This window comes from Microcoleus sp. D2_18a_D3, from assembly GCF_036702455.1.
In the GTDB taxonomy this organism is placed as follows: Bacteria; Cyanobacteriota; Cyanobacteriia; order Cyanobacteriales; family Microcoleaceae; genus Microcoleus.
Map to the genome: position 1 here is coordinate 1 of NZ_JAUBTK010000059.1, position 49977 is coordinate 49977.

The 49977-nt window shown below is 44.9% G+C and carries 45 protein-coding genes and 1 pseudogene; 27 read left to right on the plus strand and 19 right to left on the minus strand.

What is annotated here, in order from left to right; genetic code table 11:
• The first annotated feature begins 309 nt into the window (after positions 1-309).
• A complete protein-coding gene (locus QUB06_RS23480; RefSeq protein ID WP_333437329.1) occupies positions 310-3846 on the plus strand; it encodes an Eco57I restriction-modification methylase domain-containing protein in 3537 nt (1178 codons plus the stop codon).
• Positions 3847-4136: 290 nt separating this feature from the next.
• On the opposite strand, the gene QUB06_RS23485 is transcribed toward QUB06_RS23480, so the two are convergent.
• Positions 4137-4775, minus strand: a complete 639-nt coding sequence (locus tag QUB06_RS23485) for a restriction endonuclease subunit R (RefSeq protein ID WP_333437330.1) — start codon at positions 4773-4775, stop codon at positions 4137-4139.
• A gap of 508 nt (positions 4776-5283) precedes the next feature.
• On the opposite strand from QUB06_RS23485, the gene pds reads away from it, so the two are divergent.
• Positions 5284-6657, plus strand: a complete 1374-nt coding sequence (pds, locus tag QUB06_RS23490) for a 15-cis-phytoene desaturase (RefSeq protein WP_333077175.1) — start codon at positions 5284-5286, stop codon at positions 6655-6657.
• A gap of 91 nt (positions 6658-6748) precedes the next feature.
• Positions 6749-7678, plus strand: a complete 930-nt coding sequence (crtB, locus tag QUB06_RS23495) for a 15-cis-phytoene synthase CrtB (RefSeq protein ID WP_242722403.1) — start codon at positions 6749-6751, stop codon at positions 7676-7678.
• 142 nt (positions 7679-7820) lie between these two features.
• Here the strand turns inward: crtB and QUB06_RS23500 are convergent, their stop codons facing one another.
• From QUB06_RS23500 to QUB06_RS23515, 4 genes are all read right to left on the minus strand, one after another.
• The gene (locus QUB06_RS23500; protein ID WP_333437331.1) at positions 7821-8318 is read right to left on the minus strand and encodes a hypothetical protein; all 498 of its coding nucleotides are present in this window, start codon (positions 8316-8318) and stop codon (positions 7821-7823) included.
• Positions 8319-8392: 74 nt separating this feature from the next.
• The gene (locus tag QUB06_RS23505; RefSeq protein ID WP_333437332.1) at positions 8393-8740 is read right to left on the minus strand and encodes a DUF5615 family PIN-like protein; all 348 of its coding nucleotides are present in this window, start codon (positions 8738-8740) and stop codon (positions 8393-8395) included.
• Complete coding sequence (locus tag QUB06_RS23510) at positions 8741-9052, minus strand: DUF433 domain-containing protein (protein WP_333060152.1); 312 nt, start codon at positions 9050-9052, stop codon at positions 8741-8743.
• A 217-nt stretch (positions 9053-9269) separates the two neighbouring features.
• Positions 9270-11993, minus strand: coding sequence for a valine--tRNA ligase (locus tag QUB06_RS23515; RefSeq protein ID WP_333437333.1), 2724 nt, complete (start codon positions 11991-11993; stop codon positions 9270-9272).
• Between the two features lie 157 nt (positions 11994-12150).
• Between QUB06_RS23515 and QUB06_RS23520 the strand changes: the two genes are divergently transcribed.
• Both QUB06_RS23520 and QUB06_RS23525 read left to right on the plus strand, forming a co-directional pair.
• Positions 12151-12486 carry a hypothetical protein gene (locus QUB06_RS23520; protein WP_333437334.1) on the plus strand — a complete coding sequence of 112 codons (336 nt, stop codon included), beginning with the start codon at positions 12151-12153 and terminating at the stop codon, positions 12484-12486.
• The gene (locus QUB06_RS23525) at positions 12479-12853 is read left to right on the plus strand and encodes a type II toxin-antitoxin system RelE/ParE family toxin (protein WP_333437335.1); all 375 of its coding nucleotides are present in this window, start codon (positions 12479-12481) and stop codon (positions 12851-12853) included. Before QUB06_RS23520 ends, QUB06_RS23525 begins: the two co-directional genes overlap by 8 nt.
• Positions 12854-13171: 318 nt before the next feature.
• Here the strand turns inward: QUB06_RS23525 and QUB06_RS23530 are convergent, their stop codons facing one another.
• Positions 13172-14824, minus strand: coding sequence for an FAD-dependent oxidoreductase (locus QUB06_RS23530; RefSeq protein ID WP_333437336.1), 1653 nt, complete (start codon positions 14822-14824; stop codon positions 13172-13174).
• A 58-nt stretch (positions 14825-14882) separates the two neighbouring features.
• Here QUB06_RS23530 and QUB06_RS23535 point away from each other — a divergent pair, with 58 nt between their 5' ends.
• The 4 genes from QUB06_RS23535 (at position 14883) to QUB06_RS23550 (ending at position 18751) form a co-directional block, all read left to right on the plus strand.
• Positions 14883-15260 carry a hypothetical protein gene (locus tag QUB06_RS23535; RefSeq protein WP_333437337.1) on the plus strand — a complete coding sequence of 126 codons (378 nt, stop codon included), beginning with the start codon at positions 14883-14885 and terminating at the stop codon, positions 15258-15260.
• Positions 15261-15326: 66 nt separating this feature from the next.
• On the plus strand, positions 15327-15662 hold the full coding sequence (locus QUB06_RS23540) for a PIN domain-containing protein (RefSeq protein ID WP_333437338.1): 336 nt from the start codon (positions 15327-15329) through the stop codon (positions 15660-15662).
• Between the two features lie 198 nt (positions 15663-15860).
• The gene (locus QUB06_RS23545; RefSeq protein WP_333437339.1) at positions 15861-17558 is read left to right on the plus strand and encodes an AAA family ATPase; all 1698 of its coding nucleotides are present in this window, start codon (positions 15861-15863) and stop codon (positions 17556-17558) included.
• Positions 17555-18751, plus strand: a complete 1197-nt coding sequence (locus QUB06_RS23550; RefSeq protein ID WP_333437340.1) for a 5-methylcytosine restriction system specificity protein McrC — start codon at positions 17555-17557, stop codon at positions 18749-18751. The genes QUB06_RS23545 and QUB06_RS23550 overlap by 4 nt, the downstream gene beginning before the upstream one ends.
• 91 nt (positions 18752-18842) lie before the next feature.
• Here the strand turns inward: QUB06_RS23550 and QUB06_RS23555 are convergent, their stop codons facing one another.
• Complete coding sequence (locus tag QUB06_RS23555) at positions 18843-19847, minus strand: phosphoribulokinase (RefSeq protein WP_333437341.1); 1005 nt, start codon at positions 19845-19847, stop codon at positions 18843-18845.
• Between the two features lie 678 nt (positions 19848-20525).
• Here QUB06_RS23555 and petH point away from each other — a divergent pair.
• The 3 genes from petH to QUB06_RS23570 all read left to right on the plus strand — a co-directional run bounded on the left by petH (position 20526) and on the right by QUB06_RS23570 (position 24685).
• On the plus strand, positions 20526-21731 hold the full coding sequence (gene petH, locus QUB06_RS23560) for a ferredoxin--NADP reductase (RefSeq protein ID WP_333437342.1): 1206 nt from the start codon (positions 20526-20528) through the stop codon (positions 21729-21731).
• A 316-nt stretch (positions 21732-22047) separates the two neighbouring features.
• Complete coding sequence (locus QUB06_RS23565; RefSeq protein WP_333437365.1) at positions 22048-23364, plus strand: homoserine dehydrogenase; 1317 nt, start codon at positions 22048-22050, stop codon at positions 23362-23364.
• A 469-nt stretch (positions 23365-23833) separates the two neighbouring features.
• Entirely contained in the window at positions 23834-24685 is an 852-nt protein-coding gene (locus QUB06_RS23570; RefSeq protein WP_333437343.1) for a hypothetical protein, read from the plus strand.
• Positions 24686-24777: 92 nt separating this feature from the next.
• Here the strand turns inward: QUB06_RS23570 and QUB06_RS23575 are convergent, their stop codons facing one another.
• From QUB06_RS23575 to QUB06_RS23585, 3 genes are all read right to left on the minus strand, one after another.
• Positions 24778-25179 carry a hypothetical protein gene (locus QUB06_RS23575; protein ID WP_333437344.1) on the minus strand — a complete coding sequence of 134 codons (402 nt, stop codon included), beginning with the start codon at positions 25177-25179 and terminating at the stop codon, positions 24778-24780.
• Between the two features lie 121 nt (positions 25180-25300).
• On the minus strand, positions 25301-25939 hold the full coding sequence (locus QUB06_RS23580; protein WP_333106603.1) for a restriction endonuclease subunit R: 639 nt from the start codon (positions 25937-25939) through the stop codon (positions 25301-25303).
• Positions 25940-26076: 137 nt separating this feature from the next.
• The gene (locus QUB06_RS23585; protein WP_333437345.1) at positions 26077-26961 is read right to left on the minus strand and encodes a PhzF family phenazine biosynthesis protein; all 885 of its coding nucleotides are present in this window, start codon (positions 26959-26961) and stop codon (positions 26077-26079) included.
• 174 nt (positions 26962-27135) lie between these two features.
• On the opposite strand from QUB06_RS23585, the gene QUB06_RS23590 reads away from it, so the two are divergent.
• Both QUB06_RS23590 and QUB06_RS23595 read left to right on the plus strand, forming a co-directional pair.
• A complete protein-coding gene (locus tag QUB06_RS23590; protein ID WP_333437346.1) occupies positions 27136-28458 on the plus strand; it encodes a WD40 repeat domain-containing protein in 1323 nt (440 codons plus the stop codon).
• A gap of 146 nt (positions 28459-28604) precedes the next feature.
• On the plus strand, positions 28605-29159 hold the full coding sequence (locus tag QUB06_RS23595) for a Uma2 family endonuclease (protein WP_333437347.1): 555 nt from the start codon (positions 28605-28607) through the stop codon (positions 29157-29159).
• 95 nt (positions 29160-29254) lie between these two features.
• Here QUB06_RS23595 and trpE read toward each other — a convergent pair whose 3' ends face one another.
• Positions 29255-30802, minus strand: a complete 1548-nt coding sequence (gene trpE / locus QUB06_RS23600) for an anthranilate synthase component I (RefSeq protein ID WP_333437348.1) — start codon at positions 30800-30802, stop codon at positions 29255-29257.
• Between trpE and QUB06_RS23605 the strand changes: the two genes are divergently transcribed.
• Positions 30753-30989: a hypothetical protein gene (locus tag QUB06_RS23605; RefSeq protein WP_333437349.1), complete on the plus strand. Its 237-nt coding sequence runs from the start codon at positions 30753-30755 to the stop codon at positions 30987-30989. The two genes, trpE and QUB06_RS23605, sit on opposite strands and share 50 nt — an antisense overlap.
• 22 nt (positions 30990-31011) lie before the next feature.
• Here QUB06_RS23605 and QUB06_RS23610 read toward each other — a convergent pair whose 3' ends face one another.
• From QUB06_RS23610 to QUB06_RS23630, 5 genes are all read right to left on the minus strand, one after another.
• Entirely contained in the window at positions 31012-31872 is an 861-nt protein-coding gene (locus tag QUB06_RS23610; RefSeq protein WP_333437350.1) for a GNAT family N-acetyltransferase, read from the minus strand.
• Between the two features lie 164 nt (positions 31873-32036).
• Complete coding sequence (locus tag QUB06_RS23615) at positions 32037-32462, minus strand: photosystem I reaction center subunit II PsaD (RefSeq protein ID WP_332956926.1); 426 nt, start codon at positions 32460-32462, stop codon at positions 32037-32039.
• A 370-nt stretch (positions 32463-32832) separates the two neighbouring features.
• Positions 32833-34824, minus strand: coding sequence for a DICT sensory domain-containing protein (locus tag QUB06_RS23620; RefSeq protein WP_333437351.1), 1992 nt, complete (start codon positions 34822-34824; stop codon positions 32833-32835).
• Positions 34825-35295: 471 nt separating this feature from the next.
• Positions 35296-35607 (minus strand): DUF2973 domain-containing protein, encoded by a 312-nt coding sequence (locus tag QUB06_RS23625; protein WP_333106625.1) that lies wholly within the window; start codon positions 35605-35607, stop codon positions 35296-35298.
• Between the two features lie 606 nt (positions 35608-36213).
• Positions 36214-36543 (minus strand): DUF2605 domain-containing protein, encoded by a 330-nt coding sequence (locus QUB06_RS23630; RefSeq protein ID WP_333437352.1) that lies wholly within the window; start codon positions 36541-36543, stop codon positions 36214-36216.
• Positions 36544-36827: 284 nt separating this feature from the next.
• On the opposite strand from QUB06_RS23630, the gene QUB06_RS23635 reads away from it, so the two are divergent.
• The 5 genes from QUB06_RS23635 to QUB06_RS23655 all read left to right on the plus strand — a co-directional run bounded on the left by QUB06_RS23635 (position 36828) and on the right by QUB06_RS23655 (position 41523).
• Entirely contained in the window at positions 36828-37010 is a 183-nt protein-coding gene (locus QUB06_RS23635) for a hypothetical protein (RefSeq protein ID WP_333437353.1), read from the plus strand.
• Positions 37003-38832: a threonine--tRNA ligase gene (thrS, locus tag QUB06_RS23640; RefSeq protein WP_333437354.1), complete on the plus strand. Its 1830-nt coding sequence runs from the start codon at positions 37003-37005 to the stop codon at positions 38830-38832. The genes QUB06_RS23635 and thrS overlap by 8 nt, the downstream gene beginning before the upstream one ends.
• Positions 38833-38949: 117 nt before the next feature.
• Entirely contained in the window at positions 38950-39741 is a 792-nt protein-coding gene (locus tag QUB06_RS23645; protein ID WP_333437355.1) for a DUF4058 family protein, read from the plus strand.
• A gap of 32 nt (positions 39742-39773) precedes the next feature.
• On the plus strand, positions 39774-40559 hold the full coding sequence (locus tag QUB06_RS23650; RefSeq protein ID WP_333437356.1) for a DUF4058 family protein: 786 nt from the start codon (positions 39774-39776) through the stop codon (positions 40557-40559).
• Positions 40560-40710: 151 nt separating this feature from the next.
• A complete protein-coding gene (locus QUB06_RS23655) occupies positions 40711-41523 on the plus strand; it encodes a DUF4058 family protein (RefSeq protein ID WP_333437357.1) in 813 nt (270 codons plus the stop codon).
• On the opposite strand, the gene QUB06_RS23660 is transcribed toward QUB06_RS23655, so the two are convergent.
• Complete coding sequence (locus QUB06_RS23660) at positions 41520-42455, minus strand: DUF1350 family protein (protein WP_333437358.1); 936 nt, start codon at positions 42453-42455, stop codon at positions 41520-41522. The genes QUB06_RS23655 and QUB06_RS23660 overlap by 4 nt on opposite strands.
• Positions 42456-42554: 99 nt before the next feature.
• Positions 42555-43355, minus strand: coding sequence for a hypothetical protein (locus QUB06_RS23665; protein WP_333437359.1), 801 nt, complete (start codon positions 43353-43355; stop codon positions 42555-42557).
• 433 nt (positions 43356-43788) lie between these two features.
• On the opposite strand from QUB06_RS23665, the gene QUB06_RS23670 reads away from it, so the two are divergent.
• The 7 genes from QUB06_RS23670 to QUB06_RS23700 all read left to right on the plus strand — a co-directional run bounded on the left by QUB06_RS23670 (position 43789) and on the right by QUB06_RS23700 (position 49645).
• Positions 43789-44007, plus strand: coding sequence for a DUF3285 domain-containing protein (locus QUB06_RS23670; RefSeq protein WP_333106650.1), 219 nt, complete (start codon positions 43789-43791; stop codon positions 44005-44007).
• A gap of 206 nt (positions 44008-44213) precedes the next feature.
• Entirely contained in the window at positions 44214-44750 is a 537-nt protein-coding gene (ybeY, locus tag QUB06_RS23675) for an rRNA maturation RNase YbeY (RefSeq protein ID WP_333437360.1), read from the plus strand.
• Between the two features lie 161 nt (positions 44751-44911).
• Positions 44912-45424, plus strand: coding sequence for a diacylglycerol kinase family protein (locus QUB06_RS23680; protein ID WP_333437361.1), 513 nt, complete (start codon positions 44912-44914; stop codon positions 45422-45424).
• A 177-nt stretch (positions 45425-45601) separates the two neighbouring features.
• Entirely contained in the window at positions 45602-46189 is a 588-nt protein-coding gene (locus QUB06_RS23685; protein WP_333079394.1) for an aminodeoxychorismate/anthranilate synthase component II, read from the plus strand.
• Positions 46190-46686: 497 nt separating this feature from the next.
• Positions 46687-47958, plus strand: coding sequence for an RNA-guided endonuclease IscB (gene iscB, locus QUB06_RS23690; protein WP_333437362.1), 1272 nt, complete (start codon positions 46687-46689; stop codon positions 47956-47958).
• 88 nt (positions 47959-48046) lie between these two features.
• Positions 48047-48829, plus strand: a complete 783-nt coding sequence (locus QUB06_RS23695; RefSeq protein WP_333437363.1) for an MBL fold metallo-hydrolase — start codon at positions 48047-48049, stop codon at positions 48827-48829.
• A 165-nt stretch (positions 48830-48994) separates the two neighbouring features.
• Positions 48995-49645, plus strand: a complete 651-nt coding sequence (locus QUB06_RS23700; protein ID WP_333437364.1) for a fasciclin domain-containing protein — start codon at positions 48995-48997, stop codon at positions 49643-49645.
• 138 nt (positions 49646-49783) lie between these two features.
• Here QUB06_RS23700 and QUB06_RS23705 read toward each other — a convergent pair.
• Positions 49784-49977: pseudogene (locus tag QUB06_RS23705) on the minus strand (hypothetical protein); the annotation flags it as partial.

Below are 49977 nucleotides of genomic sequence, written 5' to 3' on the forward strand. Positions count from 1 at the left end.
TTTGAAAACTACAAAAATAGATGTTTACTTACTTGGCATTTTAATTGTTAGTTTGGCATACCAAGTAAGGAAGAACCGTTTTTTACAAGTTAATTAATCCAGTAGCGTCTTTCTGATTTATCGACTGCGCCCAAGAAACCGGGTTTTTTCCGAGATTAAAGGCTATCAACCAGTATTCTCGCAAAAACCCGGTTTCTAACCACCCACCCCTAATTCCATAACATCCCTTAAATCCGTTACAAAATCCGTTGCCAAACATCCGTTACATCCGTTACAAAATCCGTTGCCGAACTTCCTTCATATATAACCATGCCACAAACACTTAAAGAATCCCGCGAACTTCTCCAAGACTTTGAATTCAACAAATTATTCGTCCAAAAACTCGGTTGGGATAATCCATCTTCCCCCAAAACCGTACCTCTAGAAATAGAAGGCGAGACTTATTCCCGAAAAGCCATTTCCCAACTTAACGGAGTAGTTGTATATGAAATTATCGCCGATAGCGGAAATATCCCCAACAGCGCCCAAAGACTGACAATTTATCGCGAAATCGTCCACATTTCTGCCGAAAACATATTGATTTTTATTGATAAAAATCGCACCAAATGTCTGTGGTATTGGGTAAAGCGCGAAGGTACAAAACTTTATCCCCGCGATCATGTATACGTGAAACGGGAACCTTGCGATTTGCTGCTGAGTAAAGTGACAGCTTTAAAGGTTGATTTAGAAGAATTAGAAAAGCTTTCGGTTACTGGTGTCGTCGAAAGATTGCAGGCTGGATTGGATGTCGAACAAGTTACTAAGAAGTTTTTTGAAGAGTTTAAACAGCAACACGTTGAATTTTTAAGTGTGATTCGCGGCATTGACAAGGAAACAGACAGACGCTGGTATACTTCGGTTTTACTCAACCGCTTGATGTTTGTTTATTTCTTGCAGCGCAAAGGATTTATCGACAGCGGCAAAATGCTGTATTTGCAGGAAAAGTTAGCCGAAAGCAAGCAGCGGGGAACCGATTTATTTTATTCGCAATTCTTGAAAACACTGTTTTTTGATGGATTTGCTAAACCTCTGGATTTGCGCGAGGAAGGCGTTAAAGAATTAATCGGGGATGTTAAATATTTGAATGGGGGACTGTTTCTAGAACATCCCATCGAACAAAATTATCCGAATATCGCTATACCCGATGCTGCTTTTGAGAAAATATTTAAGTTATTTGCCGCCTATTCTTGGAATCTTGACGATACTGTGGGCGGGAAGGAAAACGAAATTAATCCGGCGGTTTTGGGATACATCTTTGAGAAATACATTAACCAAAAAGCTTTTGGTGCTTATTATACCAGACCGGAGATTACTGAATATTTGTGCGATCGCACAATCAACAAACTAATCCTCGATAGAGTTAATGAGGGCGGGCACGGGGGCACCGCCCCTACAGAGGCAAACCAGGGTTTTGTAGGGGTAGTGCCCCCGTGCCTACCCCAATTTGTAGGGGTAGTGCCCCCGTGCCTACCCCAAGTAGAGGGCGGGCACGGGGGCACCGCCCCTACCTTTGAAACCATCACCGAACTCCTCACCAATCTCGATGCCAATCTCTGCCGCCGCCTGCTAACAGAAATCCTCCCAAACTTAACATTATTAGACCCAGCCTGCGGTTCCGGCGCGTTTTTAGTCGCAGCCATGAAAACGCTGATTTATATCTATTCAAAAGTCTTTGGTACAAGCAAGTTTTTAAACGACCGTTACCTCAATGACTACCTAAAAGACATCGAAAAAGAGCATACTTCACTTAACTACTATATCAAAAAAAAGATTATTAGCGACAACCTCTACGGCGTGGATATCATGCCCGAAGCAGTGGAAATTGCTAAACTGCGACTGTTTTTGGCCTTGGTTTCGGCGGCGCAGAATGTCAACGACTTGGAACCGCTGCCGAATATTGATTTTAACATTATGGCGGGGAATTCCTTAATTGGATTACTGCGGGTGGATGACGCAGAATATGAAGGAAGTGGAACTCAGTTAAATTTGTTTCACAAGACATACAGACAAGTATTAGAGGAGAAAAATCGTCTGATTTCTATTTACCGTCATGCGACTACCTATAGCCAAAACTTGCAGAGTTTGCGAGATGAAATTGCCGAAAAGAAAGCCTCGGCTATCGAAAATATTAATAAAATTTTGTTGGAAGATTTCAATCAGTTAAAAATTAAGTTTGAACAAGCACAGATTAGCGGTAAGCCGATCAAGCGTACCCTGACTCTCGCTGATATAGAAGCTTTGAAGCCTTTTCACTGGGGCTATGAGTTTGATGAAATTTTGCATCAACGGGGCGGTTTTGATGCGATTATTACTAATCCACCTTGGGAAATTTTTAAGCCAAATGCTAGAGAGTTTTTTGTGCAGCATAACGAACTAGCCAAAAAAAGCAAGATGGATATCAAAACTTTTGAAAAAGAGCAAAATAAAATTCTGCTAAATCCAGAGATTGCTGAAAGTTGGTTAAAATATTTGAGTGAATTTCCTCATATTAGTGCTTACTATCGTTCAGCCGAACAGTACAAAAATCAGATTTCAATTGTCAACGGCAAAAAGTCTGGTACTGATATTAACTTCTACAAGCTTTTTCTAGAGCAATGTTTTAACCTCTTACGTCCCAATGGCGAGTGCGGCATCATTATTCCTTCTGGAGTTTATACTGATTTGGGAACTAAACAACTGCGGGAAATGTTATTTGTTGAGACTCAGATTGATTCACTGTTTGGTTTGTCGAATGAAAGATTTATTTTTGAAGGAGTGGATCACCGCTTCAAATTTTGCTTGCTCACTTTTGAGAAAGGTAAAAATACAGAGTCATTTAAAGCTGCTTTCCGTATCAATCCGCGAGAAGCGATTCGGGTGGAAAAACTCGATACTTTTCTGAATAATCAAGATGAATGTATTGAGATTTCTGTTAACTTGATTCGTCGCTTATCTCCTGACTCTCTGTCGGTGATGGAGTTTAAAAATGAGGGAGATATTCGGATTGCTGAGAAAATGCTGCAATTCCCTTTGCTGGGCGAACAGATTGAGGGGAAATGGAATCTGCGGTTAACTGCGGAATTTCACATGACTAATGACAGTCATTTATTCAAGCAAGAACCAGGCAAAGGGAGACTGCCACTTTATGAAGGGAAAATGATTCATCAGTTTACTCATCTATGGGGTAAACCTAAGTATTGGATAGATGAGGATGAAGGACGAAAAGCATTATTGAAACGCAATGAGACAGATAGAGGACAAAAGCTAGATTATCAAACTTATCGTCTGGCATTTAGAGATATTGCTAGTAGCACTAATCTACGAACAATGATTATGACTATGTTGCCAAGAGAAGTTTTTTGCAATAATAAGTTGCCAACGGCAGTCATAAGATATAGCGAACAGCTAAAACCAGATTGTCAAGCGGAACTATTTTTTATGTCAGTGATGAATAGCTATGTAATTGATTATCCACTTCGATCTCGAATTTCAGCAAACATCAACTTTTTCTATGTTTACCAACTTCCTGTACCGCGATTAACATCAGGTGACAAATACTTCTCCGACATCGTACAGCGCGCCGCCAAACTAATCTGCACCGCCCCAGAATTTGACGAATTAGCCCAAGAAGTCGGCTTAAACTCGCACCGAGAAGGTGTTACAGATGAAACAGAACGCGCTAAATTGCGAGCAGAATTAGACGGCATCATCGCCCACCTTTACGGCTTAACCGAAGCCGAATTTGCCTATATTTTGACTACTTTTCCGATTGTGCCAGAAACCGTCAAACAAGCAGCTTTGGAAGCCTATCGCACCTTTGCGGGATAACCGGGCAAACCTAAAATCATCAATTTCAGGACTTATGCACTCCAAGCAAAGAAACCGGGTTTTTACCGAGATTCAAGGCTAGCGACGAATATTTTCGCAAAAACCCGGTTTCTGATTTATCGACTACGCCCAAGAAACCGGGTTTTTACCGAGATTCAAGGCTAGCGACGAATATTTTCGCAAAAACCCGGTTTCTGATTGATCGACTACGCCCAAGAAACCGGGTTTTTCACCACATCTGCGGGTGAAAACCAAAGATTTTCGCAAAAACCCGGTTTCTGATTCCCCCACTAAACTTTATTGCCAACATTCAATTGACCGAGGCGCTTCAAAATACTCAGCACACTGTACAAATCATTCCCCGGATTGAAAAGGTAAAACTTCCGAGAAAAAGCGTACTGTGCTGTTTCCCGCTTAACTAACTTGACAAATAGAAAATCTGCCCCATTCGTTAACAATCCGTAAGTAGGTCGATCGCTATTCAGATTAGCTAACATATAAGCTAGTAACTGCGGGATGCCTACTTCCAAAGAAAACGCCGCTTTCTTAGATTCAATAACTACTACCCAAAACTCCTGAAACAAAGCCAAAATATCCAACTGTCCACTGACAATCACTCCTTCATCTTCCTCCACAATTTCTACAGATTTTTCGGAAGTAACATGAAAAGGATCCAGATAAAAATCCGCTAAATCCAAAAAAGGAGACAGCACAACCATTTTGACTGTATTTTCTAGAAGTGGCGGATGTTTGAGCAAATTCCTGTAACTTGCCTTCACTCTGTCTAATCGTTGTTTTTCATAATCACTGATTTCTGGCAAATCATCTTGCCACTCGCGAAAGAATTGGTCATCCTCAACCCACTCAATTTTGAAGTTGGTTTCCAAATCGTTCAACGCGACATTTTTAGCTTGAATTGTTTGTGCCATAAAATTAAGCAATTAATCAAAATTCGCTCTTAATTTATGATAGCAATTATTGCTAAATTTCCGTTAGTCAGGAATTAGGCATACACACCAAAGAAACCGGGTTTTTTACCGAATCTATGGGTAACAACGAAGTAGGGTCGTAAAAAACCCGGTTTCTGACCACCCCGCCCCGCACCGAAAACGGTAATGCCCAAGGAGTGTCAACTTAAGCCTGAAAGCCTTGATAAATCTCGTTTTTACACTAAGTCTAGATCCCCCTAAATCCCCCTGGTTGTTGGGGGACTTTGAGAAGACTCCTGTCCCCCCCTTCGTAGGGGCGGTGCCCCCGTGCCCGCCCTTGGCTAGGGGGGATCTGGCCTTAATAGTCAAACAGCAGTCTCTGAAAAGGTTTAACCTTAAGTTGACACACATCCAAGCACTGCCGTGTCCCTACAGATTTCCCAAAAAAATGTAACGAGTTGTAAAGTATAATTAAACCGAAGCGAACACAGAGGCCAAGTAGTATCAAATGCGAGTTGCGATCGCCGGAGCAGGCTTAGCAGGACTTTCCTGCGCTAAATATCTTACCGACGCGGGCCACACCCCCATCCTCCTAGAAAGTCGGGACGTACTCGGCGGCAAAGTTGCCGCCTGGAAAGATGCGGACGGCGACTGGTACGAAACCGGCCTCCACATCTTCTTCGGCGCATACCCGAATATGCTCCAACTCTTCAAAGAACTTGACATTGAAGACCGGCTGCAATGGAAAGAACACAGCATGATTTTCAATCAGCCGGAAACCCCCGGAACCTATTCCCGCTTTGACTTTCCCGACCTTCCGGCCCCCTTCAACGGCGTCGCAGCCATCTTGAGCAACAACGATATGCTCACCTGGCCCGAAAAAATCCGCTTTGGCATCGGTTTGATTCCGGCCATGCTTCAGGGTCAAAACTATGTCGAAGCAATGGACAAATACTCGTTTTCCGACTGGCTGAAAAAACAAAACGTCCCCCCCAGAGTCGAAAAAGAAGTATTCATCGCCATGTCCAAGGCGCTCAACTTCATCGACCCCCACGAAATATCTGCAACCATACTGCTGACAGCCCTCAACCGCTTCTTGCAAGAGAAAAACGGCTCGAAAATGGCCTTTTTAGACGGTTCCCCCACAGAAAGGTTGTGTCAGCCGATGGTAGACTACATAACTGAGCGAGGCGGTGAAGTACGGCTGAATGCACCTATCGGCGAGTTTTTGCTCAACGATGACAACACGGTGCGGGGCTTCCAGATTCGGGGAGTAAAAGGGGCAGAGTCAGAAATTCTGACGGCCGATATTTACGTTTCCGCGATGCCGGTTGACCCGCTGAAGCTGATGATGCCGAAACCTTGGGGCGAAATGGATTATTTCAAACAGCTCGAAGGCTTGGAGGGAGTACCCGTCATTAATGTACACTTGTGGTTCGATCGCAAATTAACTGACATTGACCATTTGCTGTTCTCGCGATCGCCCCTGCTGAGCGTCTACGCCGACATGAGCAACACCTGCCGCGAATATGCCAACCCAGACAAATCAATGCTGGAACTGGTTTTAGCACCGGCCAAAGACTGGATCGGCAAATCTGACGAAGATATCGTCGCAGCCACAATGGTCGAGTTAGAAAAACTCTTTCCCGATCAAATCCCAGAACCCGCCAAACTGCTCAAATATCACGTAGTCAAAACCCCACGTTCCGTCTACAAAGCCACTCCCGGACGCCAGCAGTGCCGTCCCACACAAACAACTCCCATTAGCAATTTCTATCTAACGGGGGATTATACAATGCAGCGTTATCTTGCGAGTATGGAAGGTGCCGTGCTTTCTGGTAAGCTGACAGCGCAGGCTATTTCAACGGCCAATAACAAATGAAAAATTAAGAATTTTTCATAAAGACGTAAAAAATCTCCCGTTTTCTAAACGGGGGAATGTCAATTCTAATCTTTAAATTTCTTATTCTCGGATGCTGCAACTGTCAAAACTCCAGTGCATGAGAACTCTGGCCTCTGTTGATGACTCCTACGAACTGTGCCGCCAAGTCACGGCGAGTTATGCCAAAAATTTTTATTTAGGCACTCAACTCATGCCCGAAGCCAAGCGTCGGGCGATTTGGGCGATTTACGTCTGGTGCCGCCGCACCGACGAACTCGTAGACGGGCCGGGTTCTGATGCAACGACCCCTGAAACCCTCAATCTGTGGGAAAAACGCCTAGAATCTGTGTTTGCCGGCCATCCTCACGACGACTACGACGTAGCGTTGGTGGATACGCTGTCTCGTTTCCCGATCGACATTGGGCCGTTTCGAGAAATGATTGCGGGCCAGCAAATGGACTTGTACCGCAGCCGCTACGAAACTTTTGAAGAGCTCAATCTTTACTGTTATCGAGTAGCGGGTACTGTCGGGCTGATGTCGATGTCTGTCATGGGTGTAGGCGAATCGAGCTCCGCTGCTAACTGGAATTGGCACTGGGGGAATAGAATTCCCAAAGAAGAAGCGATCGCCCTCGGTATTGCCAAGCAGTTGACTAATATTCTGCGCGATGTCGGAGAAGACGCCCGCCGCGGCCGCATTTACATTCCCTTAGAAGACTTAGCCTTGTTTAACTACACGGAAGAAGATTTATTCAACGGTGTAATTGACAACCGCTGGCGGGAATTGATGCGGTTTCAAATTCAGCGAGCTCGCAAATTATACGCCAGCGCCGAACCGGGAATTAAAGTGCTCAGTCCCGATATCCGCTGGACTGTTTGGGCTGCTACCATGCTGTACAGCAGGATCTTAAATGCGATCGAACGCAATCAATATGATGTGTTTCAGAAGCGGGCTTATGTTAGCAATTCTCAGAAACTGCTGTGTCTCCCCGCCGCTTGGATGAAGTCAAAAGTGCTTTAGCCGCAGGCAATTTTGCTGGCGAGTCAGCAACTGGTAAGGGGTATTTGTCAAGTTACAAATTATATGATGTCCAGCAAATTGCATATGAGGTTTGTGGGGATGCGCTAGTGCCGTGTCCCTAGGTTTGCTGTGTTAATTTAAGTCAAATTAGTGGAGTAGCGGGCGGAATTTGCAATTGGGCGATCGAACTTTCCAACAATTGCTTTTCCTGCTGGAGTTTTGCTTCTAAATTTTGAATTTGTTCTCGGCGGGCTTCAACTTCAATCAAGCGGCGAGACAATTCTTGACTCTGCAAAGTGAGAGATTGCCTCCAATCTTCTGCTTTCTGGGCTTCTTGCTGCAAAAAATCGGGGGTAAAGCCTGTTGTTAAATATTTCTCTACTAATTGTAGTACCCAGTTTGTAGCTGCTTGAATATGCAAAACCTGGCTATTTTCGTCAACATTTGCTAATACTAAAATTCCTTCATTTAAAACATTCGTTGCACAGTTAATTGGATTTTGAGCAAAATCTTTCGGTAATGTCAAGAAACTTTCTTCACTAAGAATAGCCCAAGTATCATCAGAATTTTGGCAAGCCAGCAATTGCAGACTTATCTCACCTAAATTTTCCTGATTTTGTACTTGGGCTAAATATAACATGAGGGTAATTAGTGATTGGTAATTTTTGTTTGGCCTAATTTTTACTATTTTTCTCACACGGAAGTGCGATCGTCCTAAAAAGGAATATACTCAACAGCATTCATCCATTCATCAGATTCCGAGGCTAAAGTAATGAGTTCCAAATCCTTAACAAATTGTCCGATCGTACCGCCTAGCTGATGTCCAAATATCCAACCAGCAAACTGTCTTTCCTGACGCTGCCAATCTTGAGCCATTGCCCTAAAACGGATATCTTGAGTAAACAATACTCTCCCTAGCTGAGTGGCACGTTCCCAAAGTTGATCATCCGGCAATTCTGTCGCACCATCTTCGATCGCAGTCAAAACATCTACACCACGACGGCGCAACTGCTCGGTAATTGCTTGGGGAATGTGAACGTCCATGTACAGAAAAATTGCCACTTACAATAATCCCTTAGCTCGCATTCTCACGAAAAATGGTGAAGGTAAAAGCAAAGATTTTTCCTGTTGTACCTGCTCCCATTCCGCGCGAATCTCCTGCTCAATTTCAGATTGAAAGTCGAAGTAATAAGCCATCGCTGCATGAGCCTCCGACGGCATCAAATAAGGATGCTGGCGGCACATTTCTTCGACTGACCAACCGTAAGCTAAATAATCCATCACAATCTGAACAACCCGCACGCGGGGTATCCGCTGCAACCGTGCGGGTTGACCTGCTACTTTCTCGATATGAGGATAAATTATTGATAGCATAGTGAGATCCCAAACTAAAATCTCTAAATAGTTAAGTTAAAAACCAAAGACCTTGTAAAATCTTATTTGATTATAGCCGATCGCGCGTGTGGTGCGTGAGAGTCAATATTTTCCTTGGGATTCCCAGGTTTTTCGCCCTCACGCACCCTACAAATTGACTAAAAACAGTCAACAGTTAACAGTCAACAGTCAACAGTCAACAGTCAACAGTCAACTCTTAAAACAACTTTAGCCGATCGCGCAAAATCTCGGCCTGTTTTTCGGCTTCCGCCAAAGCATCCCTCGCCCCCTGAACCACATCAGGAGTAGCCTTATCCACAAACTTCTGATTAGTCAAGCGCGCCGCAGTATGCTTAATTTCAGCTTCCACTTTGCTCAACTTCTTCTCTAACTTAGCACGCAAAGCCGCCAAATCGACCACCCCAGCCAGAGGAATCAATACTTGCACAGTACCGACAACCCCAGTAATTGTCTGTCCCAAATCTGCATCCAAACTAGCAGTTACGGTCAGATTTTCGACTTTTGCCAAATCCTGAATGTAAACACCTCCATCTGAGATGATTTGGCGTTCTTTCTCGTTGTCGCTTTGCAAAATCGCCGTCACCTTCACACTGGGTTTGATATCAGCATCTGCCCGCAAATTGCGAATAGTGCGAATAGTACCAAACAATAACTCAAATTGCTGTTCTAACTCTGGATCGATTAGCGAGATATCGGCTTCAGGATAAGCTTGCAAAGCCAAACATCGATCGTCACCTGTTTGAGTCAGAGTGTGCCAAATCTCCTCAGTAATGTGCGGCATAAAAGGATGCAGCAGTTTCAGAATCCCTTCCAACACAAAAGCAAAAGTTTGCTGTGCCACTTTCTTAGAATTTGGTTCAGCATCCTGCTGCAAGCGAGACTTGACTAACTCAATATACCAGTCACAGAAATCGCCCCAAATAAACTCATAAAGTCCCTTCGCGGCTTCCCCCAAACCGTAATTTTCCAAACAATGTCGGCTTTCTTGCACAACTTGATTGTAACGAGACAGAATCCAGCGATCGCACAATTCCAAACCACCTCCCCCAGAAGGACTTCCCAACTGTTCCGGAGTCTGTCCCTCCAAATTCATCATCACAAACCTGGCCGCATTCCACAACTTATTCGTGAAGTTCCGCGAAGCTTCCACTGATTTCGATTCATCAGTTTTGCGATCGTACTCCATGCGAATATTTTGACCGGCCCCAACCACTTCCTTAACCAAAGTGTAGCGCAAAGCATCAGTACCGTACTTGCCAATCAACAGCAGCGGGTCGATACCGTTGTTTTTACTCTTAGACATTTTCTGACCGTTTTCATCCAACACCAAACCGTGAATGTAAACAGTATCAAAAGGCATCTTTCCAGTAAAATGTCCTGCCATCATCGTCATTCTAGCAACCCAGAAAAAGATGATATCAAAACCTGTAACTAAAGTAGTTGTGGGATAGTAAAAATCCAAATCTTTAGTTTCGTCAGGCCATCCCAAAGTTGAGAAAGGCCACAACCCGGACGAAAACCAAGTATCCAATACGTCTGGATCTCTGGCTAGCTGCACGTCATTACCAAATTTAGCCGTAGCTTTTTCCTTAGCTTCAGCTTCAGTTTTCGCAACTATAAAAGGTGTTGTATCAGTAATTTCTCCTTGGGTTTCGCTAACAGCATACCAAGCCGGAATTTGGTGTCCCCACCACAATTGTCTGGAGATACACCAATCCTTTAGCTTCACCAGCCAATCGCGATAAACCTTTGTCCATCTGTCAGGAACAAAGACTGGTGAGTTACTTTGATCTAATGCTTCTAAAGCGCGTTGAGAAAGAGGGTCTATCTTCACAAACCATTGAGTAGATAGCAACGGTTCGACCGGAACTTTGCCGCGTTCGCTGTAGGGTACTGTATGCTTGTAATCTTCTATTTTAACCAAAACCCCGTCACTTTCTAACCGCTGCACCACATTTTTTCTGGCAACAAATCGGTCTTTTCCCTGGAACTCTCCGGCATTTTCATTTAAAGTGCCGTCCTTATTCATGATGTTAATAAACGGCAAATTGTGGCGCTTACCCATCTCGAAGTCATTCGGGTCGTGGGCGGGTGTCACCTTGACACAACCAGTTCCGAAAGTCGGATCGACAAACTCATCAGCAATGATTGGGATTTCGCGATTCACGATCGGCAAAGTCACAGTTTTACCGATAAGATGCTTGTAGCGATCGTCCTGTGGATTCACCGCCACCCCAGTATCGCCCAACATTGTTTCCGGCCGCGTCGTCGCCACCTCCAAATAACCAGAACCGTCCGTCAAAGGATAGCGGAAATGCCACAAATGGCCTTCAACTTCCTGCTGGTCTACCTCCAAATCCGACACAGCAGACTGACTCGCCGGACACCAATTCACCAAGTAATTGCCGCGATAAATCAGCCCCTCATCGTACAAACGGACAAACGCTTCTAAAACCGCAGCGGATAAGCCTTCATCCATCGTAAAGCGTTCGCGCGACCAATCAACAGACACGCCCAAACTGCGTAATTGATTAGTAATAGTATTGCCCGATTCCGCTTTCCACTCCCAGGCCCGTTCCAAAAATTTTTCTCTGCCTAAATCGTGGCGAGTTTTGCCTTCTGCTTTGAGTTGCTTTTCGAGAATAGTTTGAACTGCGATGCTAGCATGATCCGTTCCCGGCAACCACAGCGTATTGCGTCCAGTCATGCGGTGATAGCGGACGAGGACATCAATCAGCGTCTCTTCAAAAGCGTGTCCCATGTGGAGGCTGCCGGTCACGTTGGGCGGCGGGATGACGACGCAGTAAGGTTCGCCTCCGGCTTCGGGGTCAGCTTTGAAGGTTTGGTTGTCTTCCCAGTATTTTTGCCACTTCGCTTCGGTGGCTTTGGGGTCGTATTGGGGTGGTAGGTTTGCGGTCATGGTGGCTTGAGAGTTTGATCTTATTTATGATTGTGCCATAGAAGGGAGGAGAAGAGTTTTGAACCGCATCCGCGTCAGAGGCAGAGGGAAGAGCGATATTCAAGGCGGGGCGGGTTTACGTTAAAATGAAGGTAAAATTAAAAGGTTTGATGGCATTATGAATGTAGCTGCACTTCGACATCAAATCGATCGATGGCTCGATCGACTCTCTCCAGAACATCTGGCATTAGTTGCGAGTTTTATAGAGTTTCTAAGCCAAAAGCAACGTCAGGGGGTAATCATTTCGCAAAATAATCTGCCAGAGGTTTTCTCAGCAGAAATCCAAGCGATGCCTCCTGCTAATTCTTTTAGTATTTCAGAACCCTCAGAAATTGACGGAGAGGGCCAATCTAAAGCAGCGCTTCTACAAGATTTTCGGCAAGCTTGGCACGAAGCCATGACTGGGCAAACCATTTCGGTTGCTCAAATGTGGGAAGGAATTGAAAATGACTGACTTGCCCTTAATTCAAGTTATAGTTTCACCAACCTTCAATCGCAATTTACGCACTCTTGCAAAAAAATACCGCAGCATTCGCAATGATATTCAACCCATTATCGAACAACTCACACGGGGAGAACTGCCAGGAGATCGAATTGCTGGAGTGGGTTATGCAGTCTTCAAGTTGAGAGTCCGAAATAGCGACACTCAAAAAGGTAAAAGTGGTGGATACCGTTTAATTTACTACGTCCAAACAGCAACGGGAATCATTTTGCTGACCCTTTACACCAAATCAGAACAAGTCGATATTGCAGCAGAGGATATTCAGAACATTATTACAGAATACGAGCAGCAGCAGAGCGAAGATCGAGATGATATCTAAGAGTTGGGGAATCTTGCGCCGTCGAATATGAGGTTTCGACATCTTCAGTGGTTAAATCTTTTTAATATCTTATTTGACAGAAATCCCTAATCCACAACCTGCATTCTCTGGGAGAAAGCCACGATTTTGCAGAGAAATCGGTTTTCTTTTTGCCTTAGTCCTACTGGTAAAACAAATTGCAATAATTAAGAATCGCAATAAATAACAGTTATCCAACTCCAGGAATTGCGTTTTTTGTTCTCAAACTCAAACAAAAATTTCTAGTTTGTAGGCGGGATTTAACATCGTATAGCAACACGGGCTCCTGCTATACCTCGATTACTTCACCTCCTTATAATCCACCCCATAACTCGTATCTCTCCCCGACAAATACGTAGTTTTCCCCGTTAAAGTCTCCAGAGTTTTTTTCGTTTCAGCGGAAGTAATCGAATTCAGAGGTACGCCGAACTTGCTAGCCAAGGCAGCCGCCACGCCCACACCCTGTCCTTGATAAATATTCACCGTCGCAATTCGCCCGACGGATACAGCCATACCAACATAACCGGACGATCGCCCGACAATGGCTAAATTCTTCACTTTGCTAGCCAAAGCGCTTTCTATGCCGAAATTATACACAGGCAGCGGCGGAATTCTCGCAGATAAATTCTTGACTCCGCCCCGCATATCGAAATCGTAGGAAAAACTGCCGATCGACTTTTCGGGTACTGTTCCTCCTTTGATAATCTCCTTCCCCGTCAGCGGATCTACCACATCGCGAACGTTCAAAGTTTGCCTGATATAAATCTCGTCGGGAATAAATACTCTCACATCTTTACCAGACTTCTTTTGTAGCCAGTGTTGGAGATGTGACATTTCTTTAATCATTTCAGGAGTCGGTTTTCTGCCGTTAGCTTCCATCTTCATGATTTGGTCTACTTGGTATTTAAACAGAAACCCGTTCCAGGAGAGCACATTGTTGTTATAAACGCAGACATTGCCTTTATCAAAAAAGAATCCTTTATTTTGACTAAATGGCAGATTTCTGTCTATGTGATACGCTGCACCTATGGCTACGCTTCTGATATCGTAGCCGTCTGTATATGGCTGATAAATCGTACTCCAGAAATTCCTCAGCCAGAATTTTGTACTGGCCGGATCTTTAGATTTTGTAATGCTTTCTTTAATCTTTTTTACTAAAGACCTGTTGTAAAGAATTTCATCTTCTATTCTGCGGAACTCGGACATCGTTATACCTGTAATTCTCGGAACTACAGAAACTGCTAAAGTTTCATTTTTGGATTTGATATTTTGAGATTCATATCCTGTATAATAAGATAATCCTGCTTTTCTTGCCAATTCAGCGTCTTGAGTTACGTCAATAAAAGAGTTGGCTTTAATTGTTAAGTTTTTGCCTTTTACTTCGGCATATTCGATTTTTTTATCTACGACGTGGGGAGTAAGAGTTGAGTTGGAAATAACTTTGACTTTTGCTGCTGAAAGCATTTGCCTGAGAGCTTGATCTGCCTTTTTTGGGTCTAAGCAAGATTCGCGCGCATTGGCTTTATCTAAGAATTCCTTAAAACATTGGGCGTAGGGTTGGCGGTACCAACTGGGGATTTTATCTAAATCGATGTAAGCTAAACCGCCGCGGGTGAGTAAGCCGCCCAAAGGATCTCTTCCGTAGTTCGATCGCACGATCGCAACTTTGCCCTTTGCGCCTAAAGTTTTCTTAGCCCATATCGCCGCACATATCCCCGGTACTTCATCACCATATACTACTACATCGAATTTTTGCTCCGGTGATTTTTTGGGAAGTACCGGAGGCGGGCTGCTGGATTTTTGCTGCAGAGTTCCATTGTCTAAGGTGGCACTTGCTGGGTCTCTATTTGCGATATAATTTTCTATTTCTCTGAAAGGTGGATAATTAAGTAAAAGTTTTAGGGCGGCAAAGATGATTGCAATTGAAGCTAGTTTCTTAAAAGTAGAGAGCATTCAGTTGACTCGTTTATAAATTTGCATTACCTGAAAGCGCAGTTCAGGGTTTACGGAGTTGAATATAGCACGTTTAGATAATTTCGACACAGTTTTAACTTTTCCGGGAACCGTGGTAAACAAATCTTCTCAACCCAAACCTGGTGATGCTGTCCTTGGCAGCCCAAATGCTACAATTACATCAATCACCAATTTAAACATAAAAAACATGACTTTTGAGGCGGTTTTAAATCTTGTTAAGCACTTGTCTCTAGCCGAAAAGTTACGATTGATTAAGTGGATAGTTCCTGAAATAGAACGAGAATTAGTTGTTCTGCCCGCTCCCCGCAAATCGTTGTGGGGTTTATGTGCTGACTTGGGAATTGCACCTTCTGCCGCTGATATAGATGAAGCTCGCAGCGAAGAATGGGCGAATTTCTCAAGGGAGGATTTCTAATGCTGCGTGCTGTAGCTGATACTCATGCGGTGATCTGGTATATCTTTGCCGAGAAAGCGACTTTCGGTGACTGCTAGAACGACAATAGAACAGATAGCAGCAGAGGGAAATCAGGTGGCTTTTTCATCAATTACATTAGCAGAAATTGTCTATCTGAGCGAGAGAGGGCGGCTTAATTCAACTACTCTCGATCTATTCTTGAGAGAAGTTGAGAGCGATGATGCCTTATTGGTTGAAATTCCTTTCGATCGCAATATAGCTTTGACTTTAAGGCAAGTTGACCGATCGCAAATTCCCGATTTACCCGATCGCATTATTGCTGCTACTGCTTTGTATCTTAATGTACCCGTTATTAGTCGCGATCGCCGGATTCAATTATCTAGTATAGACACAATTTGGTAAATCTGAGTCACTCGGCGCAAGTTTAAATTTTCCGGGAACTGTTGTTAGCGGTTTTGCCAGTGTTACAGGTTTGGGAGGGCTATTGATATGGGTAAGGATGGTGGGTGCGATCGCATCTCTGATATCTGGTGTCGGAAAGGGCGATCGGCTACAATAATTTAAGAACAACAATTGAGTCACCTTAAAGATACAGAAAAAATGGAACAAGTTTTTGTACATCCTGAAAGTCCTTTTTCAGTAAACACATTTAACCTATTGGCCGAATTTAATGAAACTCCCACTTCCGATTTTTACCGGGAACACAAAAAAGATTTCTTACAATATGTAGAAGTGCCACTCAAGTATATTTTAAGCCAGGTAGAAGAGCAGTTGCCGGATTTTATTAAAAAATATATAGATATCAAGCAGGAGAGCTTTGGCAACATTCAAACACAATCTTTGAAATCGACAGTAGTCTACAGTGTAGACTACTGTTTTAACGGTAGGGCTAATAGTAGGCAATCTGATAAGTTAATGTTAACAGTTGAAAACCAGACATTAACTTTTGGTTTTTCTGGAAACAACCATTTCTTTCCGCCAATGGTAAATTGCTACAAAGATTATGGAAATAACGTTAATTTAATCGAAATTCTTAAACGTTATCACCTTCCTCACAGACATTCTTTTTCTTATAGCTGTCTAACAACCAATGATTTGGGAGAAAGATTAAAGCGCATAATGAAGCCGGAAAAATCTATTCATAAACTATTAGAAAGTATGTTGTCCGAAATAAATAGCTATCCAACAACCGAATTGGAACGGCTTAGAGGTTTTGATGTTCAAGTCGCGATCTCACTTGAGTCAGAGGAAATACTAAGATATTCTGCCAAACACTTAATTCAAAAAATAGCACAAACCTTTAAAAAACTATTTCCCTTATTATTAATTTTCAACTTGACCGGAGCAAACAATAACCCAGAGCTTCTTCTCAGTCAATATCTTTCAGTGTATGAAAAGGAATTTAATCCAGAGTATCAACTAGAAAAAATATCAGAAATTACTGGTTTTCAAACAACCCAACTAACCCAATGGATACACGCCATTAACCGCAAAGGCCAAACCATCATCCAAGGCCCACCCGGAACCGGAAAAACGTTCATAGCAGAAAAACTTGCCAAACACTTAATCGGCGGCGGTGACGGTTTCTCAGACATTATCCAATTTCACCCCGCCTACACCTACGAAGACTTTCTCGAAGGCCTCCGCCCAATAACTCAAAACGGACAATTAACCTACTCAATAGTTCCCGGTAGATTCCTAGAATTCTGCAAACAAGCCGAAGCCTGTGAAGACACTTGCGTTCTCATTATTGATGAAATTAATCGCGCCAATCTCTCTCAAGTATTTGGCGAGTTAATGTATCTCCTAGATGACCGACAAGACACAGGACGCTCTATTATACTAGCCAGCGGTAAACTATTTAGAATCCCTACAAATGTCCGCATTATTGGCACAATGAACACCGCAGACCGTTCTATTGCCTTAGTTGATAATGCACTCCGCCGCCGTTTCGCATTCATTCCCGTCTATCCAAGCTATGAAGTGCTGCGACAGTATCACCACAGAGAGGAAACTGGTTTTCCAGTTGATAAATTAACTAGCATTCTCGAAGAAGTCAATCGCGCAATTAACAACAAACACTATGAATTAGGCATATCCTTCTTTTTGACAAAAACCTTAGCTGAAGATATCCAAGATATTTGGAAAATGGAAATCGAGCCATACCTTGAAGAATACTTCTTTGATAACCAGGCAAAAATGGATGAATTTCTCTGGGATAAAATCAAATATCAATTCAGCAATTTATCGTCTAACGCTACCATTATTACTACCAACACGGCGTTACAGCATCTATGAAACGAGAATCACCCCAAATCATCGAACTCACCGAATATAAATCCGCAAGCTTTGAACAATACTCAATCCCCGAATCAGTAGGACAAAAAATACACAATAATTATGACAAGGAAATCGATATAGAATTTCCCAACTTTAAAACACAATATCAATGGCACTTAAAATCTAAAGGTCGAGTTGGCAACATTCCCATCACTCCAGAATTTCACATCGCCATCCGCCCACAGGTTCCCATAAACAACCTCTTCGGAATGATTGACTATGCCTACAACCTTAAGATCAAATTTCCCCAAGGATTGATTCATTGCCAATCTTTAGAAGAAAGTTACGAGACATTAGCTAACATTCTTGCTCATAAAATTTTAGAACGCTGTCGCAAAGGATTATATCGCGATTACTTATCCAAAACCGAAAGACTCGCCTACATTCGCGGTCGCGTCGATTTGCGCTCAGCCCTGCAAAAACCTTGGGATGTTAAACTAAAATGCCACTACAACGAACAAACAGGCGACATCGAAGATAATCAAATACTCGCTTGGACACTTTTCATCATTGGTCGCAGCGGTTTGTGCCGTGAATCTGTTTCATCCACTGTGCGAAAAGCCTTTCACGCACTCCAAGGATTTGTTACATTAAAATCTTTTAAATCAGACGCTTGTATGGATAGAAATTATCACCGTTTGAATCAAGATTATCAACTTTTACACGCCTTATGTCGATTCTTTTTAGATAACACAGTGCCTAGTCACGAAACAGGCGATCGCGAAATGCTCCCTTTTCTCATAGACATGGCTAATTTATATGAACAATTTGTCGCTGAATGGCTCAAAGCGAATACACCAAAAGGCTTTTTTGTCAAACAACAACACCGAGTCACCCATGACCAAAACTATTTCGATCGGATTGACTTACTGCTGTGCGATATTGCAACAAGTAAAGTCCAGTATGTCCTCGATACCAAATACAAAGCTCCCGATAAAGTAGCCAATAATGACATTCATCAAATAGTTGCTTACGCAAATGCGTTAAAGTGCCAAAATGCAATTCTCATCTACCCGCAAAACCTCACACAGCCACTAGATATAAAAAATGACGATATCCGAGTTCGCAGCCTAACTTTTTCCCTAGATAGCGACCTGAATGAAGCCGGAAAAACCTTCTTAAAATCTCTACTTCCAAACACCCTCCCCTAACTCTACTCTGCGCCATCTGCGCCCTCTGCGGTTCATTTCTCCACAAAAAAAGAGGCGCAATTGCGCCTCCCAAATCTTTCATGTCTGTGTTCTAAACACTCATAGCCACTTTCGCTTCTTTTGCGGTCAACTTCTCGTAAGTAGCCCGCATCTTCAATCCCACTAACACTTGGAACAAACCAGTTCCATTGTTAGAACCAGGATATTCGCGGTGCTGGAGCAACAGGTGAGTTAACTCGCCTTCATACTTCGTAGAAGTCTTGCTCAAATGGCTTTCGATGTAAATAACTTCTTCGAGATTCTCGAATTGACCATCTACTTCCAAAATCGAGACTTCGTGACCGTAGAAAGCATCAGGCCCGTAGTACATCTTAATTCCGGGATAGGAACAAGTCAGCTTGCGGCCGCAAGGAACCCAGTTAATTGTTGAACCTTCGTCAAACAAATACGCAGGCTCAAAATTGGCGATGCCTTCGCGCTGGATCATCTGCACGCGCAGAACTTTCCGCTCCTTGTCATCTTTGATCAAGTTGGTCGGCAACACTTGAATTACCACATCAGCATATTGCTTTTGCGGGTCGATGTAGGCGGTAAAATCCGGTTTGCGAGCATTGATCGCAAACAGCACGTCTTCGTAACGGTGGCCCCGTTCCGCCATGTCGCGCTGGATTTTCCAAGCAATTTTTACCTCGTCGCTGATGTCGAGGTAGACGCTGAAGTCGAGGAGCGATCGAACTCGCTCGTCGTACAGCGGATGCAGCCCCTCAATCACAATCACGTGATTCGGCTCTACCCTTTCGGGCGGGTCGATCATACCGGTTTCGTGGTTGTAGATCGGCTTGTCGATCGCCCGACCTTCTTTGAGCGCCTTCATTTGCTCGGCCATCAGGTCAAAATTGTTCGCTCTGGGGTCAAGGGCTGTAATCCCTGTTTCCTTGCGCTGCTTGCGATCGAGACTGTGATAGTCGTCGAGGCAGATTACAGTCACGAAATCTTCCCCGAACAAATCTGTCAATCGGCGCAAAAAAGTAGATTTTCCGCATCCGGAATCTCCGGCAACGCCAATTAAAACCACGCGATCCGGCTTACTGGTCATAGTTTCCCTCTAAAACAATCACGGTTTACTAACTAACTCAAGTCTAGATTCCACAAAATTTCAGCCCGCAGGTAGCTACAAGCAGGCTTTGTGCTGCTTTGCTACCCCGAGAGGATCAAGTTCTCACCAGCATACAGCAGTGAGTTGACTGCCTGCCCGGGAAGACCCAAGCAATCTTCAAGGCAAGTAATTAATACTAACTTTAGCGGTTAATCTTACCAGAATGCGTCCGCCCCCTACAAGCTCAACCTTATTAACTGGTGAAATCTTCCTTTAGGCTCTACTGCCTTTAAATTGTATATTTCAATCCCGTATTCCCCAAAGAGTCAAATCCTCGAACCCTCTGGCTTCTCCCCCTCCCCCTCTCCCCCTCTCCCCGAATCCCCAAATCAGAACGACTTAGCGGGGCAGATCCCCCGATCGGGTAAAATGTTGGCAGTACGCAGACAACAATAGCTATAGGTCAACAGCCGAACGCAATAGGGCTCGGTGAGCGCGGCGTTCGGCTAGTAGGGATTTGATACGCGAGCGATCGCAACTTCAACACTACGGACGGCGTGGCGAGGCCCAGAAATTGGCGCGGCCAATTAGTCCCGATGGCCTTAAGAAAAAAGTAAATTGAGTCTAACGTCACATTCTCTTTCTTTATAACTCTGTATCGTGAAGGAAAATCAACAAATGTACAGTCCAAGCTTATCTGGTGGAGCGGCAAACTCAGAATCAGGCAGCCGCATCTTTGTTTACGAAGTGGAGGGTATGCGTCAGAGCCAAGCAACTGACCAAATAAATAACCCGATTCGCCGTAGCGGCAGCGTATTTATCTCCGTGCCCTACGATCGCATGAATCAGGAAATGCGCCGGATTGCTCGGATGGGTGGAAGAATTGTCAGCATCCGCCCCTCAAACAGCGCTCCCGAAACAAATGGCAAAGTCGCACCAGAAGCAGGGCTACAGAGTCAGAAATCTGGAGAAGAAACTAAGCCCATGACTCAAGCCAAGGAAAAAGTTCAGGTTCCTGTTAACCTCTACAAGCCGGCCAATCCCTATATTGGTAAGTGCATTTCTACAGAAGAATTAGTCAGAGAAGGCGGCGACGGCACAGTCCGCCACGTCACCTTCGACATTTCTGGAGGCAATTTGCACTATCTCGAAGGTCAAAGTATCGGGATTATTCCCGATGGCACGGATAAAAACGGCAAACCTCACAAAATTCGGCTGTATTCGATCGCCTCCACCCGTCACGGCGACCACCTCGACGACAAAACAGTCTCGCTGTGCGTGCGCCGCCTAGAGTACAAAAGCCCAGAGACCGGTGAACAAGTCTTTGGTGTTTGTTCGACTTTTCTCACCGGTTTGCAACCTGGGGATGATGTCAAAATCACCGGCCCCGTAGGCAAGGAAATGCTGTTGCCCGACGACGAGGAAGCCACCGTGATTATGATGGGTACCGGTACGGGTATTGCTCCTTTCCGGGCTTATTTGTGGCGGATGTTTAAAGAAAACAACCCCGATTACAAATTCAGAGGTTTAGCTTGGTTGTTCTTTGGAGTTGCTTACACTCCCAACATTCTTTATAAGGAAGAGTTGGAGCAATTGCAGCGCGAGTTCCCCGATAATTTCCGCTTGACTTATGCCATCAGCCGCGAGCAAAAGAATGCTGACGGCGGCAAGATGTACATTCAAAACCGGATTCAAGAGAACGCAGACCAATTGTGGGAATTGGTTCAAAAGCCGAATACTCACACTTATATCTGCGGTTTGAAGGGTATGGAAGGCGGAATTGATGAGGGAATGTCGGCCGCGGCTGGCAAGTACGGTGTTGACTGGGCTGCCTATCAGAAACAGTTGAAGAAAGAACACCGTTGGCACGTTGAAACTTATTAATGTGTTACCTGATTTAATCTGATTTGTAGGGTGGGCTTGGCTCGCCCTACAATTGTTTGTAGGCCAATTATATCCGACTTGTAATATCATTTCCGGTAACACCGGAATGATGTTGACTGTTGACTGTTGACTGTTGACAGTGAACATTCAACCCTCAACAGTCAACAGTCAACAGTGAACTCGAATTTACTATTCCGACGCTAACGGATTTGATATAAGGTAGGGAATGCGTACCCTACAATACTATTTTGATTGCTCCGGTACGCGAATAGCCTACAATGGTTGTGGCTTAATTGAGTTTCTACGGGTCAAAGTCGTGGCTTTCAAAATTGGTTTGTTAGGTTTGGGTACAGTTGGCGCGGGAACAGCAGAGATTTTGCTCTCCCCAGATGGCCGCCATCCGCTGTTGCAGGAATTGGAAATCTATCGGGTGGGAGTGCGCGATATTTCTCGAACTCGGTCTTTACAATTGCCAGAAAATGTGCTGACAACTGACCTAGAAGCGATCGCAACTGACCCGGAAATTGATATTGTAGTAGAACTGATTGGCGGATTGGAACCGGCGCGATCGCTCATTTTACAGGCTATTGCCAGCGGCAAGCACGTCGTCACTGCCAACAAAGCAGTTATCGCCCGCTACGGAAATGAAATCTTCGAGGCCGCCAACAAAAAAGGCGTTTACGTAATGCTAGAAGCTGCTGTCGGCGGCGGCATTCCGGTCATTCAAAGCCTGAAACAATCTTTAGGTGCAAACCGCATTCAAACAGTCACCGGCATCGTCAACGGCACAACTAATTACATCCTGACGCGGATGCAAACAGAAGGCGCAGACTTTGCCGAAGTGCTCGCCGACGCTCAGCAATTAGGTTATGCTGAAGCTGACCCCACAGCAGATGTAGATGGATTAGATGCGGCCGATAAAATTGCTATTTTAGCCTCGCTAGCTTTTGGCGGACGCATCAAATTAGCAGATGTTCATTGCGAAGGTATCAGAAAAGTTAGTGCGGCTGATATTGACTACGCCGACAAGCTGGGATTTGTGATTAAATTGTTGGCTATTGCTCAAGAAACCTCCCGCTACAATGGCAAGCAAGCGGAGGCAGAAAGCGAACTGCTGTCAATTCGAGTGCATCCAAGTTTTGTGCCGAAAACTCATCCGCTGGCGAGTGTTAACGGGGTTTACAATGCAATTTTAGTCGAAGGAGAGCCGATCGGGCAATTGATGCTGTACGGGCGCGGTGCCGGTGCGGGTCCCACAGCTAGCGCCGTAGTATCCGACATCATGAATGTGGCGGCCATCCTGAAAACCGAAACTGTTCCGATTCCCCATCCTTTGCTGAGTTGCAGTCACCAACACTACTGCAAAATTGCTCCGATGCAGGAACTTGTTACTCGCTTTTACGCCCGTTTTCTGACGCGCGATACTCCTGGGGTAATTGGCAAACTCGGCACTTGTTTCGGCAACCACAAAGTTAGTTTGGAATCAGTTGTGCAGACGGGAATCCACGGCGATTTAGCAGAAATTGTCGTCGTGACTCACGATGTTAGGGAAGGGAATTTTCAACAAGCACTCGATGAAATTCGCGCGCTGGAAGCAGTCGATAGTGTTGCTAGCACATTGCGAGTTTTGTAAAAGTGATTTGATATGGGCGGGTTTTACCTACAATAATTGCCAATAATTGACAATCTATCAAACCCGCCCTCGCCCAACGATAAATCCGATGTACATTTGGCGGATTTGGTAGGGGCGGGTTTCACCGACAATATTTGCCAATAATTGACAATCCATAAAACCCGCCCGAACCGAACCATAAATCATCATGTACCGGGTGCTTGTAGGGGCGGGTTTTACAAACAATAATTGCCTGAAACAAACAATCTCGAAAACCCGCCCGAACCGAACAATAAATCATCATGTACATTTTCCGATGCGATGCAAATTTCGGGTTGACCTAGGTTATCGGTGGTGGGGGGCGGGTTTATCTAGATTGTCGGTAATCGTTAGATATGGTTGGTGAACCCGCCCCTACCAAATCTGGGTAAAGGTATTTTGCAAAAATACCGCGTTTTCCCCCCACAAGCAGTTAAAAATGAGATTTGGGATGAAAATAACAAAATCAGATTTTGTCGATCGCCAAACGGGAAGGCACTTGCTAGATTCCCTGTATGAAAAATTTGCCAAACCCCAACTGCACGATACTTTTAAACCCAATAATCCTTCAATTTACATTCGGCACGAAGAAGGGCAAGTTATTGATGGAAATTATATCATACAAAAAGTGTTTGAAGACTCTCGCACTGGTTTTTATGCTGAAAGTCGCGTTCCCATTTCTAGCAATAATCCACCTGTTTTAGTGATTCGCGGCTACGGTTCTTGGTATCCTTTCGAGCGCGTTTTGGAAGATACGCCCGATGTATTTATGGCAAAACTAGAACGCCAGTTAAAATCAGCGCAAACTGCGGGTGCTATTGATTGGATAAAGCAGCAATTTTACAGCGGGAATCCGCCCGATGTCATCGGAGAAAGTTTGGGCGGCAAAGTTGCTCAGCAAATAGCAGCAAAATACCCGGATTATATTAGATCCACTGTAATTTTTAATTCTTTGGGCGTTTCGGAAAAGTTAGCTAAAACTTCCACCGCTAACAATGTTTTTCACTATTTTACTTTAGGCGAAAGGTATGCTTTCTGGGCAAATGAAGGCGATTACATACCGGGAACGATTTTTGTCATTTCCCCGAAAGGCAACAACTGTTGTTATAAAATCGAAGAGGCGATCGTCCGAATGGCCCGTTTTGAAGGCAAGTTTCTCAAAAGACGCGCGATTGTGGCAATATTGGCTCAGTTGCTTTTGCTAAACAGACACAATGCGATCGTCCTCAACAAACGGCGGCCAGTAGTCGTTCAGATCGATCGCACTCAATTGCAAATTTTCCGAAAAAAGCGCTTTGTTTAAACTCAGACAGAATTGCTTCAGGCTGCAGATGGCTGATTTTCCCGCGCTGCGACTGCCAGAACCAGACAAAGTGCTGCGATCGCTTTTTCCCATTATTGCTTTACAGCGGTGGGTTGAACCTCATCAAAGGCGCTAACTAAACGAGGTATCGCTCGTTCTAATGCCTGTCTAGGAATTGATTTGTGCAGATCAACTAAACGAGTTAAACTTTCTTGATTCTTCAAAAAACCGATTACCCATTTCGTAGTATGATCGGGACTCTCAGGGACGTTTTTAATTCCTAGTTCTGTTTGCAACCAGTCGTAAAAACGCGGCAGCTTTTGAGCTAAAACAGTTCCAGCCGTTGGCAAAGTTTCTTTGAGCAAACCACTATCCAGACTTGCGAATAATTGATTGAATTCCGGTGAATCCAGCAAGCTGGTTAATGGAAGTGAAAGCAGGGCTTCAGAAGCGTCAGGGGATACATTTAAAGTCCGCGAAAATCTTTGCAGCATTGGAAAGTCTCTGGTATTGATTGATGACTTTTTCAGCCTAACAATCACGCGAATCAATGAATATGAGCTACCTCATACAATTCTATGATTTACTGAACTTACCATGTGAATTAATCCTTTTTTATGTGTAATATTTCACAATTTGAGCGATTCGCTTCATAATTTTGAGTACATTGTACAATTCATTTCCTCGATCGCGCAAATCAAAGGAATTAGATAAACCGTACTGCGGTGTACCTTGATACGTCATTTTAATGAACTGAAAATTCCTGCCGTTGCTTAGCATTCCAAAGGACGCCATGCTAGGATTAGGATTAGCCAGCAGATAAGCTAATATTTGCGCTAATCCTGTTTCTATGGAAATTTGAGCGCTTTTTGACTCGATAACCATTACCCAAAACTGCTGTTTTAAAACCAGGACATCCATCCTACCTCTGATAATTGTCTCGTCTTCGTCTTCAAAGAAAATTTCTACTTCAGGTTCAGCTTTGATATGAAAGGGAGGTAAATAGAAACCTGCAAAATGTAGCAAGGGAGATAAGACTACCATTTTGACGGTAGTTTCTAGCATGGGAGGATACTCGACTAAGTTGAAATAGCTAGCTTTCACTTGATCGAGAAATTGTTTTTCAAATTCGCTGATTTCGGGTAATTCGTCAATCCATTCACGAAAAAATTGGTCGTCATCAACGAGTTGGATATTAAATTTTTCCCTTAAGTAGGAGAGAGTAACTTCTCTAGCTTGGATTGTTGCCGTCATAGTTTTTGATGATTATTCCTAATCTTAACTACATTATACAACATACAATTCATTTCCTGGATCGCCAAAATCTAATTTCAACCGGGCTGTACATATCTGCGTGCATCTGCGGTAAAAAAAAAATCCCATTGAATCAGCTACACAAATTCTCCCTTAGCAACCATCACCACCTTACCGCCAACCAAAACTGCTATTTCCCCTTCATTTTTGGCAGCTTGTAACAACAGCAAAGAAGGTCGATCGATTTCATAACCCTGCTCAACTCTGACATCAATCTTTGCTGACCCATAATAATCATGTTCTACCAAATATCCAGCCAAACAGCCGTTAGCACTGCCAGTTGCCGGATCTTCGGGAATTCCTAATGAATGGGCAAAAACTCGCACGCTTAAATCATTAACGTCGCTGTAAGTTTCTGGGCAAAATATCAAAATTTCTTTTGCTTCCATTGTATCAACTAGCTCAAAATATTTATCTAAGTTGACTTGAGCTTTTTTGAGCGAGGCGAGAGTTTTTAAGGGGACAATTATAAACGGCACTCCGGTCGAAACTTCTTGAATTGGAAAGTTGGTATCAATTTCATCGGGTTCTAAATTCAGGACATTTGCCACAGTCTCGGCTGATAAAACTTGACCAAAACTAGGCGGGTTTTGTCGCATCCACAAAATATCTGCGGATTCATTGTGATAATTAAAAGTAACCGGAATTTGACCGACGGCTAGATTGAGAATTACTCGATCGACCTTTTCGCGAATAATCTCTTGCTGCAACACAAACGCAGTTCCCAAAGTCGGATGACCGGCAAAGGGCAATTCCTTCTTGGGCGTGAATATCCGCACGTCATAGCCACCATCTCGCGGATCGGGCGATCGAATAAACGTAGTTTCTGAATAATTGATTTCCCTCGCTATCAGCAGCATTTGGGCCTCAGATAGTTCGGCAACTCCCGCACCGCAAAATACAGCGAGTTGGTTGCCAGCATACTTTGACTCCGCAAACACGTCAACTATATAAAAATTCATAATTATGCCTTTGGTAAAAGTCGATAACTGATATTTTACATCCAGCGTTACAAAGCAGATTTATTTTATCGATCGAGTCAGCGCGACGATTTGACGCACTTTAAAGAAGCGCTTAGAATTGGAAAGATATAGATAAACAGGGATTTGTAATAATTTGTTGAGGGATTTGTAACGATGAGTGAGTTTAAACAAGAGTTAGGGGAAATGTCGCGGGAAAAGCGACTTTATACTTTAGAAACTCTGCCAAGGCATTTAGTAGAGAGTGGGCAAGGGGAAAAGCTGTACCAGTTGTTAACGGATTTCGATTTTATGGAGGCGAAACTGGATGATTTGGGGCTTCAAGCGTTAATTGAGGATTATGATTTAGCGATAGATTCTCAATTGTTGGATGGGCCGGAGCAAAGTCAAACTTATCTCTACTGGATTCAACAGGTACTTCACATGTCAGCGCCAATTTTGGAAAAGGATAAAACGCAATTAGCAGGTCAATTATGGGGGAGATTGCTTGCTTTTGAAAAGCCTGAGTTTCAGAGGATCTTGGAACAAGCCAAGCAGTCGAAAAATAGTCCTTGGCTGCGACCTTTGAGGTGGAATTTAATAGTGGGGCCATGTTGGCGTAACCTCGCCGGCCATTATTTCGGGGTACAAGCAGTGGCGATCGCACCCGACGGCAAACGAGCAATTTCGGCTTCATCGGATAAAACCCTTAAAATCTGGGACACAGACACTGGCATAGAACTGAGAACTCTCACCGGTCATACTGACCCGGTAAGGGGAGTCGCGATCGCACCGGATGGCAAAAGAGCGATTTCGGCTTCAGACGATAACACCCTAAAAATCTGGGACATTGAGACAGGTAGAGAACTTCAAACCCTCACCGGTCATACTAACTCGGTAAGGGGAGTCGCGATCGCGCCCGACGGCCTGACAGCGATTTCGGCTTCAGACGATAACACCCTAAAAATCTGGGACTTGGCCAGTGGCAGCGAACTGAGAACCCTCACGGGTCATACTAACTCGGTAAGGGGAGTCGCGATCGCACCCGACGGCCTGACAGCAATTTCGGCTTCAGACGATAACACCGTAAAAGTCTGGAATTTGCTCAGCGGAACCGAACTGAGAACTCTCACCGATACTGGCTATGTATATGCAGTGGCGATGGCACCCGACGGCTTGATAGGGATTTCGGTTCCACAACTTAACACGCTGAAAATCTGGGACACAGACAGCAGCAGGGAACTTCAAACCCTCACCGAGGATTTTAGCTTTGTACAGGCACTCGCGATCGCACCCGACGGCAAACGAGTAATTTCGGCTTCATTGGATAAGACCCTAAGAATCTGGGATCTGGCTAGCGGCAAAGAAATTGCTAGTTTCACCGGAGATAATTGGTTTGATTGCTGTGCGATCGCGCCTGATGGGGTGACAGTGGTAGCGGGGGGTGTACCGGGCACCGTGCATTTCCTGCGATTGGAGGGAGTTAGCGGCGGGGGATAGGAGTTTTAAGTGCGATCGAGTCTTCAACCGGCTTTCGTCGGGTTTTGTTTGACAATACGCGGTTTCAACCGCCCGGGGTGAGCGAAAAAATTCGGTTCATAGGCGATCGCGTATAAAATCAGAATAAAAACATAGGAGTAATCGCCGTGAGCGTCACGACTGTAAAATGGACGGTTGCAGACTACCACCGCATCATTGCAGCCGGCATTCTGGAAGGGCGAAACGTTGAATTAATAGGTGGAGAAATCATCGAAATGGCTCCCGAAGGAGAATCTCATGCTTACTCTAGCGATGAGGCTGGAGAGTACCTAATTTATTTGCTGGGCGATCGGGCTAAAATCCGCCAAGGTAAACCAATTATCTTGCCGCCAAGCAACTCCGAGCCACAACCCGATATCGCTGTAATTCAACGTTTGGGACAAGATTACCGAGAACATCATCCCTATCCAGAAAACATCTTTTGGCTGATAGAATACTCGGATCATACTCTGAGCAAAGACTTGGGAATCAAGAGCAAGATTTACGCGGAAGCCGGCATTTCTGAGTATTGGGTTGTCAATTTGCGAACTATGGAATTAATACTATTTCGAGAGCCTACCAATGAAGGATATCAATCGAGAGAAACTCGGACTCAGGGTAATATTAATCGGCTGGCTTTTCCTGATGTTGCAGTTTCGGTCGCTCGAATATTAGGGGCTTAGATCAATTGGACAATAATGCAATAATTACTGCTGTTTCTGGCCGTTTCTTGTTACCAGGCAGAGCCTGGTAACACATATCCAGAGGCTCCGCCTCGCTATTTCAAACAGCGAATTGCTTCCAACATTCCCCTGGCTTTATTGAGCGTTTCTTCGTACTCCATATCCGGGTTAGAATCAGCCACCAAACCAGCACCTGCTTGCACAGAAACCGAATGTTTGTCACCGCCTAAAGAACGAACAACCATAGTCCGAATGGCGATCGCACTATTCAATTGTCCCTCAAAATCATAATACCCGTAAACCCCAGAATACGGCCCCCGGCGGCAACCTTCCAACTCGTGCACAATCTCCATCGCCCGAATCTTCGGAGCACCGCTAACCGTACCCGCAGGAAAACCAGCTTTCAACAAATCCCAAGCAGTCTTATCCTCAGCCAATTCTCCCACCACATTGCTCACAATGTGCATGACGTGAGAATAACGCTCAATTTCCATTAATTCGTCAACTTTTACAGTACCGTTTCGGCAAACTCTTCCTAAATCGTTCCTGCCCAAATCAACTAACATGACGTGCTCCGCAATTTCCTTCGGATCTTGCAGCAATTCAGCAGCCAAAGCATCATCTTCTTGAGGAGTTTTACCCCGGCGGCGAGTGCCGGCGATTGGTCGCAAAGTTGCTATCTTTTTGCCATCAGCAGTATTTTCCGCCTTCACCATAATTTCGGGACTCGAACCGATAATCTGCCAATCTCCGAAATGAAAATAAGCCATGTACGGAGAAGGATTTATCAGACGCAAAGATCGGTAAAGTGCAAAAGAATCGCCACTGTATTCAGCCTCTAGTCGCTGCGAAATAACTACTTGAAAAATATCTCCGGCTTTTATATAGTCCTTAGCCTTTAAGACATTGGCACAATACTTTTCACGGGTAATATTGCTAGTGTAAGCCAATTCTGTATTTCCGGTTGTGGAACGGGCATCTTGCCCGTTATTGGGAGGTGTCCATTCTATCAGAGTAGATTGCCGGGAAAGCGGCGATTGCAGCTTCTGAACTAACTTGCCAACGCGATCGCACGCTTGCTGATAAGCCTGGGCCAAATCAACGCCAACCTCCCGCAAATCCGCATAGGCGACGACCCAAATTTTCCGCTTCACCTGGTCGAAAATCAGCAAATTATCCACCTGCATCCACAAGCCATCTGGCAAATCATTCTCGCTTGCTGGATGCACTGGAACTCGCGGTTCTATCCACTTAATTAACTCGTAACCCCAAAAACCGAATAGCCCGCCAATTCCCGGCGGCAACTGCGGCAATTTCACCGGTTGATAAGACTCCAAACATTCAGTTAAAGCTACAAACGGATCGCCCGTAAATACTTTTTCGGAACCGTCACGGTAAACTTGAGTTGTGCGAGATCCCCTTGCCTCCAAAATCCACAACGGATCGCACCCTAAGAAACTATAACGCCCAAGTTTTTCCCCACCTTCCACCGACTCCAGCAGAAAACTGTAAGGTTGACCCGCACAAACCCGATACCACGCAGACACCGGCGTATCCAGATCAGCAACCCATTCTTGATACACGGGTACAAAATTGCCTTGTTTCGCCAGTTCCGAAAATTGTGAGAAATCGGGAAATATCATATATATCAGAAGGAAGAAGGAAGAAGGAAGAAGGAAGAAGGAAGGAGGAAGAAGGAAGAAGGAAGAAGGAAGGAGGAAGAGGGAAGAAGGAAGAAGGAAGAAGGAAGAAGGAAGAAGGAAGGAGGAAGAAGGAAGAAGGAAGAAAGAAGAAGGAAAATGGAATCCTGGCAATAATTTCAGCGATTAAAAGCGTCCTAACCGTCTTGGGTTCAATAAACAAAAGACGGAAAGCAACAGCCATGAGGCTGCTGGTACTCGCCAAGTGCCATCACCGCCATCGGTTTGAGCGCGCGCAGCCCCTCTTGCAAACACCAGCGAAACAAACTTGCGTAACGCACCGGCAAGTGGAAAGAAACCTGTGCTTCGGAGTTCGACGCCGCCGCCCCCAACAGTAAAGCCTGCATATCCGCCTCAGTTTCTGCGACGCTGTGGCTCAAAGCCGACACCGCACAAGTATAAGCCACAATCCGACCTTGTTTGCAAGCAACCCAAGGAGAAAAGAAATTCAGGGCGTACTCAATATCGCTAGTTCGATCGCACCTGTATAATTTCTTGCACAAAGCCGCACATTCACCCACATCCTCACTAGCCAGCCGCCGCACCTCAAACCCATGCGGAGGCTGGCTGCGAAACTTCCCTTCCATTAACACGAAAGGTTCTTTCACCTCAAAACCCAAAGAAGCGTACAGCGACAGCGACGCCATATTAAAAGATTCCTGAACCAAACGGATGCCCACAGCGTCCTGTCCGCGTTCCAGCAAAGCTTTCATGATTTCCCGCCCCGTGCCGCGGCCCTGAAAAGTTCGATCGACACTGACGGGCCCGATACCGCGAATCGGGCTGCGTTCGTCCATAAACCCGCAGCCGACAACCGCACCGGAGCTCTCGGCTACTATGCCAAAAAATACCGGACTTTCGATCAGAAGACCAATAATTTCAGTTGAAAACTCCAGCGTCGGAAAATCTGTAGGGAATTGATGGCGATCGGAAATACATTTAAAAGCTTCATAAGTAATGCCAGCGCAAACATCGATATCAGAAGGCTGCGCTCGCCTGATTGCGACATTCATTATTTAATTTAACGATTAACTTTTAATTATATTTGAAGTTTGCAGTAGTATTTTGGCGCTGCGGGCTTAGCCTCCCGCGCCAGAATACTACTGCAAAAACAAGTTTACAAGCTGAGCCTTACAGGGAAGATTACCTATGTTTTGCTCAGCCATGAACTCATCGTCTAAGGGTCGAAAGTCTTCTTACCGCTGAACTTCAGCTTAGCCGGATTGGGATTGCTGCCAATATTGCGGTCAATCTTACCGTTGTAGGGACGACCTTCGTTCACCTTTTCAGGGAACACGCCATCTTTGGGATGCAGGTACTCAGTAGAACCGTCGGGAAACACGCGGTAAATTTTGTAGTTCGAGATTTTGAATTTAGCCCGCAGTTGCTGGCCGCCCAAAGCGATGCACTGCTCCTTGCGGGGCAGATACAGCAGGTTGTCGCCTTGACGCATAATTGCAGCGCCACCTGTAGGCATTTCAAACACCTGTTCCTTGGGGCTAGTCCAAGTGATCGCGTACTTCTCTTCAACTAGCGCCTTGGTCAGCAAGCCGCCTGTGCTGCCGCCGAAAAGAGGGGGTTGTCCAGTGAGTTCTTCTGCCATAAACATATCCAAAGGATTTTTACGGCATCGTATCATCATGAGGCGACACGGCTGTAGAAATTGTAAGGAAAGTTAACAGTTTTTTGGCGATCGATCTTTTCTGATAATTGATAATTAGTAATTAATAATTGATAATTGGTAATTTTCACCAAAGTTAGAAAACCAAATTAGGCTGCACGAATTCCAATAAAATAATCAAAAAAAAACAGCAATTATTCGGGTGCTTGTGGGCACCCGAATAATCGCATATTCCCCCAATTTCCCCCCACACACGATCGCACAATTTACCGCGCAACCCTAAGTCAAAAACCAATTAGGGTCATAGCCACGCGGAATTTGGCTCAAAGCAGTCAAAGTTTCTTGATTGAGTCTAAACAGTGGGAATAGTAAAGTGAAATTCACTTCCTCGGTCTTTTCCTGCGGAATCTACCCAAATTTTACCGCCCCAGCCGGCAACAATCTGTTTGCAAATTGCCAATCCCAAACCGGTACCGCCGGTGCTGCGGCGCAAAGCTCCTTCTTCTTGATAAAATCGATCGAACACTACTTTTAAACTGTTCGCCTCTATTCCTCTCCCCGTATCGGCTACAAGCACTTCCACCATCTGAGAACCGTTGCATTTCGCTCTTATGGTCACGCTTCCTTGAGGTGTGGTGAATTTGCAAGCGTTGTCTAGCAGTTTGGAGAGCACCTCCACCAACCACTCTCCGTCAGCTTGCACTAAAGGCAATTCTGCGGACACTTCGGCGATAATTTCCGGTAACTGTCGATCGAGTCCGCAACGCGATCGCACGCTGCTGAGGGCCAACTCAACGCATTCTTGCAGCGTCAGCGATTCTACATTCCATTGAACTCGCCCGCTTTCTAAGTGAGAAAGAGTTAAGAAATCCTGCACGAGTTTCCGCATTCTATCGGCATCGCCCAGGGCAGTTTCTAACATGATTTGCCGCAATTCTGGGGGCATATCTGGTTCGGAGTTCAAACTTTCCAAACAAACTTGAATCGTAGAAAGCGGAGTGCGGAGTTCGTGTCCGGTGATGGCAATTAGATTGCTGCGAGTGCGGTCTAATGCTTCTAATTGTTGGTTGAGTTCTTCTAAATGAGCGTAGGTTTCTGCTTGAATTAAGGCTGCTCCGAGTTGGGTGGCTATCGCCTCTACTAAAGCAATTTCGTCTTCTTCCCAAGGTAAAGTCGATCGACACTGGTGCATTTCCACCATTCCCAAAACCCGCCCCTGATAAAGCACTGGCACCATTAACCAAGAGACAATTTGCCAATTTTTTACAGTTTTTTCCAGGAATTTTGTATTGACAATCAGCGGGTGTTGTGATGTGTCTTGGATGTAAACTCGCTCTTGCCGCGCCACCGCGTCGCCCCATATTTGATTTTCCTGCAACAGCCAAGTCTGATCCAGCATGGAACTAGCGCCGGGAGCCAAAAACTCGCGATCGATTTTGACCGCAATATCTGCTGTCTTGCACCGATAAATCAAACATCGGCTTGCTGACAGGGCAGTGCCGAGTTCTTGAACTGCAACTTCGACGATTTCTTGTGGGTTGAGAGACTGCCGCATTGCCGTTGTAATTAAGTTTACCAGGCGTTCTTTGCGTTCCTGGGCGGCGATGGCGGCGTATGCTTTGAGCAGTTTGTGCTGGCCTGCTTGCAAGTAGGTGACTAAGCGTTCGGTAAAAGCATCGCTCAATTTGGGATTGGGAATTTTTGAGCTTTTTGCCGTACTTTTGTCGGGTTTGGCGGCTTTGGCAGTGGCGGATTTCCTCGTTTTTTTCGGTGTTTTGAGCTTGTAAGTAGTTCGGGCTCGATCGATCTTTTCGGCCAATTCCGGGCGATAATTGACAATTCTATCGAGCAACAATGCGGCCGCTTTGGAGCTTACCTCGCGATCGAACGTCCAAATTCCTTCAAATCTGCGAGCTTGATCCATCACCAGCGGCCCGCGCTCGTCCTGATTTTCGATCGGCACAATTTTTTCTTGACAAATCAGGCAAGTTGAGTAGTGTTCCCCCAGTACCACTAAGTGCCACTCTTTACTTAATCCGTCCTCCGGTGCAAACGCCACAGTTTCGTGACACTCCGAAGAATTTTTAAACTCAGTTTCCGGTGCTGCCAGCACATATACCTGAGAGGATCGTGAGGCAATTCGCCGGTAGCGGTGAGCTTCCTGGCGGTAGAAGCGCTCTCGCTGAAAGCTTGCAATCACTAGCGGTTCGTCGTCGGAACCCGCCAAAACTAAGTCTTCCATAGCGTGAGACAGGGCTGTCATGGAAGATTTGAAATAAATTTGTGCCCGCAGTTGGGGCAAAGCTTGCAGAAGTTCTGCCAGTAGCGAAATAGGGACGATCATCTAGCCTTAAACGTGCATTTTTGCCGATGACAAAACAGGATCGATAGGAGATTTAGAGCGATCCTTCTTCAGTATCTGATAGATTTACAGCACTTGGTAAGTAAAGTACAAAGAAATCGGTTTCGCTCTCCTGGGGTACCCCGGTGTTCGCCCAAATTCGCTCCGCCGTGCCCGCCCCGATTCCTAGTTTCCCTGTACTTGAGTGTCAAACTATCCTCGCTCTTGGATATCAGTGCCATAATTATCGCTTTTTGGCGATCGATCTGGTTAATCGGTAATTAAACTTTAAAAAAGCGCAAATAATTAGCCATTAGTTAAAAACTAACGACCAATTATTTTGACGACTGATCCCAAGAAACCCGGTTTTTACCCACAATCTATGAATAAACCGGGCTTCGGACACCTAGCGTGTAAGTCCTATATTTTTTTGAGGCATCGCGCCTGAGTATAAATGCTGCGGCTGTGGTTGTATCAGGCTAGTTCGCCCCCTTCGTCGCTGCCACCCGGAGATGATTTGTAGAGAGCATCTAATTGTTCGCGGGCGTCTTGGACAGTCAGCGAACGCATCACTAACAGCGGCTCATTGACAACATTTCCGTGTTCGTCTAAAAGTTCTGGATGCGGTACAGATTGAGAGCGAGGATAGGATGCGTAGGGATTATTTGCCCTGAACTGTTGAGGGCGCTGGGACTCCATACCAACGGTGACTAGACTGCGGATTAAGTTACCGACTGCCAGAAAGGCAAGAACGGTAAAAGCTAAAATATAAAGCAGGTGCAACATTATCTTCTCCTCCGGGCTAAACAGCCACACAGCAATTTACAAAAGTGTTTCAGCAAGTATTGACACTCCCGGCCGTAAACGCGGGGATTCTTGGTTCACTGACATACCTTTAAACTATTCATCCCTTCGGCAATATTTAAACCAAAAACCCGTCCAATTGAACGAAGCTTCGAGCCTAATTTGAATAGTCCCAGAGGGCTTGTCTCCCCAAGCGTTAAGGGCTCATTCCCTTTGTTCCCGTATGCCCTACGGTACATCTAACTACTAAGATTTTGAGTTTTCTGGTATGGGTGCGCGATGGCTACCCTAGCTATGTTTTTGTGGTTTTCGCCACCCACGAGACATTATTCTTTCCTAGCCAGTCATTTTGGGGTTGGTTATCCATTCGATGCTCGCGGTTATTCTACCTGTATCTCTTTGTAGTATAGGGTACTATTTGGGAAACTTTTAGAACTTTTTGGAAATAAAGCCTTCCTAAAAGGACGGGGTTTTAAACCCAATTTTTTGATAACTTATTAACTGGAAATCTGTTTGAGGTTGTCAAGTGGGCCGCCACATTTCCCAAGATTGGGGATTTGACTGCAAGTTTAACTTGAACTCGCTTCCTTATTTTCCAGGGGGAGCTGACTGCAATGAGCGAAAGCGCGCCGATACTTGCCAGCATTCGGCGAGCAGTCTGTGCCACGGCATCAGTGCTGTGGTTTCGATCCCAACTTGACCTCCGGTTGCTTGAAATAGAGCTGTAGCCGCGCCTACTTCTTGCTGAGCCTGTTTTACTCGCGCCAGCAAGTCAGATTGATCTTCGTCGCTGAGAAAGGGAATTTCTTCAGTTTCTAAGAGCTTTGCCGATCGGTCGAACCAGTAATTGAAATCCTCTAACAGCGGTTCCAGTAACGCTTTGAGCAATTCTGGCTCGGGCAAATTGGAATTAAGCATGGATCAAAATTGGGTTATTTATCTATTATAGTCTTAGACTAGCTTAACAAATTGTAACATATTTCTAACAAAAATTCAATAATTTAACAACAATTAGCAGGTGGGTGTGAATAAATTTAACTGTGCCAGCAGCGATTTTTGAGTCAAAATCCCCAAATTCTGCAATATCCGCTCAGACTCGCTAGCAATAGCTCATAGCAGAAGGAAGTTCGGCAACGGATTCGCTTTCTTCGGATGTAACGGATGAAAGAAAGAAAAAAGAAGGAAGAAAAAAACTATGCCCAATGCCCAATGCCCAATGCCCTGCGCGGGCCAATGCCCAATGCCCTGTTTGCCCAATGCCCAATGCCCAGAATGACCTAATTTCCCGGAGTGTCCCCCAGCCGGAAGTCGGCGCTTGCTGTCGCAATCTGAGTAAGATAGAAGCAACTGCAACTAAATTAATTGCTAATTCAGCCGATGTCTAGCTCAGAATCCATGTCCGCTCCAGAAGAGTCCGTTAAGATTGAGTTGCCCCGCACGAGTGAGTCGGAGGCACTAAAAAAAATTCGCCACACCACCTCCCACGTTATGGCGATGGCGGTGCAGAAGTTATTTCCCAAGGCGCAAGTGACCATTGGCCCTTGGATTGAAAACGGTTTCTATTATGACTTTGACACTCCCGAACCTTTTACGGAACAGGATTTAAAAGCCATTAAAAAAGAGATGATCAAAATCATCAACCGTAAATTGCCTGTAATTCGCGAAGAAGTCAGCCGCGAGGAAGCGGAACGCAGAATTAAGGAGATTAACGAACCTTACAAATTAGAAATTTTAGAAGGTTTGATCGAACCGATTACTCTTTACCATGTGGGCGAGGAATGGTGGGATTTGTGCGCGGGGCCTCACTTAGAAAATACCAGTGAGTTGAATCCAAAGGCGATCGAGCTAGAAAGCCTAGCAGGCGCGTACTGGCGCGGCGATGAAACCAAAGCTCAGTTACAGCGCATTTACGGCACTGCTTGGGAAACTCCCGAACAATTAGCAGCATACAAACACCGCAAAGAAGAAGCATTAAGGCGCGATCACCGCAAATTAGGCAAAGAATTAGGCTTGTTTATCTTTGCCGATCCAGTTGGGCCAGGTTTGCCTTTGTGGACGCCGAAAGGCACTGTTTTGAGAAGTATTTTAGAAGATTACTTGAAACAAGAACAAATCAAGCGCGGTTATTTGCAAGTTGTGACTCCGCACATTGCCAGAGTCGATTTGTTCAAAATTTCTGGACACTGGCAGAAATACAAAGAAGATATGTTTCCGCTGATGGCGGAGGATGAGGAAGCGGCAGCAAACGAACAGGGTTTTGTGATGAAACCCATGAATTGCCCTTTTCACATTCAAATTTACAAAAGCGAATTGCGTTCCTATCGAGAATTGCCGATGCGCTTGGCGGAATTCGGCACAGTTTACCGCTACGAACAATCGGGAGAATTGGGCGGTTTAACGCGGGTGCGCGGCTTTACGGTGGATGATTCCCACTTATTTGTCACGCCGGAACAGTTGGATGCTGAATTCTTGAATGTGGTGGATTTAATTCTGTCAGTATTCAAGAGTCTGCAACTGAAAAACTTTAAGGCGCGTTTGAGTTTCCGCGATCCAAACAATTTAGAGAAATACATCGGTTCCGATGAAGCTTGGGAAAAGGCTCAAGGTGCAATCCGCCGCGCGGTGGAAACTTTGGGAATGAATTATTTTGAGGGAATTGGGGAAGCGGCTTTTTACGGGCCGAAACTCGATTTCATTTTCCAAGATGTTTTGGATAGAGAATGGCAATTAGGAACTGTTCAGGTAGATTACAATTTGCCAGAACGTTTTGATTTGGAATACGTCGCTGAAGACGGCACTCGCAAGCGTCCGGTGATGATTCACCGCGCTCCTTTCGGTTCTTTGGAACGTTTGATCGGGATTTTGATCGAGCAGTATGCGGGGGATTTTCCGCTGTGGTTAGCGCCGATTCAGGTGCGGTTGTTGCCTGTCAGCGCGGAGTTTTTGCCGTTTGCGAAGGAAGTGGCGGCGAAGATGAAGGCGCTCAATATTCGCGCTGAAGCTGATGAGGATAGCGAGCGTTTGGGCAAGTTAATTCGCAATGCTGAGAAGGATAAAATTCCGGTGATGGGTGTTGTGGGTGCGAAGGAGGTTGAGGCGAATAGTTTGAATATTCGGACTCGGGCTTCTGGGGAGTTGGGGGCGATTTCGGTTGATGAAGTGATTGGGAGGTTGCAGGCCGCTATTAGCAGTTATGGGAATTTTTAGGGAATTTTAACCGCAGATGCACGCGGATTAACGCAGATGATAGTTTGATATTGTCTGCGTTTTTCTAATCCAGCGGCTAAAATAGTAGAATCATGTAAATTAACAGGAGTTAAATTAATGAGTAATCCGTTTCCGGGGATGAATCCTTATTTAGAACATCCTGATTTTTGGCCAGAAGTCCATCATTTACTGATTAGTGTGATTAAGGAGTCGTTAACTCCGCAATTGCGCCCGAAATACCGCGTCGCTATTGAAAAGCGAATTTACGAAATCAAAGGTGAAAATTCTCTATTAGTAGCGATTCCTGATGTCTCTCTCCAACAGAAACGCCGTCCCGCAAGTGCGATCGCATCTAATGCTGTCGCCGTCGCTTCCCGAACTGTGCAGCCTTTAAAAGTGAGAATCCCAGTGTCGGAAGAATTTAGGGAAGGATATTTAGAAGTAATCGATATGGCAACCAAGGAAGTTGTCACGGTTCTTGAAGTGCTTTCCCCTGCAAATAAACGCCGGGGGGAAGGTCGAGAAAAGTATGACAATAAGCGAAATAAAATATTTGATAGCAGTACCCATTTAGTCGAAATAGACTTGTTGCGGGGTGGGGAACCTTTGCCAGTTTTCGGACATTCCCATAAAAGCGACTGCCGCGTTTTAGTCAGCCGCAGCAATCAACGCCCGATCGCAGATTTATACTTATTTAACCTTCCCGATACAATTCCTGCATTTCCCTTGCCTTTGCGTCCAGAAGATGTAGAGCCTGTTCTGGATTTACAGGCGCTGATTAATCAAGTATACGATCGCGCAGGTTATGATTTTGAAATTGATTACACAGCCGATGCAGTGCCCCCGCTGTCAGAAACGGATGCTGTTTGGGCAGATTCTCTCTTGCGGGACAGAGCGTTAAGGGGATAATAGAAGTAGGTAAATTAACAGGAGCTAGATTAATGCCTAATCCGTTTCCAGGGATGAATCCTTATTTAGAAAGTCCTGATTTTTGGCCTCAAGTACATCACTTGCTAATTAGTAGCATTTTTGAATCATTAGTGCCGCAGTTGCTGCCAAAATATATCGTCGATATTGAAAAAAGAGTTTATGAGCTTAGCGGGGACAATTCCCTATTAGTGGGGATTCCTGATGTCACTGTGCAGCGTTCTCCTAGTCCAACCAACCCTACTTCTTCTAATGTTGCAGTTGCCCCACTGCCTGTGACAGCTTTGAAAGTAAGACTGCCAGTACCTGTGGAATTTAGGGAAGCATATTTAGAGGTACGAGATACAGCAACTAGGGAAGTTGTGACCGTGATTGAAGTGCTGTCACCAGCCAATAAGCGCCCTGGCAAAGGGCGAGAAATGTATGAAGCAAAGCGAGAAAGGGTGTTTGGTAGTCGCACTCATCTGGTTGAAATTGACTTGTTGCGAAGTTACCAACCCATGTTAGTTTTTGATAACGATATTGAGGCAAGTTATCGAATTTTAGTGAGTCGGGGAAATCAAAGGCCTTTGGCAGATTTGTATCTTTTCAATTTACCCGATATGATTCCTCAGTTTCCCTTGCCTTTGCGAGCGAGTGATGCGGAACCAATTGTAGATTTACAAGGGTTATTAAATGGGGTTTACGATCGCGCCGCCTATGACTTTAGAATAGATTACACCGCCGCACCAGTTCCCCCGTTGTCGGAAACCGATGCTGTTTGGGCCGATTCTCTGCTTCGGGAAAGAGAGTTAAGGTGATAATAGAAGTAGTAGTCCTGGACGCATCAAAACCTTCATAACCGGGTTTTTTGCGGTTTTTGCGGGCTATAACGCGTCTTCTGGGCCAAAACCCGGTTTCTGGCCACCCGTGCATAAGTCCTAAGTAGGTAAATCAACAGGAGTTAAATCAATGCCTAATCCGTTTCCAGGGATGAATCCTTATTTAGAAAGTCCTGACTTTTGGCCAGAAGTACATAATAGGTTGATAGTGGCGATCGCAGATGCTTTGGTTCCACAACTGATACCCAAATATCGAGTGGCGATTGAAAAGCGAATTTATGAAATCAAGGGGGAACAATCTCTGTTAGTCGGAATTCCCGATGTTTCTATCCAGCGCAATCCCATTCCCAGAAATCCAATTACATCGAATGTGGCTGTCGCTACACGAACTACCGCGCCTTTGAAAATCAGATTAGCGATGTCTGAGGAGGTGAGAGAAGGATATTTGGAGGTGATAGATATGGCCACTAAGGAAGTTGTGACGGTGATTGAGGTGCTTTCACCTGCTAATAAACGTCCGGGAAAAGGGCGCGAAATGTATGAGGAAAAGCGGGATAACATATTCGGAAGTCGCACTCATTTCGTGGAGATTGACTTATTGCGGGGTTGGCAACCTCTCCCGGTTTTGGACAATGATATTGCAGCCCATTATCGGATTTTGGTGAGTCGGGGCAATCAAAGACCTTTTGCAGATTTATACTTATTTAATATACCAGATGCGATTCCCTGTTTTCCTTTGCCTTTGGGTGCAGGCGATGTCGAGCCTATTGTGGATTTACAGGCGTTGCTGAATACAGTGTACGATCGCGCCGCCTATGACATTACCCTCGATTATACGGCTGAGTTACTCCCTGCGCTGTCCGAAACTGATGCTGTTTGGGCCGATTCTCTGTTGGAGGAGAGAGGATTGAGAGGGCGATCGCAAATAACAACCGATAGTTAAGGGCCTAACCGCTTTTTCAAAGCATCCAAAAAATGAACAGACCAATATTCCAGGAATCGGCTTTTCAGAGGTTTGATGAATTTATCCCAAGGATTGAGGTCAACTATATAATAACCGATTTTGATGCCAATCGGCTCTAAATGTTTGCCATCTATTTCCTCGCTCAATAAAGGCAATTTTCTATTACTTAGCTGTTGTATGAGCCAAAGTACATCGCTGTTTTTTTGTTGTTCTGGACTTTTTTTGATATCATTGGTAGAACCAGCAATATCATCTCGCTCGAAAGAAATTATTGCCGTCAAATTAAACAGAGAACTATTAGCAATAAAGCATTGAGTTTGTTCTCTGGTTGGTAGCACCCCTAAGCGGAATTTGTCTAACAGTTTTGCTAGCGATCGCACTGGAATAGCGCTCTCTGTATTGCTGATATCAGGAGCAATTAATAAGGACGGCTGGCCTTTAATTGAAGGTCTGTCGATGCCCAGATTTTCGATTAACCTTTGAATCCGTTCGTAGTCAGGGCGATCGCAGAATTTCTCCACAATATTTGGATATCGATCGTCGCTTAAAAATTCTAAAAGAGCAATGTACTTGCATCCCAGACTGTGACCAACCCAAAAATAACTCGATGGTTCTTGATAAATTTCGCTTTCATAGCCTAATCTTTGAGCAATTTTGGTCAGTTCTGTTCTCAGTATCTGCTGCTCTTTTAATAACCCAATAGCGATCGGCCAGTGACGAAAAGTAAATCTAAACGGCAAAGCAATTACGGTATAACCTTCTTCAAACAACTGCTGTAAAAAATATCGATAAAACAAAGTTGGCAAACTACCAAAAAAAGTTCCACCAATAAATTGAACAACGCCTTTTGGCTGCGGATGAACAGCTACCCAACTAAAAGAAACAGGCTGAAATTTAAATAAGTTCGACATTTGAATAAAGATCCGTGAGTGTAGAATTGGGCGTAATTAAACCTAAGTAAACGTAAGGTGGGCATTGCCCACCCTACAGTTACTTACCCTTTAACAGTTCTAGTTGCTAGACATTCTGACAGGAATATCTAATTTTTCCATCAGTGTATTTAGGTCATCTAAATTGACATCACTGGCATCGACTTCGGCTAGCAGTTGCACTAGCATTCTAGCTTTTTCTGGATTGTCTGTTTCCAAACTAGCCAAGTCCAAAGTACCGTTGCTTAACTCTTCCAAAAGCGGCTGAAAGATTGGTCTGATGCTGATTTGTCGGCGTGTTTCAGCAGGAATTTCGTTGAAGGCTTTTCCACTGGCGATCGCTAAACTGTAATTGATTTGATCGAAGTCTGGTGAACGATTAGGTACTGATGGGAAACCATTCGGCAAGAAAGTACCGCGAATTTCGGGATTCAATAATACCTTGACAGGTGGGAGGGGTCGAGGCAATATTTGGCGCCGAAATAGTGAGACAAATCCGCGCACTTCCAACATACTTGTACCCAGAACGTTTAGCACTTGAGGCAACAATTCAACAGATGCTGTTTGGCGAGCGGGTATTCTGAAAGATGCGCTATATACCTCCCCGTTCTGAGTCAGCAATATCTCGTTGTTGGCGCCTGCAATATCAATAAATAAGCCAACGTTCCTGTTGAGACCCAAGGTGATTATTCTATTAGGATCTCCTCCCACGGGTTTGCTGATGGTAAACTGAATCCGATATGCCACGGTGAACGATTCGAGATTGGAGATGTTGAGAAAGTATCCCTGAACGATTCGACGAGCCACTGGCAGGACGTCTGCAGGGAGGCCGTCCACAGGTGCGATCGGCTTTGCGAGGAGTTCAAAGGTGGAAATTTCCATGTTGTTTTCAGAGTAATTTAACTTTTTGGGCTAGTCTTTACCTGGAAAATTTTGTTTCTGTTTTTCCGTGGCTATATCTATGAATAACTGCCCGTCGCGGTTGGTTAACAGTCGCTTTTTCTGGTGACACTCATTTGAGTTAACTCAAATGAGTGTCGCTTGATTGTGCGACTTGACAATTTAAAAATTTTTGTTAAAGCGCACAGGAACACGGATCGGGAATTTAATTTATGCTTGTGTATCTGAAGAGGAAAATAAAATATCGAATTGATTATCAGGGCGATCGCACATTAATCTGTTGGTATAATCCCCCTTTAATGGGATCGGGGCGATCGAAAAGCTAAAAAATCCTACACAAAACGTTACATATTTGTTAACATCGGGACGAGTCTGTCCTCAACAGTCCCTCTGTTAACCTTCTAAACTAACGACTATGAGTCAACCTCCCTCAGCAATTCCCGCATCAGAAGAGTCCGCCGAAACCCCGACAGCACCGACAAACACTGCACCTCCACCGAGTTATGTCAAGCTGGCGATGCGGAACATGGTTCGCAAGCGGGCGACTTCTCTGTTTCATTTTGCCTTGACAGCGATCGGACTTTTAGGCGTACTCGTCGGTTTGGCTTTTCTCGATCGCTATTTCAATTCTTAATCGGGGATTCCAACAATCAGCCTCTAATTTCTGCTGATGTTTTTCATCTTTCTTAATCGAGAGTTAAGCTGATTGTTCTGCCTGCCTGTTGCAATCTCTAACAGATTACTGTATCTTGCCAGCAACAGCAAAATCCCCTGCCGTTCGATCGCGCAATTGGAATTTGTCAAAAAATTGAATATATCCCTTGACAGGAGAGCAAAAAAATGTTAATCGAGGTGAACGTCGAAGACTGTTACGGGCTCGCCCAGGAGTCAGCCGACGCTTCCAACCTCGCTGAGAGTGCAGCCAGCGGGGAGATTTCAGCCGAAACCTGGGAAAATTGGTTTAGCGTGTGGCTGGAAAACCAGGAGGCGGATGTGCCAGTGGCCCCCGGCTACGAAGTCAGTCTGCGTTTAACCGCCGATACGGAGATGCAAGCCCTCAACCTGCAGTACCGCCAGCTCGATCGATCGACCGATGTACTAGCTTTCGCATCTTTAGAGGTAGACTGTCCTCAGCTAGAGGAAATGCAGTCATCTGAACCCCTATACTTGGGTGATATCGTCATCTCGATCGATACAGCTAACCGACAAGCCCAGCAGCAAGGACATCCCCTGAAAACCGAACTAGCTTGGCTGGCAGCCCACGGTTTTCTGCATCTTTTGGGCTGGGATCACCCGGATGAAGAAAGTCTGACTCAAATGCTCGATCGACAAGAAACATTGCTGCGGGCGATCGGTCTCACGATCCAAACAGCATAACTGAAGTTGATGGTTACTTAACAAATCATGTCAAGCCCAACATAACTTTCTGAAATTAAACCAAAACTTTAGTAAAAACTTAGAAAAGTTACCTAGACTTGATGTAGTTAATTTGAAAAGTTTAGCTTTCCTTCATCTCTGTAAATTAAAGTTGGTTCTTTATGACACTAGATAGACCCTCAATTTCATCACAAATCGCACAGTTTCTGCCCATGCCTCAAGACTCTTCTAGCCAGACAGTCCACGAGTCTAAAAAAGCCTTGAAATACAACCGAGATCTGTCCTGGAAAATCGCATCTAGCTTAGCTACGAGTTTTAGATACGCTTGGGGTGGTCTGAGTTATGCTTTTGAAACTCAGCGCAATTTTCGGATTCACACTGTTATAGGAACATTGGCGATCGGACTCGCGCTATTTTTGCAACTCCAACCTGTAGAAATATCTGTGATAGGTGTCACCATTGGCATAGTTTTAGCAATGGAACTGTTGAATACGGCGATCGAATCGGTGGTAGACTTGACAGTCGGGCAATCTTACCACGAACTAGCCAAAATTGCCAAAGATTGCGGTGCCGGAGCGGTTCTGGTATCGGCAATGGCTGCTACGATCGTCGGTGCTGCACTTCTGCTTCCTCCTTTGTGGGTCGTCATTCAAATTGCGATCGCCCGTCAGTAACTTATTGGGTTCAGCAAATTTTAGGTTTTAGATGACCAATGGGAGGTTTTTAGTTTTATTCGTCTATATTGCAGCTATTTTTATCTTGGGCATCTATCTAAAATCTTAAAACCCTTGCTTTCAGGCAGCGAGTCAATCTAAAATCTAAAATCTAAAACCTAAAATCCAACTTAACCCGTGATTATAGTAATCGATAACTACGACAGTTTTACATACAATTTGGTACAGTATCTAGGAGAACTCGGTGCTGAGTTGCCGGTAGCCAGCGAAGTGCAAGTCTACCGCAACGACCAAATTTCCTTAGCAGAAATTCGCCAATTACAGCCTGCGGCAGTGGTGATTTCTCCAGGCCCGGGGCGGCCGGAAGATGCGGGAATTTCTCTGGAATTAATCAAAGAATTGGGGCCGACTCTGCCAATTTTAGGAGTGTGCCTCGGACATCAAAGTATCGGTCAAGTATTCGGCGGCAAAATTGTTTCTGCACCCCTGTTGATGCACGGCAAAACTTCTCAGGTAGAACACACAGGAGTTGGAGTTTTTCAGGGCGTGGAATCGCCGATGATTGCAACTCGCTATCACAGTTTGGTAATTGAAAAGCAGAGTTGTCCAGAAGTTTTGGAAATTACGGCTTGGGTTGAAGACGGAACTATTATGGGCGTGCGGCATCGGGAATATCCGCACATTGAAGGTGTACAGTTTCACCCGGAAAGTATTTTGACGACTGCAGGAAAGCAATTATTACGAAATTTCTTAGAAAGACTTTAGTTGAATTTCTCCGAATTTGTAGGGTTCGCTCTTCTAGCACCTTACGGTGAGAGTAGGGTAAACATTTTCGCACCTGAACCGCCCCAAAAAGGATACAAGCCCCCCACTCCTGTCGTGGTGAACCCCAAATTTTAGATTCCTGTTCGAGATTCTAGATTCAATGCTGCAAGTAAATCTAAAATCTAAAATCTAAAATCGACTGACGGTGTTTTGTGGTATAACAACAAACGACCAACACCCGACAACCCCAACCACAAGGTCAGTAACTCAGGGCTAAAGCCACTGAGCTTGTAAGAAATTGCAAGCTATGCTGACCAGCCTAAGATTCTCGAAATCTACGTTATTTGAGTCACGACACCAGGCGAATGCGAAGCTAGTTCCCTGCTCTGTCATCTGCAATTAAACAGTCTTAAAGTCACTGAGACAGTGTTGCAGGTTCAAAAAGCTCTTATAACATTGGCGAAGCTAACATTACACGCAAGTGAAGAGACACAACAATGTCTAATTTTATTTTCGTGCTCGACACGAACAAAAAACCACTAACGCCTTGTAAGCCGTCAATGGCTCGCAAGTTGTTAACTGCCAATAAAGCGGCTATTTTCAAAAGATTCCCATTCACAATCATTCTCAAAAAGGTGGTAACAGCAACTATCAAATCAATTATTCTTAAGTTAGATCCAGGCTCTAAAACTACTGGCATCGCTTTACTAGAAGGTGAGAAAGTAATTTTTGGCGCTGAACTAACCCATCGAGGTCAATCCATTAAAGCAAGCCTTGATTCTCGTCGCGCACTGCGTCGAGGGAGACGAAGCCGTCATACTCGTTACCGGCCAGCAAGGTTTTTAAACCGTACCCGCCAAAAAGGATGGTTAGCACCATCCTTGCAGCACCGGGTAGAAACCACACTAACTTGGGTTAACAAATTACGCAGACTTGCACCAATCAGTTTGATCGTTCAAGAGCTTGTGAGATTTGACCTACAACAACTAGAAAATCCTGAAATTTCCGGCATTGAGTACCAACAAGGCGAACTACAAGGTTACGAAGTTCGTGAATATCTACTGGCTAAATGGAACAGGAAGTGTTCTTACTGCGACACTGAAAATGTACCTTTGCAAGTTGAACACATTCATCCAAAAGCTAAAGGTGGAAGCAATCGAATTTCTAATCTCTGCCTTGCTTGCGAGAAGTGTAACCAGAAGAAAGGCACTCAAGATGTTAAGCAGTTTTTATCAAAGAAACCTGACATCTTGAAGCACATTCTTGCACAGGCAAAACGTCCACTCAAGGATGCTGCTGCTGTGAATTCGACTCGATGGGTGCTGTTCTCTCAACTGAAAGAAACTGGATTGCCCGTCTTGACTGGTTCAGGTGGACTGACGAAGTTTAATCGTACTCGACTGCAACTACCGAAAACTCATTGGCTTGATGCTGCTTGTGTCGGTCAAGTTGAATCATTGTCTGTAGTGACGAGTACACCATTGCTAATTAAAGCAACTGGACATGGGACTCGTCAAATGTGCCGTACCGATAAATTTGGCTTCCCATCTCGGTACGTTCCGACAAACAAGTTTGTCAAAGGTTTTCAAACTGGTGACATCGTAAAAGCAATCGTTACCAGTGGCAAAAAAATAGGTGATTATATTGGTCGGGTTGCGGTTAGATCGACTGGCTCATTCAATATTTCGGCATCAGAATTGGTGCAAGGAGTCAGCCATAAATACTGCAAAACTATTCACCATAAAGATGGGTACAGCTACTCATTTTAATTGTGAAGATTCAAGGCGATTGAAATCGCCGAGTCGTTTTCCTCTCAGGGCTAAAGCCACTGAGTTTCCCACTTACCGAGTATTTTTTATGAAACGGCGACAATTAATACGTTACGCACAGACGGGTTTGCTAGCAGCTTTAGCCACTGGTTTGCCATCTGGATGGGAAAGCTATCAAGCTCAAACTGCTGATTCTTTGTCGATTCAGTGGTTGGGCCACACTTGCTTCTTGTTCGCCGGAGGCGGTGCGAGGGTGCTGGTGAATCCTTTTCGCCCCCTGGGCTGTACGGCAGGTTATCGCTCTCCTAAAGTGCCAACAGATTTGATTCTGATTAGCAGCCGATTGCTTGATGAAGGGGCGATCGACGGATTTGCGGGCAATCCCGGCCTTTTATACGAACCGGGGGCTTACAGGTCTAACGGGCTGCGGATTCAAGGGATTCGGACGCAAAAAGACCGTGAGGGAGGAAGGCGATTTGGGGTCAATGTGGCTTGGCTGTGGCAGCAAGCGGGCGTTAAGATTTTACACTTGGGCGGAGTTGCTGGCCCGATCGGCATTGAAGAACAAATCTTGATCGGGCGGCCCGATGTAGTGCTGATTCCCGTGGGCGGCGGGCCGAAAGCTTACACTCCGGCGGAAGCGAAGCAAACTTTGCAACTTCTCAAACCAAAGATGGTGATTCCGACACATTTCAAAACCCAAGCCGCCGATGCTGCTGCGTGCGATTTAGTGCCGCTAGATGAATTCTTGGCGCTGATGGATGGTACGCCGGTGCGCCGATTGAATAATGACACGATTTCGATCAAATCTGCTGACTTACCCCAAACTGGTTCGGTGATTGAGGTTTTGAGTTACAGATTTAGCGGTTGATGCCAGATTTTTTAGGTTGCGTTATATTAAGGAAGTTTTGTTCGATCGGGGATGCAAGAGAATTTTCTCTCTACCTTAGCCTCTGGCAACCTTGCCTTTTGTCGAGATTTGGCTAACATAACAATTCATGTTCACTGTTTTATCTCCTAAGGAAATGCAAGCGCAATGAAAAATCAAAATTTACCTAGCTGGATGAAACAACTGACAGGTTTCGCAGGAGTAATCGGCGCTAGCGCGTTGATTGGTTTCCCGGCTTGGGCTCACATCACCTCCAACACCAATGTTGCTAATGCAACTCAAACTTCACAAGTTGCAGGAAAAGTGAAAACCGCTGCTTCACCGGCACCAACTGGCGCTTCACCGGCACCAACTGGCACTTCACCGGCACCAACTTCTGCTGCTAAGGATATTGTTGGTATTGCATCGGGCGACCCTCAATTCAAGACGCTGACAAAGGCTTTGGGAGCAGCAGACTTGGTTGCAACTTTACAAAGAAAAGGCCCTTTCACTGTTTTTGCACCGACAGACGCGGCATTTGCTGCTTTGCCAGAAGGAACTGTGGAGAATTTGCTCAAACCGGAAAACAAAGCCCAACTTACTAAGATTTTAGCTTACCACGTTGTTCCTGGTTCGGTTGTATCTACTAGCCTGAAATCCGGCGATGTTAAAAGTGTGGAAGGCTCCTCGCTGAATGTGGCAGTTAGCGCAGGCAAAGTTACTGTCGGCGGCGCTAATGTTGTGAAAGCTGATATCAAAGCTAGCAACGGCGTTATTCACGTAATTGACAAGGTGCTGATGCCTCCTGATGCGAAGTAAGACTAGCGGTTTTTGCATCAATTGATGTCAGATTTGGTTAAATGAAGGCGAAGTAAGGACACAACAATGTTGTGTCCTTATTTGTATGGCAGGCAATTCAGAATTAGTATAGATAAAGCTTTAGCTAGCTGTGGCTACTTACAAAAATGGCTGCCAACCCTTACCCCGATAGCCAAAATCGAAGATTTCGGGATGGAGAATTTCTGCTAAAATTTCTAACGAATCAACCAATCTCGGTCCCGGCCGATTAAAGTAATACCATTTTTTTAAAGATGTGATAGACTTATGTAAGAAGTAAAGGAGCCAATAAAAATGTCTGGTCGCCCTAACAT

Bases quoted from the DNA above. Each gene is read 5' to 3' on its own strand.
- QUB06_RS23480 (WP_333437329.1), top strand. From the start codon at position 310: ATGCCACAAACACTTAAAGAATCCCGCGAACTTCTCCAAGACTTTGAA.
- QUB06_RS23485 (WP_333437330.1), bottom strand. From the start codon at position 4,775: ATGGCACAAACAATTCAAGCTAAAAATGTCGCGTTGAACGATTTGGAA.
- pds (WP_333077175.1), top strand. From the start codon at position 5,284: ATGCGAGTTGCGATCGCCGGAGCAGGCTTAGCAGGACTTTCCTGCGCT.
- crtB (WP_242722403.1), top strand. From the start codon at position 6,749: ATGCTGCAACTGTCAAAACTCCAGTGCATGAGAACTCTGGCCTCTGTT.
- QUB06_RS23500 (WP_333437331.1), bottom strand. From the start codon at position 8,318: ATGTTATATTTAGCCCAAGTACAAAATCAGGAAAATTTAGGTGAGATA.
- QUB06_RS23510 (WP_333060152.1), bottom strand. From the start codon at position 9,052: ATGCTATCAATAATTTATCCTCATATCGAGAAAGTAGCAGGTCAACCC.
- QUB06_RS23515 (WP_333437333.1), bottom strand. From the start codon at position 11,993: ATGACCGCAAACCTACCACCCCAATACGACCCCAAAGCCACCGAAGCG.
- QUB06_RS23520 (WP_333437334.1), top strand. From the start codon at position 12,151: ATGAATGTAGCTGCACTTCGACATCAAATCGATCGATGGCTCGATCGA.
- QUB06_RS23525 (WP_333437335.1), top strand. From the start codon at position 12,479: ATGACTGACTTGCCCTTAATTCAAGTTATAGTTTCACCAACCTTCAAT.
- QUB06_RS23530 (WP_333437336.1), bottom strand. From the start codon at position 14,824: ATGCTCTCTACTTTTAAGAAACTAGCTTCAATTGCAATCATCTTTGCC.
- QUB06_RS23545 (WP_333437339.1), top strand. From the start codon at position 15,861: ATGGAACAAGTTTTTGTACATCCTGAAAGTCCTTTTTCAGTAAACACA.
- QUB06_RS23550 (WP_333437340.1), top strand. From the start codon at position 17,555: ATGAAACGAGAATCACCCCAAATCATCGAACTCACCGAATATAAATCC.
- QUB06_RS23555 (WP_333437341.1), bottom strand. From the start codon at position 19,847: ATGACCAGTAAGCCGGATCGCGTGGTTTTAATTGGCGTTGCCGGAGAT.
- petH (WP_333437342.1), top strand. From the start codon at position 20,526: ATGTACAGTCCAAGCTTATCTGGTGGAGCGGCAAACTCAGAATCAGGC.
- QUB06_RS23570 (WP_333437343.1), top strand. From the start codon at position 23,834: ATGAAAATAACAAAATCAGATTTTGTCGATCGCCAAACGGGAAGGCAC.
- QUB06_RS23575 (WP_333437344.1), bottom strand. From the start codon at position 25,179: ATGCTGCAAAGATTTTCGCGGACTTTAAATGTATCCCCTGACGCTTCT.
- QUB06_RS23580 (WP_333106603.1), bottom strand. From the start codon at position 25,939: ATGACGGCAACAATCCAAGCTAGAGAAGTTACTCTCTCCTACTTAAGG.
- QUB06_RS23585 (WP_333437345.1), bottom strand. From the start codon at position 26,961: ATGAATTTTTATATAGTTGACGTGTTTGCGGAGTCAAAGTATGCTGGC.
- QUB06_RS23590 (WP_333437346.1), top strand. From the start codon at position 27,136: ATGAGTGAGTTTAAACAAGAGTTAGGGGAAATGTCGCGGGAAAAGCGA.
- trpE (WP_333437348.1), bottom strand. From the start codon at position 30,802: ATGATATTTCCCGATTTCTCACAATTTTCGGAACTGGCGAAACAAGGC.
- QUB06_RS23610 (WP_333437350.1), bottom strand. From the start codon at position 31,872: ATGAATGTCGCAATCAGGCGAGCGCAGCCTTCTGATATCGATGTTTGC.
- QUB06_RS23615 (WP_332956926.1), bottom strand. From the start codon at position 32,462: ATGGCAGAAGAACTCACTGGACAACCCCCTCTTTTCGGCGGCAGCACA.
- QUB06_RS23620 (WP_333437351.1), bottom strand. From the start codon at position 34,824: ATGATCGTCCCTATTTCGCTACTGGCAGAACTTCTGCAAGCTTTGCCC.
- QUB06_RS23625 (WP_333106625.1), bottom strand. From the start codon at position 35,607: ATGTTGCACCTGCTTTATATTTTAGCTTTTACCGTTCTTGCCTTTCTG.
- QUB06_RS23630 (WP_333437352.1), bottom strand. From the start codon at position 36,543: ATGCTTAATTCCAATTTGCCCGAGCCAGAATTGCTCAAAGCGTTACTG.
- QUB06_RS23635 (WP_333437353.1), top strand. From the start codon at position 36,828: ATGCCCAATGCCCAATGCCCTGCGCGGGCCAATGCCCAATGCCCTGTT.
- thrS (WP_333437354.1), top strand. From the start codon at position 37,003: ATGTCTAGCTCAGAATCCATGTCCGCTCCAGAAGAGTCCGTTAAGATT.
- QUB06_RS23645 (WP_333437355.1), top strand. From the start codon at position 38,950: ATGAGTAATCCGTTTCCGGGGATGAATCCTTATTTAGAACATCCTGAT.
- QUB06_RS23650 (WP_333437356.1), top strand. From the start codon at position 39,774: ATGCCTAATCCGTTTCCAGGGATGAATCCTTATTTAGAAAGTCCTGAT.
- QUB06_RS23655 (WP_333437357.1), top strand. From the start codon at position 40,711: ATGCCTAATCCGTTTCCAGGGATGAATCCTTATTTAGAAAGTCCTGAC.
- QUB06_RS23660 (WP_333437358.1), bottom strand. From the start codon at position 42,455: ATGTCGAACTTATTTAAATTTCAGCCTGTTTCTTTTAGTTGGGTAGCT.
- QUB06_RS23665 (WP_333437359.1), bottom strand. From the start codon at position 43,355: ATGGAAATTTCCACCTTTGAACTCCTCGCAAAGCCGATCGCACCTGTG.
- QUB06_RS23670 (WP_333106650.1), top strand. From the start codon at position 43,789: ATGAGTCAACCTCCCTCAGCAATTCCCGCATCAGAAGAGTCCGCCGAA.
- ybeY (WP_333437360.1), top strand. From the start codon at position 44,214: ATGTTAATCGAGGTGAACGTCGAAGACTGTTACGGGCTCGCCCAGGAG.
- QUB06_RS23680 (WP_333437361.1), top strand. From the start codon at position 44,912: ATGACACTAGATAGACCCTCAATTTCATCACAAATCGCACAGTTTCTG.
- iscB (WP_333437362.1), top strand. From the start codon at position 46,687: ATGTCTAATTTTATTTTCGTGCTCGACACGAACAAAAAACCACTAACG.
- QUB06_RS23695 (WP_333437363.1), top strand. From the start codon at position 48,047: ATGAAACGGCGACAATTAATACGTTACGCACAGACGGGTTTGCTAGCA.
- QUB06_RS23700 (WP_333437364.1), top strand. From the start codon at position 48,995: ATGAAAAATCAAAATTTACCTAGCTGGATGAAACAACTGACAGGTTTC.